Origin of the sequence: Streptantibioticus parmotrematis, assembly GCF_019890615.1 — a bacterium.
In the GTDB taxonomy this organism is placed as follows: domain Bacteria; phylum Actinomycetota; class Actinomycetes; order Streptomycetales; family Streptomycetaceae; genus Streptantibioticus_D; species Streptantibioticus_D parmotrematis.
In genome coordinates this window covers 1-57671 of record NZ_JAINVZ010000031.1, presented here as the reverse complement: position 1 = coordinate 57671, position 57671 = coordinate 1, and the positions used below count along the sequence as shown (strand labels likewise).

The window sequence follows — 57671 nt, the reverse complement described above, 5'->3', positions numbered from 1 at the left end:
CGGTGGTCACCCTCTACTACTACGAAGGCCTCACCCTCGCCGAGATCGGGCAGGTCCTCGGTGTGACCGAGAGCCGGGTCAGCCAGATCCACACCAAGTCGATACTGCAGCTGCGGGCGAAACTCGCGGACGTCGGACGCTGCTGACCCCCGGCACAGGCCCGGTCCGTACAGTGGAGGGGTGCCAAGGATTCGAGCGGCCTCCGTGGCCGAGCACCGGACGATGCAGCGCGCCGCCCTGCTGGACGCCGCGCGCACCCTGCTGACCGAGGGCGGCACGGACGCGCTGACCTTCCCGGCGCTCGCCGAACGCACCGGGCTCGCGCGGTCCTCCGTCTACGAGTACTTCCGTTCCCGCGCCGCGGTCGTCGAAGAGCTGTGCGCCGTCGACTTCCCCGTCTGGGTCGCCGAGGTGGAGGCGGCCATGGGTGCGGCGGACACCGCCGCCGCCAAGATCGAGGCGTACGTGCGCACCCAGCTCGCGCTGGTCGGCGACCGCAGGCACCGCGCCGTCGTCGCCATCTCGGCCGGTGAACTCGACTCCGGCGCCCGCGAGAAGATCCGCGCCGCTCACGGCGGCCTGATCGCCATGGTCGTCGAAGCCCTCGCCGCCCTCGGCCACGCCGAGCCCCGGCTGACCGCGATGCTGTTGCAGGGCGTGGTCGACGCCGCCGTCCGCCGCATCGAACTGGGCGCCGCCGAGGACCCCGACCGCATCACCGAGGCCGCCGTCTCCATGGCCCTGCACGGGGTGGACCCGCGGCGTTCCTGAACCGGGCGCCCGCCACCGTCAGCACGGCGACTGCCACCCCGGCCGCGCCCGCGCTCCAGCCGGCCGCACTGCCCGCCCACGCCGTCGGTTCCCGTCGGGCCTGCGCGGCGACCGTGGCGGGCGTCGCCACACCCGGAGGCGGGACGCCACGGATCGGCAGCAGGCGGGACGGGCCCAGGCGGCGCAAGGCGGGCGGGATCAGGGAGAGCGGGTCGAGGTACTGATCGCCCCGCAGCAGTCCCCAGTGCAGACACCCCGCCGGGCAGTGGAACGGCCCCGGGCCCAGCGTGCCGATGTCCTGCCCTGCGGTGACGCGGTCGCCGGGGCGGACGGCCGGGCGCAGCGGTTCGTAGGTGGTGCGCAGCGGAGGTTCGCCGGAACCGGACAGCTGGACGGTGACCACGCCCCGCCCCGCGATCACTCCGGCGAACGTCACTTCACCGGGGGCGGCGGAGCGTACGGCGGTGCCGGGCGGGGCGCCCAGGTCGACACCGCGGTGGCCCGGGGCCCACGGCGCGGGGGGAGGTTCGAACCCGCGCAGCACGGGAGGCGGCTCGCGCTCCCCGTGCGGTCCTGTCACCGGCCAGGCGCGCGCTCCCTCGCCTCCGGGCACCGCGTCCGCCACCGCGCGCCCCGGCGCGTAGGCGTACACGTACATCAGGAGCACACCCAGTATCAGCAGGGCGCCCCGCCAGGTCCCTCGCCGTCGTCGCGAGGGAGTCCGCCGCGGGTGCCGCGCTCCGTCGTCCACTGCTCGTCGCTGCCACATGAGCCCACGGTCCCGCGCCCGGCGCCGCCCAGATGATCATGGTCGCATCCTGTGGACCCCCGCCCACCTGTGGACAACCCGCTCACCCACACGCGCACCGCCCGCCCCCAGCGCACCCCAACGCACCCGAACGTCTCCGTCCCTGGCAGCGCGCGCCCCTGCTCCCGACAGCCGCCGGCTCTCGCGAGCCCGCTCGCCCCCACACTTCCAGCCAGTCGCCGCCTCCCTGCGACCCCGTCCCTCCCCGCAAGGCTCACCCGCCCCCGCACCGCCCAGCCGGCCGCTGCCCCCTGCAACCCCGCCCGCAACCCTGCCCGCCCCCGCAACCCCGTCCCGTAGACCGCCCCCGCAGGGGGCGAAACCCGTGTCGCCCAGCACCTTCCAGGTCCCGTACACTTTCCCTGGCGACCCGGGCCACCGGGTCGACTTCGCACGCCCCGCCTCCGCCGTACCGCCGCCCTTCCCGGGAGGCGAGTTCGGAGGCCGCGTCCCTCGGTCCTCGGAAGACCCGCGTGAGCAGCGCCCGGCGCAGCCCGCGCGCGCTGAGCCCCAAGCGCAGCGCCTTCCGCGGCACGGCGCGCCGGGGCGTCAGGCGCGGCCGCCGCCCGGCGTCCGCGGAACCGAGTACCCAAGGAGTACGGCCATGGCCGTCGTCACGATGCGGGAGCTGCTGGAGAGCGGCGTCCACTTCGGGCACCAGACCCGCCGCTGGAACCCGAAGATGAAGCGCTTCATCTTCACCGAGCGCAACGGCATCTACATCATCGACCTGCTCCAGTCGCTGTCGTACATCGACCGTGCCTACGAGTTCGTCAAGGAGACCGTCGCCCACGGCGGTTCCGTCCTCTTCGTCGGCACCAAGAAGCAGGCCCAGGAGGCCATCGCCGAGCAGGCGACCCGGGTCGGCATGCCGTACGTCAACCAGCGCTGGCTGGGCGGCATGCTCACCAACTTCTCGACCGTCTACAAGCGCCTGCAGCGCCTGAAGGAGCTCGAGGAGATCGACTTCACGGACGTGGCCGCCTCCGGCCTCACCAAGAAGGAGCTCCTGGTCCTCGAGCGCGAGAAGAACAAGCTCGAGAAGACCCTCGGCGGTATCCGCGACATGCAGAAGGTGCCCAGCGCCGTCTGGATCGTGGACACCAAGAAGGAGCACATCGCCGTCGGCGAGGCGCGCAAGCTGCGCATCCCGGTCGTCGCGATCCTCGACACCAACTGCGACCCCGACGAGGTCGACTACAAGATCCCGGGCAACGACGACGCGATCCGCTCCGTCACCCTGCTCACCCGGGTCATCGCCGACGCCGCCGCCGAGGGCCTGATCGCCCGCTCCGGTGCCGCCACCGGTGACGCCAAGGCCGCCCCGTCCGAGCCGCTGGCCGAGTGGGAGCGCGACCTGCTCGAGGGCGAGAAGGCCAAGTCCGAGGAGACCGCTGCCGAGGCTCCGGCCGCCGCCGAGGCGCCCGCCACCGAGGCTCCGGCCGCCGCTGAGGCGCCCGCCGCCGAGCAGGCTCCGGCCGCGGAGGCCCCCGAGGCCACCGAGGCTCCTGAGGCCACCGAGGCGGGCGAGAACGCCTGAGTCGCCGCGCCGTGCGGCCCTGAGGGGCCGCCGCGCGAGCGCGCCCGTCAGGGCCGCGTCCGGCCGCCAGGGCCGAACCCGGCCCACCAGGGCTGAACACGACGGGGGGCGGGCTCGACAAGAGTCCGGCCCCCGCCGTACACCGGTAGACCCCCGACTTTTCGAGAAGAGATTCCAGGGACCATGGCGAACTTCACCGCCGCCGACGTCAAGAAGCTCCGCGAGCTGACCGGCGCCGGCATGATGGACTGCAAGAAGGCGCTGGACGAGGCCGAGGGCAACGTCGACAAGGCCGTCGAGATCCTCCGCGTCAAGGGCCAGAAGGGCGTCGCCAAGCGTGAGGGCCGCAACGCCTCCAACGGTGCCGTCGTCTCCCTCATCGCGGACGACAACACCTCCGGCGTCCTCGTCGAGCTGAACTGCGAGACCGACTTCGTCGCCAAGGGCGAGAAGTTCGTCGCCGTCGCCGAGGCCATCGCGAAGCACGTCGCCGCCGCCGAGCCGGCCGACCTCGACGCCCTGCTCGCCTCCGAGATCGAGGCCGGCAAGACCGTCCAGGCGTACGTCGACGAGGCCAACGCCACCCTCGGCGAGAAGATCGTGCTGAGCCGCTTCGCGCAGTTCGCCGACGGCTTCGTCTCCTCCTACCTGCACCGCACCAGCCCGGACCTGCCCCCGCAGGTCGGCGTGCTGGTCGCGCTCGACAAGGAGGACGCGCAGGTCGCCAAGGACGTGGCGCAGCACATCGCCGCGTTCGCGCCGAAGTTCCTCACCCGCGACGAGATCCCGGCCGAGACGGTGGAGAACGAGCGCCGCGTCGCCGAGGCCACCGCCCGCGAGGAGGGCAAGCCCGAGGGCGCCCTGCCGAAGATCGTCGAGGGCCGCGTCACCGGCTTCTTCAAGGAGAACGTCCTGCTCGACCAGGCGTTCGCCAAGGACAACAAGAAGACCGTCGCCAAGGTGCTGGAAGAGGCCGGCGTCACGCTGAAGAGCTTCGCGCGCTTCCGCGTCGGCGTCTGAGCCCGGCAGCGAATGACCGACGACCCGGCTAGGGTCGTACGCGGTCGGCCGCTCGCCGGCCGGCCGCAGTTGTGACGAGGAGGCCATTGCCGCAGAGGGAACCGTCGAGTACCCCCGGCAATGGCCTCCTTCGTACGTGCACGAGGAGAGACCCATGGATCAGGACGCCCGCCCCGACGACACGACCGCGGATCCGCACCGCAAGGGCGGCGACGGCAGCGCCCGCCGGTTCCTGCTCAAGCTGTCCGGCGAGGCGTTCGGCGGCGGCAGCCTCGGCGTCGACCCCGACGTCGTGCACAAGATCGCCCGGGAGATCGCGGCGGTGGTGCGCGGCGGCACCCAGATCGCCATCGTGATCGGCGGCGGCAACTTCTTCCGCGGTGCCGAACTCCAGCAGCGCGGCATGGACCGCGCCCGCTCCGACTACATGGGCATGCTCGGCATCGTCATGAACTGCCTCGCCCTCCAGGACTTCCTGGAGAAGGAGGGCATCGACACCCGGGTGCAGACCGCCATCACCATGGGCCAGGTCGCCGAGCCCTACATCCCGCTGCGCGCCGTGCGGCACCTGGAGAAGGGCCGCGTCGTGATCTTCGGCGCGGGCATGGGCATGCCGTACTTCTCCACCGACACCACCGCCGCGCAGCGTGCCCTGGAGATCCACGCCGAGATGATCCTCATGGGCAAGAACGGCGTCGACGGGGTCTACGACGCCGACCCCAAGCTCAACCCCGACGCGGTCAAGTTCGACGCCCTGGAGTACGACGAGGTGCTCGCCCGGGACCTGAAGGTCGCGGACGCCACCGCGATCACCCTGTGCCGCGACAACAGCCTGCCGATCCTCGTCTTCGAACTGCTCGCCGAGGGCAACATCGCCCGCGCCGTGAAGGGTGAGAAGATCGGCACGCTGGTGAGTGACCACGGCACCCGGGACTGAGCACGACCGCCCCTCGCGGGCGTGACCACCCCGGCACGGCGAACAGCCCGTCACGGGGATGGACAACCCGCCGCCGGTCCGACACCGTGCGGTGAACAGGCAGCGACGGCGAGATTCCCGAAGCGCACGACGATCAGAAGACCAGGAGCAGATGGTGATCGAAGAGACCCTCCTCGAGGCCGAGGAGAAGATGGAGAAGGCCGTCGTGGTCGCCAAGGAGGACTTCGCCGCGATCCGCACCGGCCGTGCGCACCCGGCGATGTTCAACAAGATCGTGGCCGAGTACTACGGCACCATGACGCCGATCAACCAGATGGCGTCGTTCTCGGTGCCGGAGCCGCGGATGGCCGTGGTGACCCCGTTCGACAAGACCGCGCTGCGGGCCATCGAGACCGCGATCCGCGACTCCGACCTGGGCGTCAACCCGTCCAACGACGGCCACATCATCCGGGTGGTGTTCCCCGAGCTGACCGAGGAGCGCCGCAAGCAGTTCATCAAGGTCGCCAAGGGCAAGGCGGAGGACGCCCGGGTCTCGATCCGCAGCGTGCGTCGCAAGGCCAAGGAGACGCTGGACAAGCTCGTCAAGGACAGCGAGGCCGGTGAGGACGAGGTGCGCCGCGCGGAGAAGGACCTCCAGGACACCACCGACAAGTACGTGGCTCAGGTCGACGAGCTGCTCAAGCACAAGGAAGCCGAGCTGCTCGAGGTCTGATGAACGACTCTTCACGGGGGGCGCCGCCGGGCGCCGGCTGGCAGGGAGCCCCCGAGCGGACGCCTGCCGCCTTCGAGGGCGCGCCGGTCCCGGCGGGTCCCTCGTACGACGGCGGTCCCGCGGCGCAGACTCGACCCATGCCACCAGTACCGGACGACAGCCCGGGTCAGGACGGCGGCCGCGGTGACGCCGGCCAGGGCCACCGGGCCGGTGCCCGTAAGGACGGCGCCCGCAAGAGCGCGGGACGCGACCTCGGCGCGGCCATAGGGGTCGGCGTCGGCCTGGGCGCGGTCATCGTCGCGGCGCTGTTCGTCGTCAAGGCGGTCTTCGTCGGCGTCGTGGTGGTCGCCGTCGTGGTCGGCCTGTGGGAGCTGACCAGCCGCCTGACCGAGCGCAAGGGCATCCACGCGCCGCTGGTCCCGCTGGCGGCGGGCGGCGCGGCGATGGTGATCGCGGGCTATCTGAAGGCCGCCGAGGGCGCCTGGATCGCCATGGCGCTCACGGTGCTGGCGGTGCTGGTCTGGCGGATGGCCAAGCCGCCGGAGGACTACCTCAAGGACGTCACCGCGGGCGTCTTCGCCGCGTTCTACGTGCCGTTCCTGGCGACGTTCGTGGTGATGATGCTCGCCGCGCACGACGGGCCCTGGCGGGTCTTCGTCTTCCTGCTGCTGACGGTGGTCAGCGACACCGGCGCGTACGCGGTCGGCTGGCGTTTCGGCAAGCACAAGCTGGCGCCGCGCATCAGCCCCGGCAAGACCCGCGAGGGCCTGGTCGGCGCGGCCACCTTCGCGATGGTGGCGGGCGCGCTGTCGATGCGGTACCTGATCGACGGCGGGCAGTGGTGGCAGGGCCTGCTGCTGGGCCTCGCGGTGGCCGCCAGCGCCACGCTGGGCGACCTGGGCGAGTCGATGATCAAGCGGGACCTCGGCATCAAGGACATGGGCACGCTGCTGCCCGGCCACGGCGGCATCATGGACCGCCTGGACTCCCTGCTGCCCACGGCCCCGGTGGTCTGGCTGCTGCTGGTGATCTTCGTCGGGGCGAGCTGACCCCTCGTGCCTCCCGGCCGCCGCATCCTGCTGAGCGGCCGGGACACGTAGCGGCCGGGCCCGGGAATCCACGCGGACGGGCCCACCCCGTTCGTCTGCGACACTGGTACAGCCATGCCTAAGCCCGGAGAACTCACTTTCGTCACGCCCCGCGGTGCCAAGAAGCCCCCGCGGCACCTCGCCGACCTCGCGCCCGCCGAGCGCCGTGAGGCGGTCGCCGCGCTCGGCGAGAAGCCGTTCCGCGCCAAGCAGCTGTCGCAGCACTACTTCGCGCGCTACGCGGACGACCCGGCGGCCTGGACCGACATCCCGGCCGCCGCGCGCGAGAAGCTCGCCGCGGACCTGCTGCCCGAGCTGATGAGCGTCGTGCGCAACGTCTCCTGCGACAACGACACCACCCGCAAGACGCTGTGGCGGCTGTTCGACGGGACGCTGGTCGAATCCGTGCTGATGCGCTACCCGGACCGGGTCACGATGTGCATCAGCTCGCAGGCGGGCTGCGGCATGAACTGCCCGTTCTGCGCGACCGGGCAGGCGGGGCTCACCCGCAACCTGTCCACCGCGGAGATCGTCCACCAGATCGTCGCCGGCATGCGCTCGCTGCGCGACGGCGAGATCCCCGGCGGCCCGGCCCGGCTGAGCAACATCGTCTTCATGGGCATGGGCGAGCCGCTGGCCAACTACAACCGCGTCCTCGGCGCGATCCGCCGCCTGACCGACCCCGAGCCGGACGGCCTCGGCCTGTCGCAGCGCGGCATCACGGTCTCCACGGTCGGGCTGGTCCCGGCGATGCTGCGGTTCGCCGACGAGGGGCTCAAGTGCCGCCTCGCGGTGTCGCTGCACGCGCCGGACGACGAGCTGCGCGACACCCTGGTGCCGGTCAACACTCGCTGGAAGGTCCGCGAGGTGCTGGACGCCGCCTGGCACTACGCCGAGGTCTCCGGCCGCCGCATCTCCATCGAGTACGCGCTGATCAAGGACATCAACGACCAGGCGTGGCGGGCCGACCTGCTGGGGCGGCTGCTCAAGGGCCACCGGGTGCACGTCAACCTGATCCCGCTCAACCCCACGCCCGGCTCGAAGTGGACCGCGTCGCGGCCCGAGGACGAGAAGGCGTTCGTGCGCGCGCTGGAGGCGCACGGCGTCCCGGTGACGGTGCGCGACACCCGCGGCCAGGAGATCGACGGCGCCTGCGGCCAGCTCGCGGCGGCGGAGCGCTGACGGAGCGGGTTCCGGCCACCACGGCGGCCACGACGACGGCCACCACGGCGGCCACGCTGCGGGCATCACGCCGGCCATCACGGCTGCTATATCGTAGGACCCGTACGAACGTTCAGGTCGTACGACCATTCCGACAGGGGAGCGCGTACGCGCTGAGAGTGCGGTGCCGCCGGAAGACGGCGGTGGGCCGCAGACCCTCGCACCTGATCCGGGTCATGCCGGCGTAGGGAGTCATCGCACATGAGCACCGCCAACGCGCCCACGAACGCGCCCAGCAACCGCTGGCGGACCGTGGACATCGTCGTGGCCGCCGTCATCGGCGCCGCCTTCGGCGTCATCTTCTGGGCCTGGAACTCGCTGTGGGACGGCGTCGCCAGCGCCATCCCGCTGCCCGGCCGCGCCGTCATCTACGGCGTCTGGCTGATCCCCGCCGTCCTCGGGCCGCTGGTGATCCGCAAGCCCGGCGCGGGCATCTTCTGCGAGGTCGTCGCCGCCTCCGTCGCCACCCTCTTCGGCTCGCCGTGGGGCCTGGTCACCCTGCTGTACGGGGTCGCCCAGGGCATGGCGGGCGAGTTCGGCTTCGCCTTCACCGCCTACCGGGTCTGGCGCTGGCCGACCGCGGTGATCGGCGGCGCGCTCGCCGGGGTCGCCGCCTCGCTGCTGGACAACGCGCTGTACTACGCGTCCAACTCCACCGGGTGGCAGATCGCGTACGCGGCCATCGTCGTCGCCAGCTCCGCCGTGATCGCCGGGCTCGGCAGCCTCGCGCTGACCAAGTCCCTCGCGCAGACCGGCGCGCTCGACCCCTTCCCGTCCGGCCGCGAACGCGCCGCGGTCTGACCGGCCCGGGCGCCGCATGAGCACCGTCCGCCTGCGCGGCTTCGGCCACCGGCACGCCGGGCGCCGCCGCTGGGCGGTGCGCGGCGTCGACCTCGACATCGACCACGGCGAACGCGTCGCGCTGCTCGGCCCGTCGGGCGCGGGCAAGTCCACGCTGCTGGCCGCACTCGCCGGGCTGCTGCCGCCGGAGTCGGGGGAGCGCGAGGGCGTCATCGAGGTCGACGGCCGCGACCCGCGCGAGGCCCGCGACCACGTCGGCATCGTCTTCCAGGACCCCCAGTCGCAACTGGTGATGGAACGCGCCGGTGACGACGTCGCGTTCGGCCTGGAGAACCGCGGCACGCCGCCGGATCGCATCCCGGAACTGGTCGACGCCGCGCTGCGCCGCGTCGGCTTCCCGTACGGGCCCGGCCGGGCCACCAGCGCGCTGTCCGGCGGCGAACAGCAGCGGCTCGCCATCGCGGGCGCCCTCGTCACCCGGCCGGGACTGCTGCTGCTCGACGAACCGACCGCCAACCTCGACCCGGTGGGCGCCGCGCTGGTGCGGGAGGTGCTCGGCGGCATCGAGGAGACCACGCAGATCGTCGTGGAGCACCGGGTCGCCGAACTGACCGGCATGCTCGACCGCGTCGTGGTCCTGGAGCCCGGCGGCGGCATCCGCGCCGACGGCCCGCCCGAGCGGATCTTCGCGCGGTACGGGCGGGAGCTGGCGGAGGACGGCGTGTGGGTGCCGGGGCTGCCACCGAGCGCCCACCCCGCGCGGACCGGCCCCGGTGAGGAACTGCTGCGCGCCGAGGCGCTCACGTACGCCCCGGTCCTCGACGGGCTGGAGGTGACCGTGCGCGCCGCCGAGGCGCTGGCCGTGGTCGGGCCCAACGGCGCGGGCAAGTCCACCCTGGCCCTGCTGCTCGGCGGCCTGCTCGCTCCCGGCGGCGGACGCGTCGCCGCCACGCCCGCGCTGGCCGGGGCGGACGCGGGCAAGCCGCCGCACAAGTGGCGGGCGCGGGCGCTGGCCCACCGCATCGGCTCGGTCTTCCAGAACCCGGAGCACCAGTTCGTCACCCCGAAGGTGCGCGACGAACTCACCCTCGGCGCCGCCGACCCCGCCAGGGCCGACGAACTCCTGGTCCGGCTGCGGCTGGACGCGCTCGCCGAGGCCAACCCGCACACGCTGTCCGGCGGTGAGCGGCGCAGGCTGTCGGTGGCCACCGCGCTCGCGGCGGCGCCCCGGCTGCTGGTGCTGGACGAGCCGACCTTCGGCCAGGACCGGCGCACCTGGAGCGAACTCGTGGGCCTGCTGGCGGCGTTGCGGGACGACGGGCACGGGATCGTCGCCGTCACCCACGACACGGACTTCCGGGCCGCGCTGGGCGCCCGCGAACTGCCGCTCGCGGCACGGGAGTCGGTGATGTCCGCATGAGCTTCAGCCGTACCGCGCCGATCGCCGACCCGGCCGCGCCGCTGGCCCGCCGCAACCCGGTCGCCAAGCTGGTGGCCGCCGCCGTCCTCGCACTCGCCCTGGTCGTGAGCCTGGACCCGGTGGGCCCCGCGGTCGCGCTCGCCGTCGAACTCGCCGTCGTCCCGTTCTTCGGCATCCGCTACCGGGCGCTCGCGCGGCGCACCTGGCCGATGGCGGTCAGCGTGCTGGGCGCGGTCGTCACCCTGCTGCTGTTCGCCGCCGACCGCCAGCACGTCGTCACCTCGGCGCTCGCTCTGGTGCTGCGGCTGTACGCGGTGGCGCTGCCCGGCGTCATCGTCTTCGCCACCACCGACCCCACCGACCTCGCCGACGCCCTCGTGCAGAACGCCCGGGTCTCCCCGCGCTTCGCCATCGGCACGCTGGCCGCCTGGCGCCTGGTGCCGCTGCTGGGCCAGGAGTGGCGGTTGATCGGCCTCGCGCGCCGGGCCCGGGGGATCGACGCGGGCCGCAATCCGCTGGCGAGGCTGCGGCTGCTGGCGTCGGCGTCGTTCACGCTGCTGGTCGGCGCGATCCGGCGCGGTACGCGGCTGGCGTCGGCGATGGACGCGCGCGGCTTCGACTCCGGCATCCCGCGCACCTCCGCGCGCACGCAGCGGTTCGTGGGCGCGGACGCGGCACTGATCGCGGCGGCGGCCGGGATCGCGGCGGCCGCGCTGACGGTGAGCGTGCTGACGGGGGCGTTCAGCCCGCTGTTCTCGTGAGGCGCGGCTCGTACGTGAGGCACGGCTCGTACGGCTGAGGGCGGCGCGTACGACTGGGCACGGCTCATCCGTCTGGTGCGTGGCGCGTACGGCTGAGGCGTCCCCCGCGGGGCGCCGCGCCGCCTCAGCGCAGCCGCAGCACTCCGTCCAGCAGCCAGCTCACCGGCGCCGCCGCCAGCGCGGCCACCCCGATCACCACCACCGCGCGCACGACGGCCACCCTGACCAGCACCGACCGCGAGGCGCCGAGCCCGGCCAGGGTACGCCGCGTCGCGGAGCCGTTCGTGCGGGCCCGCGCCGCCGACGCCACCGCCGCGCATCCGGCCGCCCCCAGCACGACCGCCGCCCCCAGCAGCGTGAACGCTCCGGGGCGATGGCCCGCGTGCAGCCGGAACGCGGCCGGGACCAGCGCCAGGACGGCCGCTGGCCAGGCCACCGCGGCGGCCACCCGGCGCGCGTCGGTGCGCAGCGCGCGGCCCGCGAGCAGGCGCACCGGCCCCGGCCGCCACGACGCCAGCGCGCGTCCGGCCAGCGCCACCAGCCAGGGCGCGCACGCCACCACACCGGCGCACGCCAAAGCCCATCCGGCCAGCACCGCGGGCGCCATGTCACGCGAGCCGCCCGGCAGCGGCACCGACGCCTTCGCGTGGCGACCCCACCAGGCGCACGCCAGCCCCGCGACGGCCGGCGCCAGGCCCCACGGCAGCGGACGAGTCGACAGCCGGAACCGCAGCGCGGTCAGGCAGACCGCGCCCGCGGTCAGCGGCACGACCAGCAGCAGCGTCACCACGCCCGCGACCGGCAGCGCCGCCGTACCGGCCAGCGCGTGGCGCAGCCGCAGGAACGTCCCCCACGCCACCACGCTGCCCAGCAGGCAGGTCCACATCACCTGCGCGGCGAGTATCCGCGGCAGCCGGGAGGGGCCCACGCCGATCGCGGCGAGGGCGTCGGCGGCCGGGGACCCGGCACGGCCCCGGGCGGAGACGACCGCGAGCCACACCGTGGCGACCAGCGGCGGCGCACACCACGCCAACCGCTCGGCCCCGGCGGCCAGATGGTGCGGATGCCGCAGGGCCTGACCCAGCGCGGCCAGCAGCAGGAACGTCACGCCTGCCGCGGCCGTGGCCAGGACACAGCGCATCAGGGCCCCGGCGACACCACCGCGCAGCGCCAGCCGCAACGCCACGCCGCTGGGCAGCAGTCCACCCGGCACCACGACGGCCGGATCGGCGGCAGGACCGGCCCCCGGCTCGGTTCTCCCGCCGGCCTCGTCGGCCTCCGGGACCTCGGACCCGGCGATCTCGGACCGCGGGACCTCGGGCTCGTCCGGCTCCGTCTCACGGGCGTCCGCCCGCGACTCCTTCAGCACAGTGCACCCTCCGGCGCCGTGCGCCGGCCGTCGACCAGCGCGACCGTGCGGTCGGCGAACTCCGCGACACCGCTGTCGTGCGTCGCCAGCAGCATCGTGATGCCGTGCGAACGCGCCGCCGTGGTCAGCGTCCGCAGCACCTGCGCGTGGTCGGCGCGGTGCAGCGCGGCGGTCGGCTCGTCGGCGAAGACCACCTCGGGCACGGTGACCAGCGCCCGCGCGATCGCCACCCGCTGGCGCTGCGCCTGGGTCAGTCCGGCCGGCCGCGTGCGGGCGCACTCCCCGACGTCCAGCCGCTCCAGCCACTCCTGGGCGGCCTGCCGCGCGGCCCGGTGCGAGGCTCCGGTCAACAGCAGGGGCAGCGCCGCGTTCTCACGGGCCGTCAGCTCCGGAACGAGGCGCGGCGACGGGTCGATCCAGCCGAAGCGCTCCCGGCGCAGCCGCTCGCGGGCGGCCCGGCGCAGGGTGTGGACGGGCGCGCTGTTGAACCACACCTCGCCCTCGTCCGGGACCAGTTGCCCGGACAGGCAGCGCAGCAGCGTGGTCTTGCCCGAGCCGCGCGGCCCGGCGACGGCGAGGATCTCCCCGTCGCGCACGCCCAGCGAGACACCGAGCAGCGCGGGTGAGCCCTCGTGCGCGTGGCGCAGCGAGCGCCCCCACAACACGTCGTTGTCCGGCGGCGTCTCCATGCCGACCACCTCCGCTGCGTCTCATCGCACAAAACGAAATCCCCCTCGCCTCGTTGAACGAGGCGAGGGGGATTCTGTCACGCGAGGGGACACGGGTGGATCACGACCGCTCACTCCGCGTCGGGAGTGTCCGGATCACCGCCCGGACGCAGGCCGGATCACCGTCCTGACCACCCCGCGGACCCGGCCCGGATCACAGCTTGGTCCAGGCCTCCGTGAGCACGCCGCGGATGATCTGCTCGATCTCGTCGAAGGTCGACTGGTCGGAGATCAGCGGCGGGGAGAGCTGGATGACCGGGTCGCCGCGGTCGTCCGCCCGGCAGTACAGGCCGTTCTCGAAGAGCTTCTTGGAGACGAAGCCGTACAGCAGGCGCTCGCACTCCTCGTCGGAGAAGGTCTCCTTGGTGGCCTTGTCCTTCACCAGCTCGATGCCGTAGAAGAAGCCGTTGCCGCGCACGTCGCCGACGATCGGCAGGTCGTGCAGCTTGCCCAGCGTGCCGAGGAACGCCGACTCGTTGTCCAGGACGTGCTTGTTGAGGCCTTCGCGCTCGAACAGGTCGAGGTTGGCCAGCGCCACCGCCGCGGAGACCGGGTGGCCACCGAAGGTGTAGCCGTGCAGGAAGGTGTTGTCCTGCTTGTAGAACGGCTCGGCGATCCGGTCGGAGACGATCGCGGCGCCGATCGGCGAGTAACCGGACGTCATGCCCTTGGCGCAGGTGATGATGTCGGGCACGTAGCCGAACTTGTCGCAGGCGAACATCGTGCCGAGGCGGCCGAAGGCGCAGATGACCTCGTCGGAGACGAGCAGCACGTCGTACTGGTCGCAGATCTCGCGGACCCGCTGGAAGTACCCGGGCGGCGGCGGGAAGCAGCCGCCGGCGTTCTGCACCGGCTCCAGGAAGACGGCGGCGACCGTCTCCGGGCCCTCGAAGAGGATCTCCTGCTCGATCTGGTCGGCGGCCCAGCGGCCGAACGCCTCCGGGTCGTCACCGTGGATCGGCGCCCGGTAGATGTTGGTGTTGGGCACCTTGTGCGCGCCGGGGACCAGCGGCTCGAACGGCGCCTTGAGCGCGGGCAGACCGGTGATGGACAGCGCGCCCTGCGGGGTGCCGTGGTAGGCGACGGCGCGCGAGATCACCTTGTACTTGGTGTGGTTGCCCGTGAGCTTGTGGTACTGCTTGGCCAGCTTCCACGCGGTCTCGACGGCCTCGCCGCCGCCGGTGGTGAAGAAGACCTTGTTGAGGTCGCCCGGCGCGTACTCGGCCAGCCGCTCGGCCAGTTCGACGGCCTTGGGGTGGGCGTACGACCAGATGGGGAAGAAGGCCAGTTCCGACGCCTGCTTGGCGGCGACCTCGGCCAGTTCCTGGCGTCCGTGTCCGGCCTGGACCACGAACAGGCCCGCGAGGCCGTCGAGGTACTTCCTGCCGTTGCTGTCGTAGATGTAGGTGCCCTCACCGCGCACGATGGTCGGCACAGGGGCGTTCTCGTACGACGACATGCGGGTGAAATGCATCCACAGGTGGTCGTACGCGCTCTTCGAGAGGTCCGCGCTCATGGCTATCTGGTTCCCCAGGTGTAGGTCTGCTTCCGGAGCTTGAGGTAGACGAAGCTCTCGGTGGACCGCACGCCGGGCAGCGTGCGGATCCGCTTGTTGATCATCTCCAGGAGGTGGTCGTCGTCCTCGCAGACGATCTCGATCAGCAGATCGAAGGATCCCGCGGTGACGACGACGTACTCCACCTCGCCCATCTCGGCCAGCGCGTCCGAAACGGGCTCGATGTCGCCTTCGACGGTAATGCCCACCATCGCCTGGCGCCGGAAGCCCACGGTCAGCGGGTCGGTCACGGCGACGATCTGCATTACGCCGTGATCGAGCAGCTTCTGGACGCGCTGCCGGACGGCTGCCTCCGACAGGCCGACCGCCTTGCCGATGGCTGCGTAGGGGCGGCGACCGTCCTCCTGCAGCTGCTCGATGATCGCCTTGGAGACGGAGTCGATCACCGGTGTGCCGCCGCTGCGGTCTTTCGGTTCGGGTGTACGAGTGGCCACGGGGTCACTCTGCACGAGGACTCGTCACCTTGGCAAGCCCTTCGCGATGAAATCCGTCGTAAAGCGATCGCGAAAGTACCGATTCCATTGTTTGGCGGTGTCGGGTATGTCGAATACGGTGGTCCAGCGACTAGGGTGGGAGGTGTCTCACACACCGGACACCGGACAGCCGGTACCGCACTTCAGGACATCAGGACACAGGACAGGAGAAGGCAGTGAGCGAGCTCCGTACTCTGCGTAACTACATCGACGGAGAGTTCCGCGACGCCGCCGACGGGCGCACCACCGACGTCGTCAACCCCGCCACCGGCGAGGCGTACGCCACGGCCCCGCTGTCCGCAGCCGCCGACGTGGACGCCGCCATGGCGGCCGCCGCCGCGGCCTTCCCGGCCTGGCGCGACACCACCCCGGCCGAGCGGCAGAAGGCGCTGCTGAAGATCGCCGACGCGATCGAGGAGCGCGCCGAGGAACTGATCGCCGCCGAGAGCGAGAACACCGGCAAGCCCATCGGCCTGACGCGGTCCGAGGAGATCCCGCCGATGGTCGACCAGATCCGCTTCTTCGCCGGTGCGGCCCGGCTGCTGGAGGGCAAGTCCGGCGGCGAGTACATGGAGGGCCTGACCTCCTTCGTGCGCCGCGAGCCGGTGGGCGTGTGCGCGCAGGTCGCGCCGTGGAACTACCCGATGATGATGGCGGTGTGGAAGTTCGCCCCGGCCCTGGCCGCGGGCAACACCGTCGTGCTCAAGCCGTCCGACACCACTCCGGCGTCCACCGCGCTGCTCGCGGAGATCATCGGCGACGTGGTGCCCAAGGGCGTCTTCAACGTCGTCTGCGGCGACCGCGACACCGGCCGCCTGATGGTCGAGCACCACACCCCCGCGATGGCCTCCATCACCGGTTCGGTACGAGCCGGCATGCAGGTCGCCGAGACCGCCTCGAAGGACCTCAAGCGGGTCCACCTGGAACTGGGCGGCAAGGCCCCGGTCGTGGTCTTCGAGGACGTCGACATCCCCAAGGCCGTCGAGGACATCTCGGTGGCGGGCTTCTTCAACGCCGGCCAGGACTGTACGGCGGCCACCCGCGTGCTGGTCCACGAGTCGATCCACGACGAGTTCGTCGCCGCCCTGACCAAGGCCGCGGCCGACACGAAGACCGGGCAGCCGGACGACGAGGACGTGCTGTACGGGCCGCTGAACAACGCCAACCAGCTGAAGCAGGTCACCGGCTTCATCGAGCGGCTGCCGTCGCACGCCAAGGTGCAGACCGGCGGCCACCGGGTGGGCGAGAAGGGCTACTTCTTCGCGCCGACCGTCGTGTCGGGCCTGAAGCAGGACGACGAGATCATCCAGAACGAGGTCTTCGGCCCCGTCATCACCGTGCAGTCCTTCGCCGACGAGGACCAGGCCGTCGAGTGGGCCAACGGCGTCGACTACGCGCTGGCGTCCTCGGTGTGGACCAAGAACCACGGCCGCGCCATGCGGATGTCGAAGAAGCTCGACTTCGGCTGCGTGTGGATCAACACCCACATCCCGCTGGTCGCCGAGATGCCGCACGGCGGCTTCAAGAAGTCCGGCTACGGCAAGGACCTGTCGGCGTACGGCTTCGAGGACTACACCCGCGTCAAGCACGTGATGACGTCGCTCGACGCGTGAGGTGACACCGCCCCGGGCCCCGGACGCACCACGTCCGGGGCCCGGGCGTAGGGTGCGCGGACATGGGGGGAAGCGAGGCGCTGCTGCGCCGCATCCGGATCTGGCTCGTCGTCTTCGTGGTGTGCCTGGTGCTCAGCGGCGCCACGGCCTTCCCGCTGGTGCACGAGGTGCGCTGGCTGGACGGGATGCACCTGCCGCTGGTCGCGCACTGGATCCACACCTGCCGGTTGGGCCTGGTCGCCACCGACGCGCGCTATCCGTTCGTCCTGTACGGCACCGACTGGCTCGCCTTCGCGCACCTGGCCATCGCGGTCGCCTTCTACGGGCCCTACCGCGACCCGGTGCGCAACATCTGGGTGATCGAGTTCGGCATGATCGCCTGCGTCGGCATCATCCCGCTCGCCCTGATCTGCGGCCCGATCCGCGGCATCCCGTTCGGCTGGACCCTGATCGACATGTCGTTCGGCGTCTTCGGCATCATCCCGCTGCTGGCGGTCCACCGCATGATCAAACGCCTCGAACGCTTCGAACTGGCGGCGTGAGACGGCCTGTCGGCCTGGGCGCGGACGCGTGCTCGCGCCGGGGCCCGGCCGCTCAGCCGGTCCAGCCTGCCGTGTACGCGTCGATCTCCTCGCGCAGGGCGGTCTTCGCCTCCTCCGTCTGGAAGGACGCCTCGACCGCGTTCTTCGCCAGGTCCGCCACGCCCTTGGCGTCGAGGTCCAGCAGCCGGGCGGCGACCGCGTACTCCGTGTTGAGGTCGGTGCCGAACATCGGCGGGTCGTCGCTGTTGACGGTCACCAGGACGCCCGCGTCGACCATCTGACGGATCGGGTGCTCCTCCAGCGACGCCACCGCGCGCGTCGCCACGTTCGAGGTCGGGCAGACCTCCAGCGGGATCCGGTGCTCCGCGAGATGGGCCAGCAGACGCGGGTCGCGCACCGCGCTGGTGCCGTGGCCGATGCGCTCGGCGCCCAGGTCGCGCAACGCGTCCCACACCGACTCCGGGCCCGTCGTCTCGCCCGAGTGCGGCACGCTGCGCAAGCCGAGGGCGCGGGCGCGGTCGAAGTACGGCTTGAACTGCGGGCGCGGCACGCCGATCTCGGGACCGCCCAGACCGAACGAGACCAGCCCCTGAGGGGCGTGGCGCTCCACCAGTTCCGTGGTGACCTCGGCCGACTCCAGCCCCGCCTCGCCCGGGATGTCGAAGCACCAGCGCAGCACCGTGCTGAACTCGGTCTCCGCGGCCTTGCGCGCGTCCTCGATCGCCTCCATGAACGCCTGCGCCGGGATGCCGCGCCGCACCGAGCTGTACGGGGTGATGGTCAGCTCGGCGTAGCGCACCCGCTGGCGGGCCATGTCGCGGGCGACCTCGAAGGTCAGCAGCCGCACGTCCTCCGCGTCCCTGATCAGGTCGACCACCGACAGGTAGACGTCGATGAAGTGCGCGAAGTCGCGGAAGGTGAAGTACTCGCGCAGCGCGTCCGGGTCGTCCGGCACCGCGGAGTCCGGGTGGCGGGAGGCCAGTTCGGCGACGATGCGCGGGGAGGCCGACCCCACGTGGTGCACGTGCAGCTCCGCCTTGGGCAGTCCGGCGATGAACCCACCGAGGTCCGGGCCGCCGGGTGCGGCGGTGCTGTCGGTCATGCGGGCCTCCTGGGATCGTGTCGTCCGGCTCATCGTAGACGCACGGCGGAACGCCCTGTGGGCCATAGCATTGCCGGACGTATCCCCAGGAATCACCGAGGAATCGACGGGAGGCATCGATGCCCGACGCGTCGCACACCCCCGCCTCCGAACTCCCCGTCTCCGGCACCCCCGAGACCCCCGAGGCCGCCACCACGTCCTCCCGGTACGCCGCCTGGCTGCGGCCCGCGCCGCGGGACGGGGCCGGGCTCGCCGCGCTGGTGCTGGGCGCCGGGGCCACGCTCGCGGCGGTCACGCTGCACGGAGTGGTCCTCGGACTGCCGCTGGGGATACCGGCGATCGTCGCGGGTCTGGTCGGCAGGCGGCGGGCACGGCGCGGTGAGGCGGGCAACGGCCGTCAGGCGTTGGCCGGCGCGGCGCTGGGGGCGGCCGCCGTCGGGCTGTCCCTCGTGGTGATCGCGACCGCGGCCACCTCGTCGGGGGACCGGTGGTTCGGCGGCGCGCAGGTGCCGCTGACCTCGGGGCGCGGCACGTACGACCGTCCGCTGGGTCCCGGCGGCACGGCGGCGTTCGGCGACGGGACACGGGTGACGGTAGGCGCGCCGCGGCGGTTCACCCCGCCCGCGGGCTCGGACGGCTACACCCCGGGCGACGTCGCGTACCGCTTCACGGTGACGGTGCGCGCGACCGGGGGCGCCGACCTGGACCTGGGCGACTACACCTACTTCGCCACCGCCGGTGACGCCTCGACCGACCTGGAGCTGATCTCCACCGACGCCGCGGACTTCCCCGGGACGCTCAAGGCGGGCGGGTCGGCGACCGTGGTGTTCGCCTTCGACGTGCCGAGGGGCCTCACGGGCCTGGACTTCGACTTCGAGCCCACCGGCGAACACGACGACGCCTACTGGCGGTTGGCCTGACACCGACGGCGCGGGGGGCCGGACGTACGGCGGGTCCGGGACGCTTTCGCCCCGGACCCGCCTCTGTGCGTGTGGTTCAACGTGCCGTTGCTTCAGCCCTGTTCAGCTGGTCTGGAGCGACGTGTCGTCGATCAGGAAGCTGGTCGCGAGGCTGGAGTCCTCCTTGCCGGTGAACTTGATCGTCACCGACTGGCCCGCGTAGGAGGACAGGTCGACGGACTTCTGGACGTAGCCGCTGGTCGCGTCGGCGTTGGAGTAGGTCGCCACGGTGGTGCCGTTGGCGGTGACCGTCAGCTTGTCGTACGCGGTCTTGCCCGTCTCCTGGGTGGAGATGTACTGCCACCAGCTCAGCGTGGCCTTGCAGCCCGAGGGGACGGTGACGGTCTGGGAGAGGGTGTCGGTGTGGGTGGTGCCGTAACCGTCCAGCCACGCCTTCCAGTTGCCCGAGTGCGCCGGGGCGCTGCTGCTGTCGTCGATCACGCCGGAGGACGCGGTCCACGGAGCGGCCGAGCCGGTCTCGAAGCCGGGGTTGCCGAGCAGCTGGGAGCCGGTGCAGCCGCCACCGGAGGTGGTGACCGTCCAGCCGAAGGTGGCCGAGCCGGAGGCGCCGGTGGTGTCGGTGGCGGTGACCGTCACGTTGGAGGTGCCCGCGGCGGTCGGGGTGCCGGAGATGACACCGGTGGAGGAGTTGATCGACAGACCCGCCGGGAGGCCGGTGGCGCTGTAGGTGAGGGTCTGGCCGCTGGCCGAGTCACTGGCGCTGATCGGCAGCGAGACCGAGGTGCCCACCGCGGTGGACTGGCTGCCCGGGTTGGTGACCGTCACCGTGTTGCCGGTGGCGGTGGTGACCGCCCAGGTGAAGGTGGTGGTGCCCGAGGCGCCGGTGGTGTCCTTGACGGTGACCGTCACGTTGGACGAGCCGGTGGTCGTCGGGGTGCCGGTGATCAGGCCGCTGGAGGAGTTGATCGACAGGCCCGCCGGGAGGCCGGTGGCGCTGTAGGTGAGGGTCTGGCCGCTGGCCGAGTCGCTCGCGTTGATCTGGAGCGAGACCGCGGTGCCCGAACGGGTCGACTGGTTGCCCGGGTTGGTGACCGTCACGGTGTTGCCGGTGCTGGTGCCGTTGGTGAAGGCGGCGGTGCCGTTCGGCGTGCCGAGGCCGGTCGGGCCGTCGTAGCCGGTGCCCGCGGTGCACAGGTAGCTGGGCGAGCAGGAGCCGTTGGAGCCCGAGGTCACGTCGTTGAGCGACGAGGTGTGGGCGTAGGGGTACGACGCCGGGGTGGTGCCGGCCGTCGGGGCGCCCGCCAGCGCGTAGACGGAGGCGATGATCGGCGAGGAGGCGCTGGTGCCGCCGTACTCGTTCCAGCCGCCGTTGCCGTTGTACGTGTCGTAGACCGCCACGCCGGTGGCCGGGTCGGCGACCGCGGAGACGTCCGAGATGGTCCGCTTCGAGCAGCCGGTGTCCTTCTGCCAGGACGGCTTCGGGTCGTAGGCGGAGCAGCCGGAGCCGGTGCCCTCGGAGGAGGAGGTGTCCCACACCGACTCGGACCAGCCACGGGAGTTGGACGCGGTCTTCAGCGAGGTGCCGCCGACCGAGGTGACGTACTGCGAGGCGGCCGGGTACTCGGCGCCGTAGCCGCTGTCACCGGCCGAGGCGGTCACCGCGACACCGGGGTGGTCGTAGTACTGGGTGTCCTCGGAGGTCTGCGAGGAGTCCTCGGAGCCGCCGTAGGAGTTGGAGACGTACTTCGCACCCATGCTGACCGCGGTGTTGACCGCGGTGCCCAGGTCGGAGTCGCTCTCCGAGCTGGCCTCCACCAGGATGATGTGGCAGTTGGGGCAGACGGCGGAGACCATGTCGACGTCCAGCGACTCCTCACCCGTCCAGTCGTCCGAGGACGGCGCGGGGGAGGGAAGCGGGCTGGTCTGGCCGTTCTCGTTGACCTTCTGGAAGCATCCGCTGCCGCACGCCGGGAGGCCGAACTGGCTGCGGTAGGTGGCCAGGTCGCTGGCGGCGTTCGGGTCGTCGAAGGCGTCGACCACGGCGACCGTCTGGCCGCTGCCGCCGGAGGCCGCGGCCGAGGCGAGGTTGTACGCCGACTGCAGCTGGCTCGGGCCGTAACCGGACGGCGAGGCGTTGGGCGAGATGCCCATGCGGTGCGCGATGTCGGTGCGCTTCTCCGCGAAGCAGGACATGTAACCGGGCTTGCTGGCCTGGTCGCAGGCGTCCTTGACCTTCACCGTGCTGCTGGTGCTGCTCGTGGCGGTGCTCTGGTGGGTGGCCGCGGCGGCCGGGCCCGCGGCGATCAGCCCGCCGGTCACCAGGGCCCCGGCGGACAGGAGCGCGGTGGCGGCGGTTCTCGCCCAGCGCACGTCCGGTCTGCCGGAGTGTCTTTTCTTCGAGCGCATGAAGTGCCCTCCAGTGGGGGATGCGCAGGCAGGGTGGTCTGCGCATGACAAGTCGGCCCCGTGGGGCCGGATGGAGAGTGCGGGTGCTGATGGTGCTTCGTGCTCGGAAAGTACGTGCGATACGGATGACGCGAAGGTGCTTGCGATACGGATGGTGCCCTGTGCGGTGCGGCGCGCACGGGGTGCGCCACGGTGGTGCCGGCCGAGCCCTGTCGTTCGGGGTGCGCTGATCTGTCACGGATCCCGTATGTGCCACCCCGGACAGTGGTGGCTACTGGCGATGAAAGTAGCGAAGACGCCATGATGTGACAACCAGGAAGCTGTAAATCCTTCTCGCCAACTTCATTGCCTGGCCGTATACGGTGTGCTGCCATGGAACCGGAGGAGCAGTCCGTCGGTCAGCTCGTAGCGCTCGGGCTGGCCCGGTACGAAGCGCGGGTGTATCTCGCGCTGATCAGGCGCGAGTCGTACACGGCCGCCGAGGCGGCACGTGAGGCCGACGTCCCGCGCCAGCGCATCTACGACGTACTGGACGCCCTCGTACGGCGCAGGCTGGCGGTGGCCCACCCGGGCCGGGTCGCCACGTTCTCCGCCATCGATCCCGAACTGGCGCTGACCCGGCTGATGTCGGACCAGCGCGAGGCGCTGGACCGGATGGAACGGGTCTCCAGCGGACTGGTGGCCGCCCTGTTGCCGGTCTGGTCGGAGGGCCGCTCGCAGTCCGACCCGCTGGACTACATCGAGGTGCTGCGGGATCCGAAGGCGATCTCGGAACGCTTCGTCGACATCCAGGAGCAGGCCAGCCGTGAGCTGCTGAGCTTCAACAAGCCGCCGTTCGTGACCTCGACCGACAACCCGGCCGGGATGAAGGTCGTCAGACGGCTGAGCCGGGCCGGGGGAGTGGTCCAGGCGATCTACACCTACGACGTGCTGGACGACCCGGGCATGACCGAGAACGTCGAGCAGTTCGGGCTGGCCGGGGAGGAGGCCCGCTTCTCCCGCGATCTGCCGCTGAAGCTGGTGATCGCGGACGCCTCGCTGGTGCTGTGCGACATGCCGGACCCGGTGGCCGGAACGGGCGCCACGACCGCGCTGTTCATCGAGCACCCGGCACTGGCGGGCTGCCTGCGGCTGGCGTTCCAGACCGTGTGGGCGGGCAGCTCCACCATGGAGGCGGTGCGCGACCTGCGCGAGACGCTCTAGCCCCGACCCCCCGCCTCAGCCGCGGACCGCCTGCAACGCCAGCAGCGCCACGTGCAGCGACAGGCACGACTCGACCTGGTCCAGGTCGGTGCCGAGGATGCGCTCCACGCGGTGCAGCCGGTCGTAGAACGACGGCCGCGACATGTGGGCGGCGTCCGCCGCGGCCGACTTGTTGCGGCCCGAGGTCAGGTAGACGCTCAGGATGCGCACCAGGTCGGTGCCGTTCTCCGCGTCGTAGGCCAGCAGCGGCCCGAGTTCGCGTTCCACGTACGTCTGGAGCCGGGCGTCGTCGCGCAGCAGGTGCAGCAGCCCGCGCAGGCGCACGTCCGGCAGCCGGTAGTACGTGCCCGCCTTGCGCTCGCGCGCGTGCGAGGCGGCGTCGGCGACCTGGGCGGCCTCCAGCAGGGTGCGCCGGGCGTCGCGCAGCGAGCCCACCGAGGAGCCCGCCGCCATCAGGAACGCGGGCTGCTCGCCGGACGGTTCGGCCAGCCGGTCCAGCGCCGCCGCGAAGCCCTCCAGCGCCGCGTGCTCGTCGTCGGCCGGGCCGAGCGAGACCAGCAGGCCCACGCCGCCGTCGTCCAGCGCGCCGATCAGCGAGGTCAGCGCCCGCTCGCGGGCCGCGGCCGCCGCCGTCTCGGCGAAGTCCCGCAGCCGCGCCTGCGCCTCCAGCGCCGCCGACCCCGGGCCGCCGCGCAGCCGCAGCATCACCCCGACCAGCCGCCGCCCCTCCAGCTGCACGCCCAGCGCCCGGGCGCGCAGCGCGACCTCGGAGACGGTCAGCGCGTGGGTGAGGATGCCGGACAGCAGGGTGCGGTGGGTCTGGCGCTCCAGCGACTCGCGGTCGCGTTCCAGCAGCCGGTTGAGGGCGAGGGTGGCCGCGCCGCGTTCCACCAGCACCGTCCAGTGGCTGGACGGCTCACGGGCCGGGGTGCCCGCCACGACCAGCCGCCCCCAGTCCTGGCCGCGCGCGCCGACCGTGGTGACCAGCCAGCCGGAGCGGCCGTCGTAGCCGGTGCGGGCGGCCACCCGCACCCCGCGCGAGCGCCGCTCCCAGCCGTCCAGCAGCCCGCGCGGGTCCTGGCCCGCCGCGTCGAAGGCGAGGACCTGGTGGGAGAGGTTCTCCAGCACCACCGGCGCACCGGCGAGCCGCGCGACCTCGCGGACCACCTCCTCCGGCTCCGCGCCCTCGACCGACAGCTCGTTGAAGATCTGGTGGACCGACTCCGACGCCCGCAGCTCGGTCAGCTGGGCGTTGACGACGTGCTCGTGCACCGCGCCGGTGACGGCCACGAACCGCACCTCGGTGCGCAGCTCCACCAGCGGGAGACCGCGCCGCTCGGCGGCCCTGACCAGCGCCTTCGGCAGCTCGTCGGCGTAGCGGCGGCCCAGCTCGACCACGAGTCCCGCGGCGCCGACGTCGGCCAGGTCGTCGATGTAGCGGGCGAGCGACTCCTTGTCGGCGGGCAGCATCACGCCGGTGGACAGCACCAGCTCGCCGCCGTGCAGCATGCCGGCGATGTCGGCCAGCTCGCTGATGTGCACCCAGCGCACCGGGTGACCGAGGCCCGCGGCGCCCGCGACGACCCTCGGGTTGCCGTGGCGCACCACGTCCAGTTCCAGGACCTGTTCGACGGTGGGGAACACGGGCTGGGCCTCCGCAGGGATCCGGAAGGGTTGTCACAGTGTAAAGCGCGGTACGGCGCCGGAGTCAGGGTGCCGGTTGCCGCGATCATGGGCGCTGCGGCATCGTCCCAAGAAGCCAGAAAGTGTCGAGAACAGATTCCGTCGCGTAACCAAAAGGCAACAACGGAATCCCTTGTTGGGTCGATTCCATTCTGCCAGGATCGGCCACCAACCCGGCGAAACGCTACACCCGAGGCCCTCGGCCCCGGTGGGCGTCCGGGGGAGCACATGAGGAGAAACGCCATCGTGATGCAGCACAGCCGAACAGCCGCGCTCGAAGTGGCGGAGCGGCTCGCCGAGGGATCGCAGTACATCGCGGGAAGCCTCAGGCCCGGCTCGTCGGGGCGCCGCCACAGTGTCGTCGACCCCGCCACCGGCGAGGCCGTCCACCCCTACGACCTCGCCTCCGCCGACGACGTGGACGCGGCCGTGGCCGCCGCCCGCGAGGCACTGCCCGGCTGGGCCGGAGCCACCCCCGGTGAGCGCTCCGACGCCCTGCACCGCTTCGCCGCCGCCCTCGGTGAGGCGGCCGACGACCTCGCGCTCGCCGAATCGCTCCAGTGCGGCAAGCCGCTCAAGCTCTCGACCGGCTTCGACGTGCCCGGCACCGTCGACAACACCGCGTTCTTCGCCGGTGCCGCCCGCCACCTGCAGGGCCAGGCGGCCGGCGAGTACTCCGGCGACCACACCTCGTACGTGCGGCGCGAGCCGGTCGGCGTCGTCGGCTCCATCGCGCCGTGGAACTACCCGCTCCAGATGGCCGCCTGGAAGGTGCTGCCCGCCATCGCCGCGGGCAACACCATCGTGCTCAAGCCCGCCGAGCTGACCCCGCTGACCTCGCTGATGTTCGCGCGGGCCGCGACCGCGGCGGGCATCCCCGACGGCGTGGTCAACGTCGTGACCGGCACCGGCCGCGAGGCGGGCGAACACCTCGTCGCCCACCCCGGCGTCGCCATGACCTCGTTCACCGGCTCCACCGCGGTCGGCAAGCGGGTCGCCGAGGTCGCCACCGCCACCGTCAAGCGGCTGCACCTCGAACTCGGCGGCAAGGCGCCCTTCGTGGTCTTCGACGACGCCGACCTGGAGGCCGCCGCGCACGGCGCCGTCGCCGGGGCGCTGATCAACACCGGCCAGGACTGCACCGCCGCCACCCGCGCCTACGTCCAGCGGCCGCTGTACGACGCGTTCGTCGCCGCCGTCGCCGAACTCTTCGAGACCGTGGTGGTCGGCGACCCGTTCGACCCCGCCACCGACATCGGCCCGCTGATCTCCCACACCCAGCGCGACCGCGTCGCCGGCTTCGTGGAACGCGCCCGCTCCTACGCCACCGTCGTCACCGGCGGCCACGCCCCGGGCGGCGACCTCGCCAAGGGCGCGTACTACCGCCCCACCCTCATCACCGGCGCCGCGCAGGACAGCGAGGTCGTCCAGGGCGAGATCTTCGGCCCGGTCCTGGTCGTGCTGCCCTTCGACAGCGACGACGAGGGCCTGGCGCTCGCCAACGACACGCCCTACGGCCTGGCCGCCTCCGCCTGGACCCGGGACGTCTTCCGGGCCGGCCGCGCCACCCGCGAGATCGCCGCGGGCTGCGTCTGGGTCAACGACCACATCCCGATCATCAGCGAGATGCCGCACGGCGGCTACAAGGCCAGCGGCTACGGCAAGGACATGTCGGCGTACTCCTTCGAGGAGTACACGCAGGTCAAGCACGTCATGTACGACAACACGGCGGTGGCGCGCAAGGACTGGCACCGCACGATCTTCGGAAGCCAGGTGACGCCGTGACCGGTCCCGACCCCCTCGACCTCGCGCGGTTCACCAACCGCACCCGGCTGCGCTCGACCGCCTCCCGCGTCAGCCGCCGCGCCCTGCTGCGCGGCGCCACCGCGGGCGGCCTCGCGGTCGCCGGGGCGAGCGCGCTGTCGGCCTGCGGCGTGCAGGGCCACGTGGTGCCGCCCGGCGCCCAGGAGACCGGCCAGCCAGGGCACGACTACTCGGACACCGAGAAGAAGGTCGTCTTCGCCAACTGGCCCGCGTACATCGACGTCGACGCCAAGGACCCCAACAAGCGCCCCACCCTGGACCGCTTCGAGAAGGAGACCGGCATCCAGGTGCAGTACCTGGAGGTCATCAACGACAACAACGACTGGTACACCAAGGTGGACCCGTCGCTGGTCAAGGGCGTCGACACCGGATACGACATCATGGTCGTCAGCGACTACATGGTGGCCAAGTACCGCGCCTACGACTACATCCAGGAACTCGACCTGGCCAACGTCCCCAACCACGCCCACCTGCTGCCCTCGGTGCTGCACGACCCCACCGACGCCGGCCGCCGCTACACCGTCCCGTGGGCGTACGGGTACACCACCATCGCGTACAACAAGAACCTGGTGAAGCAGCCGATCACCTCGATCGCCGAGATCTTCACCCGGCCCGACCTGCACGGCAAGGTCTCGCTGTTCGCCGAGATGGAGGACACCGTCGCCCTCGCGCTGCTGGCGCTCGGCTACGACCCGGAGAAGTTCACCGACGCGCAGTTCAACAAGTCGCTGGAGTACGTGCGCAAGGCCAAGGCCGCCGGGCAGATCCGGGCCTTCACCGGCAACGACTACCTCAGCGACTTCCAGCAGGGCAACACCGCCGTGACGATGGCGTACTCCGGTGACGTCGCCCAGCTCGGCAAGCCCAACCTGGTCACCGTCGACCTGCCCAAGGAAGGCCTGCTGTCCTGGTCGGACAACTGCGTCATCCCCAACTTCGCCCGGCACAAGACCAACGCCGAGAAGCTGCTCAACTACTACCTGCGCCCCGACGTCGCCGCCGCGCTTGACGACTACATCGACTACATCCCCTCCGTCGAGGGCGCCGACGTCGCCCTGCGCGCCCTGGACCCGCAGGCGGCGGCCTCCCCGCTGATCGTCCCGACGAAGCAGATGGAAGCGAAGGCCCGCGGCTTCATGGCCCTGACCGTCGACCAGCTCAACGACTACACCGGCCGCTTCCAGCAGGTCACCGGCCAGTAGAACCGGTGCGCACCACCGCCCAAGGATGAGAGAAGAGTCCCGATGAGCTCCAACGATGTGCTCGGCCGCACCGAGGGCGGAGACCTCCGTCTGGCCGGACTGACCAAGCGCTACGGTTCGTTCACCGCCGTGGACGATCTCGACCTGACCGTCCCGCAGGGCTCGTTCTTCGCCCTGCTCGGCGCCTCCGGCTGCGGCAAGACCACCACCCTGCGGATGGTCTCCGGCCTGGAGGAGCCCACCGCCGGCCGCATCTTCCTCGGCGACCAGGACGTCACCGACCGCAAGCCGTACCGCCGCCCGGTCAACACCGTCTTCCAGAACTACGCGCTCTTCCCGCACCTCGACATCTACGAGAACGTCGCCTTCGGGCTGCGCAGGCGCGGCGTCAAGGACGTCAAGAAGCCGGTCACCGACATGCTCGACCTGGTCGAACTCGGCCACCTCGCCAAGCGCAAGCCCGGCCAGCTCTCCGGCGGCCAGCAGCAGCGCATCGCCCTCGCCCGCGCCCTCATCAACCAGCCGCAGGTGCTGCTGCTCGACGAGCCGCTCGGCGCCCTCGACCTCAAGCTGCGCCGCCAGATGCAGATCGAGCTCAAGCGCATCCAGCTGGAGGTCGGCCTCACCTTCGTGCACGTCACCCACGACCAGGAGGAGGCCATGACCATGGCCGACACCATCGCGGTGATGAACGCCGGCCGCATCGAGCAGATGGGCTCGCCCGCCGAGCTGTACGAGAACCCGAGCACCACCTTCGTCGCCAACTTCCTCGGCCAGTCCAACCTGCTGACCGGCACCGTCGAGGGCGTCGACGGCGACGTGGTCACCGTCACCGCGCACGGCCAGCGCCTCACCCTGGACGCCGCGCGATGTCCGGTGCGCTCCGGCGCCGTCATCCTCGGCGTGCGCCCGGAGAAGGTCCATCTCGCCCGCACCGGCGCCGAGATACCCGCCGGCCACAACCGGCTGACCGGCGGCACCGTCGTCGACACCTCGTTCATCGGTGTCTCCACGCAGTACCTGGTCACCCTCGCCACCGGCGAGGAGGTCTCGGTCTTCGAGCAGAACACCGGCCGCGAGATCCAGCGCCCCGGCACCGAGGTCGTCGTGCACTGGGACCCCAGCCAGGGCTTCGGCCTCGAAGGCGGCCAGGACATCGAGGCCGGCGCGGCCGACATCGAGGAGGACGCGGCATGACCGCCGTCGTTCCGAGCCCGGAACTCACCGAACCCGTCGAACCACCGCCCTCGGCCCGCAAGCCGAAGCGCAACTGGACGCCGTGGGTCCTGCTGGCGCCCGGACTGCTGTGGCTCGTCGTCTTCTTCCTCGTGCCGATCTTCACCTCGGTCTCCGCCTCCGTGCAGACCGGCGACTACGACGACGGCTTCAAGCTCACCTGGCACTGGGCCAACTACTCGCAGGCCCTCACCGACTACGGCGTCCAGTACCTGCACTCCGGCATCTACTCGGTGCTGTGCACGGTCTTCTGCCTGGCGCTCGGCTACCCCGTCGCGTACTTCATCGCCTTCAAGGGCGGCAAGTACAAGAGCCTGCTGATGGCCCTGGTGATCGTGCCGTCCTTCACCAGCTTCCTGATCCGCACCATCGCCTGGAAGACGATCCTCGCCGACAACGGCCCCGTCGTGCAGTTCCTCAACGACGCGCACGTCCTGAAGCTGACCAGCGCGCTGGGCTGGACCGTCGGCAACCACGTGCTGGCCAGCCCCGCCGCCGTGGTCTGCGGCATGGTCTACAACTTCCTGCCCTTCACCATCCTGCCGCTGTACACCTCGCTGGAGAAGATCGACCCCAGGCTGCACGAGGCCGGGCACGACCTGTACTGCAGCCCGTTCACCACCTGGCGCCGCGTCACCCTGCCGCTGTCCATGCCCGGCGTCATCGGCGGCACCCTGCTGACGTTCATCCCCGCCATCGGCGACTACATCAACGCCCAACTGCTCGGCAACCCCAACACCGGCGTCGTCGGCCAGAAGATCGAGGACCTGTTCCTCCGCAACACCCAGGGCTATCCGGTCGGCTCCGCCATCTCCGTCGTGATGATGGTCGGCACGCTGGTCCTGGTCATGAGCTACATCCGCAAGGCCGGGACGGAGGACCTGATCTGATGACCGCTGTGACCGCCCCGCCCGCGGCGCCCACCACCGCGGCCCGGCCGCCCGAGGCGCGCCGCCGCTCCCCGCTCGCCTGGGCCAGGGAACACCTGCTGCTCGCCGTCACCGTGCTGATCTTCGTCTTCATGCTGCTGCCGAACGTCATCATCTTCTGGATGTCGTTCAACCAGCCGCAGGGCAAGTTCGACTACGTCTGGCACCGCTTCTCCCTCGCCGCCTGGCAGAACCCGTGCGCCAACGGCGAGATGTGCCACAGCATCGGCCTGTCGCTGCGCATCGGCGTCGTCGCCACCATCGTCGCCACCGTGCTCGGCACGATGATCGCGTTCGCCATGGTCCGCTACCGCTTCAAGGCCCGCTCCGGCATCAACGCCCTGCTCTTCCTGCCGATGGCCGCCCCCGAGGTGGTCATGGGCGCCACCCTCGCCGCGCTGTTCTTCAACACCATCGGCCCCGGCGGCCTGGGCTTTTGGACCATCACCATCGCGCACGTGATGTTCTGCGTCTCCTACGTCGTCGTCACCGTCAAGTCGCGGCTGGCCGGCATGGACCCGACGCTGGAACGCGCCGCGCAGGACCTGTACGCCACCCCCACCCAGACCTTCCGGTACGTCACGCTGCCGCTGGTCGCCCCGGGCATCGCCGCCGCCGCGCTGCTGGCGTTCGCCCTGTCCATCGACGACTACATCGTCACCGTCTTCACCGCGGGCAACCTGGAGACCTTCCCCATGTACATCTGGGGCTCGGTCCAGCGTGCCTACCCCGCGCAGATCGACGTCATCGGTTCACTGATGCTCATCGTGACCATGGCGATCATCGCGCTGTCGCAGGTCCTGGGACGGGCGAGGAGCGCACGCCGATAAGACCATCTCACCTTCCCTGACACATCCTCACCGTGTGACCTGTTCACGAAAGCAGTGATAACCGATGGACCCAGCCCGCCCGTCGCCCTCCGCCACCCTCAGAGGACGTCGCTGCGCGCCGCGGCACTATCAAGCGCTCGCCGACGTGCAGCCGACGCCCTACTGGCTGGACGACCCCGGCAGGCCCGGGGCCAGGCCCGCGCTGGTCGGGGACGAGCACTGCGACCTGCTCGTCGTCGGCGGCGGCTACTCGGGCCTGTGGACCGCCCTGATCGCCAAGGAACGCGACCCCTCCCGGGACGTCGTGCTCATCGAGGGCGAGCGGATCGGCTGGGCCGCCACCGGGCGCAACGGCGGCTTCTGCGCCGCGTCCATCACCCACGGCCTCGGCAACGGACTGGAGCGCTGGCCCGGCGAGATCACCGAACTCGAACGCCTCGGCAACCGCAACCTCGACGAGATCGAGGCCGCCGTCGCCCGCCACGGCATCGACTGCGACTTCGAGCGCACCGGCGAGATCGACGTCGCCACCGAGCCGTACCAGGTCGACGACCTGCACGCGCTCGCCGAGGAGGCCGCGGGCCACGGCATCCGGCTCGACCTGCTGGACCGCGACGCGATGCGCGCCGAGGTCGACTCGCCGACCTTCCTCGGCGGCCTGTGGGACCGCGAGGGCGTCGCCATGCTCCACCCGGCCAAGCTCGCCTGGGGCCTCGCCGACGCCTGCGCCCGCCTCGGCGTGCGCATCCACGAGCACACCCGCGCCACCGAACTGGCCCGCAACGGCGCCGGGATGGCGGTGCGCACCGGCTACGGACGGGTCTTCGCCCGCCAGGTCGTCCTCGGCTCCGGCGTCTTCCCCTCGCTGGTCAAGCGGGTCCGGCCATTCGTCGTACCGGTCTACGACTACGCGCTGATGACCGAACCGCTCAGCGCCGAGCGGATGGCGTCCCTCGGCTGGAAGAACCGGCAGGGCCTCGGCGACAGCGCCAACCAGTTCCACTACTTCCGGCTCACCGCCGACAACCGGATCCTGTGGGGCGGCTACGACGCGATCTACCCGTACGGCGGCCGGGTCGCCGCCGAGCACGACCAGCGGCCGGAGACCTTCGCCAAGCTCGCGGGACAGTTCTTCGACTGCTTCCCGCAGCTCGAAGGCGTCCGCTTCACGCACGCGTGGGGAGGCGCGATCGACACCTGCTCGCGGTTCTCCGCGTTCTACGGCACCGCGCACGGCGGCCGGGTCGGCTACGCGGCCGGGTACACCGGGCTCGGCGTGGGTGCCACCCGCTTCGGCGCCGACGTCGTGCTCGACCTGCTGGCGGGAGAGCGCACGGAGCGCACCGAGCTGGAGATGGTCCGCAGCAAGCCGCTGCCGTTCCCGCCGGAACCGATCGCCTGGGCGGGCATCGAACTGACCCGCAGGTCCCTGGCTGCCGCCGACCGCAACGCCGGGCGCCGCAACCTGTGGCTGAAGACCCTGGACCGGCTCGGCCTGGGCTTCGACAGCTGATCACGCGACGCGACTGATCGTATGACCTGACCGCCCGCGGGGTGGTGCGCCGGAGCGAAGGGCTCCGGTCGCACCACCCCGCGTCGCGCTGTGCCCCTCGTCCACCGGACCTCCTCACGATTCGGCCGCGAAGCCGCGTAATACCCCGCCCGCCATCCGCTCTCCTCCGTGACCGCGACACGACCGGCCCGCCTGGGCCGGGAAACGGAGGGACCAGATGAGCGGGACCGGGGCGAGGTCCGCGGTGGAGTGGCTGGTGTCGGTGGCACCCGATCCGGAGGCCTGCCGCTGGGAGTGGGAGCGCAATCCGCTGGGCGTCACGCTGCTGCCCGCGGGCGAACGCTGGGACGTGCTGATCGTCGCCGGGCGGCTGGGGTGTCCGGCGCTGGACGTGCTGAGCCGGTTCATGGGCCGGCCCGGGCCCGTGCTCGCCGACTTCGGCGACGCCCGGACCGGCTTCTTCGTCCCGCCGGGCACCGCGTCCCGCTGGATCGGCACCGGGGTGCGCGGCGCGGGGACGGGCACCTGGATCGTCGTGCCCTACCCGGGGCGGGCCACCGGAGGGGTGCGCTGGCTGGTGCCGCCGGACGGCTCCGGCCTGCTGACCGACCCGGCGCTGCTGGAACTCGCGCTGCACGAGGCCGCCGCCGCACTGGCCGGTGACGGCGCCGCACCCCATGAACCGGGCCCGCGCCACCCCGGCGTTGACGACCTGTAAGGCCAACAGCCGCGACGCCGACACCCTGGTCCTTGTAGCGGCCGGTGCCGCCTCGCGAGACTGGGGACGAGGCTCTGAGAGGAAGGTCTGCCGTGACCGCTAAGCACATCACGCACTGGATCGCCGGGCAGGAATGGTCCGGGTCCGCCGAACGGCGGGGCGACGTGTACGACCCGGCGACCGGCCGGGTGTCCGGACACGTGGACTTCGCCTCGATCGCCGAGGTCGACCAGGCGGTCGGCGCGGCCGTCGAGGCGTTCGCCGGGTGGCGCGACGCGTCGGTGGCCAAGCGCACCCAGGTGCTGTTCGCCTTCCGTGAGCTGCTCAACGCGCACCGCGACGAGCTGGCCGCGATCATCGTCTCCGAGCACGGCAAGGTGCACTCCGACGCGCTCGGCGAGATCGCCCGCGGCCTGGAGGTCGTCGAGTACGCCTGCGGCATCCCCCAGCTGATCAAGGGCGGCTTCACCGAGCAGGCGTCCACCGGCATCGACGTCTACTCGATCCGCCAGCCGCTCGGCCCGGTCGCGATCATCTCGCCGTTCAACTTCCCGGCGATGGTGCCGATGTGGTTCTTCCCCCTCGCCGTCGCGGCCGGCAACACCGTGATCGTCAAGCCGTCCGAGAAGGACCCGTCGGCCGCCAACTTCCTGGCCGGACTGTGGAAGCGGGCCGGACTGCCGGACGGCGTCTTCAACGTCGTGCACGGCGACAAGGTGGCCGTCGACCGCCTCCTGGAGCACCCGGACGTCAAGTCCGTCTCCTTCGTCGGCTCCACCCCGATCGCCCGCTACGTCTACGAGACCGGCACCCGCTACGGCAAGCGCGTCCAGGCCCTCGGCGGCGCCAAGAACCACATGCTGGTCCTCCCCGACGCCGACCTCGACCTGGCCGCCGACGCCGCCGTCAACGCGGGCTTCGGCGCCGCGGGCGAGCGCTGCATGGCGGTCTCCGTCCTGGTCGCCGTCGACCCGGTGGGCGACGAACTGGTCGCGAAGATCAAGGAGCGCATGGCCACCCTCAAGGTCGGCCCCGGCTGCGCGCCCGACTCCGAGATGGGCCCGCTGGTCACCGGCGCCCACCGCGACAAGGTCACCTCCTACCTCGACGCCGGCCTCGCCGACGGCGCCACCCTCGCCGTCGACGGCCGCGAGCACGCCATCGCGGGCGAGGACAGCGCCGACGGCTTCTGGCTCGGCCCGACCCTCTTCGACGACGTCAAGCCCGGCATGTCGGTCTACAACGACGAGATCTTCGGCCCCGTCCTGTCCGTCGTCCGGGTCGGCTCGTACGACGAGGGCCTGGAGCTGATCAACGCCAACCCCTACGGCAACGGCACCGCGCTGTTCACCAACGACGGCGGCGCCGCCCGGCGCTTCCAGCGCGAGGTGGAGGTCGGCATGGTCGGCATCAACGTGCCGATCCCGGTGCCGGTCGCGTACTACAGCTTCGGCGGCTGGAAGGCGTCCCTGTTCGGCGACACCCACGCCTACGGCGAGGACGGCGTGCGCTTCTTCACCCGCGGCAAGGCCGTCACCCAGCGCTGGCTGGACCCGTCGCACGGGGGGCTGAACCTGGGCTTCCCCACGAACGACTGACCCGGTACGCCGCCGCGAGCAACGCCCCCGCCAGGCACCAGCTCGCGGCGACGTCCAGCGGCCAGTGGTAGCCGCGCCACACCAGGCCGGCGCCCACGGCGACGTTCAACGGCACGGCGGACGCCCCCAGCGCCCGCCGTGCCGTCACGCGTTCCGGTGAGGGCATCAGCGCCAGCGCGGCCAGCCCGTAGGCCGCCGCCGCCGTCATGGCGTGCCCGGAGGGGAAGTAGCCGGAGTGCGCGACGAGTCGGGCGGTCCCCGGCGCGGGCCGGGCGACAAGTGCCTTGAGAAGCACGACGATCGGCGCCGCGCAGGCCATCGCCACCGCGTACACCACCGCCTCGCGCCACCGCCCCAGCCGCCACGCCGCCCAGCCGAGCGCACAGGCCAGCACCGGCAGCGCCACCGGCAGATCACCGAGGTCGGAAAGGAACTGCGCCACCGGGCGCACCGACCGCTCGGCCGCGGCCTCCCGCAGCACGCTCGCGTCCACCGCCCGGTCCCACCCGTACAGCGGCCCGTGCGCGGCGACCTGCCAGGCGATCAGCGCGAAGAGGGCGAGACAGAGCAGCGGGGTCAGCGCCCGCGCACGGGACCGGGCCTTCGACCCTGAACGCGCCTGTGCCTGCGCCGGGAAAAAGTTCGGCCGCCCTGGAACAGGGGGGAGCGTTCCAGGGCGGCCAGGGCGATCGCCGGGCCGCGCGCCCCGGGGGGTTTGGGGCGGGCGGCCTGCCGATCGGCGAGGATCGCCGGAGTGCGAGCCACCGGCGTTGTCGTGCGCGAGGGCACTGCTGCGTCGGCGATGGGGAGTCGCCGACAAGGTGTCGTCCGCGGTGACCCGCGAGCGGGGTGGTTCCTTCATCCGCGACGACAGTACGTCACGTCGCCGACCCCCGGGGGAGCTGCCACCCGACCCTCATCAGGCCCGCACACGTTCTTCACGTGAACCGTCAACTCCCTTTCGGCTACTGCGCGTTACCGAAATCGGCGGACGGCTCAGAGGCCCGCGAAGGCGCTCTCGATGATGTCCAGGCCCTCGCCCAGCAGGTCCTCGCCGATCACCAGCGGCGGCAGGAAGCGCAGCACGTTGCCGTAGGTGCCGCAGGTGAGGACGACCAGGCCCTCGGCGTGGCAGGCCTTGGCCACCGCGGCGGTGGTCTCCGGGTCCGGGGTCCTGTCGCCGTCCCGCGTACCGGACTTGACCAGCTCGATCGCGATCATCGCACCGCGCCCGCGCACCTCACCGACGACGTCGTACTTCTCGGCCAGCGAGGTCAGCCGGGCCTTCATGATCTCCTCGATGCGCCGGGCCTTCGCGTTGAGGTCCAGTTCGCGCATCGTCTCGATGGAGCCGAGGGCGGCGGCGCAGGCCACCGGGTTGCCGCCGTAGGTGCCGCCCAGGCCGCCCGCGTGTGCGGCGTCCATGATCTCGGCGCGGCCGGTGACCGCGGCCAGCGGCAGACCGCCCGCGATGCCCTTGGCGGTCGTGATCAGGTCCGGGACGATGCCCTCGTCCTCGCAGGCGAACCACTGGCCGGTGCGGCAGAAGCCGGTCTGGATCTCGTCCGCCACGAACACGATGCCGTTGTCCTTGGCGAACTGCGCGATGCGCGGCAGGAAGCCCTTGGCGGGCTCGATGAAGCCGCCCTCACCGGCGATCGGCTCGATGACGATCGCGGCCACGTTCTCCGCGCCGACCTGCTTGGAGATCTGGTCGATCGCCTCGGCCGCGGCCTGCTCGGCGCAGTCCTCGGCGCCGGTCAGCCAGCGGAACGGGTAGGCCAGCGGCACCCGGTAGACCTCGGGGGCGAACGGGCCGAAGCCGTGCTTGTAGGGCATGTTCTTGGCGGTCAGCGCCATGGTGAGGTTGGTGCGGCCGTGGTAGCCGTGCTCGAAGACGACGACGGCCTGGCGCTTGGTGTACGCGCGGGCGATCTTCACCGCGTTCTCCACCGCCTCGGCGCCGGAGTTGAACAGCGCGGACTTCTTGGCGTGGTCGCCCGGGGTCAGCTCGGCGAGCTCCTCGGCCACCTGTACGTAGCCCTCGTAGGGCGTCACCATGAAACAGGTGTGGGTGAAGGCGGCGAGCTGCTCGGTGGCCTTGGCCACGACGGCCTCGGCGCTGTTGCCGACGCTGGCGACCGCGATGCCGGAACCGAAGTCGATCAGCGAGTTGCCGTCGACGTCCTCCAGGACGCCGCCGCCGGCACGGGTGATGAAGACCGGCAGGGTCGTGCCGACGCCGTTGGCGACGGTCGCCGTCTTACGGGCGAGCAGCTCCTGCGACTTCGGGCCGGGGATGGCGGTGACGAGACGACGCTCCTGCGGAAGGGCGGGGCCGCCGGACAGTTCGGTCATGGGGCTACTCCTTGCGATCATCTCTGCGATCACGGCGATCACGGTCTTTTCTCGCAGGCTAAGCCCGCCGGGCGGGGCCGCGCATACTCCGTTCGGGAGTGGTGGGGGTGGGCACTTCTACGTGGCGGACAGTGGTGGGCGGGAGCGGGGCGCGGCCGCCAGTGGGTGCGTGATCATCGTCGGGCGGGCGTGGCTCGACTACATTGTGTGCCGTCGCGGTGGCTAACGGGCGAGGGGCAACGAGCGATGGACGTCGAGGGCACGAGCGGGCGGCGCGGCACGGGCCCGGTGGTGCCGTCGGCACCACCGGGAGTCCCCGTCCCACCGGGACCTCCGGCACAGCGGGGGGCGGGGGTGCCGCCGATGCCCAGGAGGGCACCGGAGAGTTCCTTGGAGACCTGGCTGCGCACGCCCCGGCACTCCGACGGCCCCGGGGTCTACGCGTACGGGCACGTCCCCAAGCCTCCGCAGGACCCGGAACGCGTGACGGACCGCAGGCTCGTGGGCGGGGCGATCGGGGCGCTGCTGTGCGGGCTGCTGGTGTGGTCCCTGGGCCGGGACGGCTACCTGCCCTTCATCATGTGGCCGTTGAAGTGGGTCATCCCAGCTTCATGGCTGCGGCCCGCTTCGCCGCAGGACGCCATGACCGCTTTCCGGGTCTCCTACCGCATCTACTTCGCGCTCTGCGCCGTCCTGTTGATCATCATCTGCGGCCACTTCGGCCGCTGGCGGGAGGTGTTGCGGCGGTACGTGGGGCCGCTCGTGCGGAAGGTGAGTACCGAGGAACCCACCCCGCAGGAGGAGGCGGTCGCCGCCGCGAGCGACCCCGTGGACTGGCCCGACCTGCGGGACGCCGGATACGGGGAAGTCGCCGCGCGGCTTGCCTCTGAGGCTCGGGGTGGGCGGATGAACGACGTGGACTTCGTGCGGCTGCACCGGGCCTGGCGGTTCGCGCTCGCCGAGCCGCGGCGGACGGACGCCTACGCGGACGCCGTCCTGCGGCAGGGCGCCGCCGCCTGGACGCATCCGTCCGGCGCCCGCGACCTGCCCGGCCGCTCCGCCCGCCACGACCTGTACACCGCCCAGGTCCGCATCGGTGCCGCCACCGACTCCGACCGCAATCCGTACCTCTACCGCGGCGCGGGCATGGCCCTGGACCCCGCGCTGCTGGGCACCTCGCTGCTGGCGGTCGGTCCGCCGGGGTCGGGCAAGACGCGGCACGTCGTGCGGCCGGTCGTGGAGTCGCTGTGCCTTCAGGCGCTGGCCGGGACCGCGGCCGTCGTCGCCGTGGGCTCCGCGGGGGCCGACCTGGGCCCGGCGGAGGCGTTCGACGTGGTGATCGCGCCCGGCGACCCGTCCTCCGGCTACGACCTGGACCTGTACGGCGGCGCCGACGACGCCGACGAGGCCGCGGCGCTGCTGGCCGCCGCCCTGCTGGACGGCTTCGAGGGTCCTGACGCCGACCCGCGCCGGGCGGCCACCGCGCTGAGCCAGGTGCTCGGGCCCTACCGGGCGGCCCACGGCCGGTTCCCCTCGGTCACCGAACTGCGGGAGCTGCTGGAGGGCGGGGCCGCCGCGATCGCCGCGCTGCGCGAGGCGCTGGACGCCGCGGGCGAGCACGGCTGGGTGCGCGAACTGGCCGCGCGGGAAAGGCAGTCGGGCCGCCGGGGTGACCTGGGCGAACTGCTCGCGGACCGGATCGCGCTGCTGGACCGGCCGGCGTTCGCCGGTTTCTTCGACGTGACGGGGCGCAGCAAGCCGTTCGCCCTCAACTCGCTGGAGCACCCGCTGCGGGTCCGGATCGACCTGCCGGAACGCGGTCACGCCGAGGCGTCGCGGATGCTGGCCCGGCTGCTGCTGGCGCAGTTCACCGCGGCGGCCACCGCGCGCCGGGACCGTTCGCTGTTCGCCTGCCTGGTGCTGGACGACGCGACGCACACCGTCACCGCGGACGCGGTACGGGCCCTGCAGCGGCTGCGGTCGGCGCACGCGGGAGCGGTGCTGTCGCTGCGGTCGCTGGACGACGTGCCGGAGGCGCTGCGCAGCGCGTTGCTGGGCGCGGCCGGGTGCCGGATCGCGTTGTCGGGCGTGACGACGTGGGACGGCAAGCGGTTCGCGGAGGCGTGGGGGACCACCTGGGTGGAGGAGTCCGACGTGACGCGGACCCCGGACTTCTCCGGCGGCCTCCTCAAGCGCACGGTGCGCGGCGTCCGCCGGGTCTTCACCGGTGAGGCGGCCACCACCGAGTCGGTGACGGTGCGGCGGGTCGAGCGGGAGCGCTGGTCGGCCTCCGACCTCGCGAACGCGGTTCCCCGGGGCCACGCGGTCGCGTCGCTGACCACGGTGGCCGGTGACAGCAGCCCGCCGGTGCTGATCGACCTCACCGGCTGACCGCGATACGCCCGTACGCACGCCCTGAGCTGCGGCGTGGTGGCGTGGGTGAGGCAGAATCGGAAGGGCTATGCCACCCACCCTCGCGTTTCTCGTGCGCACTCCCGCGCTCAAGCTCACCGTCCTGGCCGGAGGCGACCGGCTGGACGCGCCCGTGCGCTGGGTGCACACCAGTGAGCTGGACGACCCCGCGCCCTACCTGGAGGGCGGCGAGCTGCTGCTGACGACCGGGCTGAAGCTCGGCGACGAGCCGGACGCGTTGCGCGGCTACGTCCACCGGCTGGCCGACGCCGGGGTGGTCGGGCTGGGCTTCGGGGTGGGCCTGGGGCACGACACCGTGCCGGAGCCGTTGGTGTCGGCGGCCGAGGAGCGCGGGCTGCCGCTGCTGAGGGTGCCGCGGCCGACGCCGTTCATCGCGATCAGCAAGGCGGTGTCCGCCGCGATCGCCGCCGACCAGTACAAGGCGGTCACCACCTCGCTGGAGGCGCAGCGCGAGCTGACCCGCGCCGCGCTCGCCCCCGACGGCACGACCGCGCTGCTGGCCCGGCTCGCCGCGCACCTGGACGGCTGGGCGGCGCTGTACGACGCCTCCGGCGCGGTGGTCGCCGCGGCGCCCGAGTGGGCCGGGCGGCGGGCGGCCCGGCTGGCCGCCGAGACCGAGCGGCTGCGGGACCGCCCGGCACCCGCCAGCGCCGCCGTCGCGGGGCCCGGCGGGGACGACGACCGGGTGGAGATCCAGTCGCTGGGCACCGGCCGCAGGCCGCGCGGCTTCCTCGCGGTGGGCACCGGTGAGCGGCTGGAGACCTCGGCGCGTTACGTGGTGCACGCGGCGGTGGCGCTGCTGACGCTCTCCCTGGAGCAGTCGCGCACCCTCCAGGAGGCCGAACACCGCTTCGGCGCCGCCCTGTTGCGGATGCTGCTCGCCGGTGAGCCGGGGCACGCCCGGGACGTCGCCGGGAGCCGGTACGGCACGCTGCTGGAGCGGCCGGTGCGGCTGCTGGTCGCCGAGCCCGCCCGGGGCGCCGACGAGAGCGCGGTCGCCGCGCTCGCCGACCGCGCGGAGGCCGCCGCGCTGCGGGCCGCCGAGCCGCTGCTCGCGGTCACCGAGAACGGCCGCCTGACCGTGCTGGCCGCTGACGACGGCGCCGTGCTGCGGGACTGCGTCGCGGGTCTTGAGGGTGCCGAGGGGATCGCCGCCGGGCTGTCCGCCGCCGCGTCGGCCGAGGAGGTGCCGCGCGCCGCCGCGCAGGCGGAACGGGCCCTCGCGGTGGCCGGACGACGCGGCCGGGCGCTGGTCGGGCACGACGAGGTGGGCAGCGGTTCCGTGCTGCCGCTGCTGGGCGACGACGCGGTGCGGGCGTTCGCCGACGGGCTGCTGCGGCCGCTGCGGGAGCACGACGCGACCGCGCGCGGCGACCTCGTCGCGTCGCTGCGTGCCTGGCTGTCGCGGCACGGGCAGTGGGACGCCGCCGCGGCCGACCTGGGCGTCCACCGGCACACCCTGCGGTACCGGATGCGGCGGGTGGAGGAGATCCTCGGCCGGTCGCTGGACGACCCGGACGTGCGCATGGAGCTGTGGCTGGCGCTGAAGACCGCCGAGCAGGGGCCTGCCGTTTCGTAGCGTCGGCCGGGCCGGGCCGTACAGGGTGGACAAACACGAACGGCCCATCGCCCGCCTACCGTGGAGGCACTGACCGAGCAGCACGAAAGGCGGGGATCCGCTGTGACCTCCACGCGCGAAGCGGTACACGCGTTCTGGATCGCCGGACGGCAGGCGACCGGCGACAGCACGTTCGACGTCACCCATCCGTGGGATGGCACCGTCGTCGGCACCGTGAGCGTCCCCACCGACGAGCAGGTGGAGCAGGCGGTCGCCGCCGCGCACGCCGCCGTGGGCCCGTTCTCCGCCACCCCGGCGCACGTGCGCACCGCCGCGCTGGACCACGTCGCCAAGCGGCTCGCCGAGCGCACCGAGGAACTCGCCCGGCTGATCACCGCCGAGAACGGCAAGCCGATCAAGTGGGCGCGCGGCGAGGTCGGCCGCGCGGTCTCGGTCTTCCGCTGGGCCGCGGAGGAGGCCCGCCGCTTCAACAGCGGTGACGCGCAGCGCCTCGACACCGACGCCGGCGGCACCGGCCGCCTCGCGCTGACCCGCCGCTTCCCCAAGGGCGCGGTCCTGGGCATCGCCCCGTTCAACTTCCCGCTCAACCTCGTCGCCCACAAGGTCGCCCCGGCGATCGCGGTCGGCGCGCCGATCATCCTCAAGCCCGCGCCCGCCACCCCGCTGTCCGCGCTGCTGCTCGGCGAGATCCTGGCCGAGACCGAGCTGCCCGAAGGCTCCTGGAGCGTGCTGCCGGTCGCCAACGACCGCATGCCCGCGCTGGTCCAGGACGAGCGGCTGCCGGTCATCTCGTTCACCGGCTCCGACACCGTGGGCTTCGCCATCCAGCAGTCCGTGCCGCACAAGCACGTCACCCTGGAGCTCGGCGGCAACGCGGCGGCCGTGGTGCTCGCCGACTACGCGAGCGACGCGGACCTGGAGTGGGCGGCCACCCGCATCGCCACCTTCGCCAACTACCAGGCGGGCCAGTCGTGCATCTCGGTGCAGCGGGTCATCGCCGACGCGGCCGTCTACGACCGGCTGGTGGAGAAGGTCGTCGCCAAGGTCGGCGCGCAGGTCACCGGCGACCCGTCCGACGACGCCACCGACGTCGGCCCGCTGGTCAGCGAGGACGCCGCCAAGCGGGTGGAGTCCTGGGTCGACGACGCGGTGGACAGGGGCGCGACCCTGGTGACCGGCGGCAAGCGCGAGGGCGCCAGCTACGCCCCGACCGTCCTGGCCGACCTGCCCGGCGACGCGATCCTGGCGACCGCCGAGGTCTTCGGCCCGGTGCTCAGCCTGCACAAGGTGGACGGCACCGACGCGGCGTTCGCGGCCGTCAACGACTCCAAGTTCGGCCTCCAGGCAGGGGTGTTCACGCACGACGTGCAGGCCGCCTTCCGGGCGCACCGGGAGCTGGAGGTCGGCGGTGTGATCATCGGCGACGCGCCCTCCTACCGCGCCGACCAGATGCCGTACGGCGGCGTGAAGGCGTCCGGCACCGGGCGCGAGGGCGTCGCCTACGCGATGGCCGACTACACCTACGAGCGCGTCCTCGTCCTGACCGGCCTGGACCTCTAGCGGTCGACGGCGGCGGGTTTCTGAGCCACCCTCACAGGAGGAGGGCGCTCTGTGCGGGAGCGCCCTCCTCCGCCATGTCCGGGCCCGTACGCCCGCCGTCCGCCGGGGCCGCCCGGCGGCGGTCACTTCGCGCGGGAGCTGGTATGGACGCCGTTAACCGGGTAGATACGGTCGAGTAGTACCGATCGGTAGTACGGGCCGGCGGACCGTTTTCCGGCCGTGTGCCGCCGGTCGCGTCCCGTACGCCCACGACGCCGCGGCGAGGTGAGCCCTCATGTCCGCTCCAACCGCACGCAAGGTCTCCGAGCGCGAGGCACGGCAGGTCGCCGAGGAGGCCAGGGAACAGGACTGGCGCAAGCCCAGCTTCGCCAAGGAGCTGTTCCTCGGCCGCTTCCGGCTCGACCTGATCCACCCTCACCCCACCGGCGCCCCCGAGGACGTCCGGCGTGGCGAGGCGTTCCTGGCCACGCTGCGCGACTTCCTGGTCGAGGAGGTCGACGGGGCCCTGATCGAACGCGAGGCGCGCATCCCCGACGAGGTGATCGCCGGGCTGAAGCGGATCGGCGCGCTCGGCATGAAGATCGACACCAAATACGGCGGCCTCGGCCTCACCCAGGTGTACTACAACAAGGCGCTGGCGCTGGCCGGTTCGGCGAGCCCGGCGATCGGCGCGCTGCTGTCGGCGCACCAGTCGATCGGCGTACCGCAGCCGCTGAAGATGTTCGGCACCCAGGAGCAGAAGGACGCCTTCCTGCCGCGCTGCGCCACCACCGCCATCTCCGCGTTCCTGCTCACCGAGCCCGATGTCGGCTCCGACCCGGCGCGGCTCGCGACCACCGCGGTACGCGACGGCGACACCTACGTCCTGGACGGCGTGAAGCTGTGGACCACCAACGGGGTCGTCGCCGACCTGCTGGTCGTCATGGCCCGGGTGCCGAAGTCGGACGAGTCCAAGGGCGGCATCACGGCGTTCGTCGTCGAGGCGGACAGCCCCGGCATCACCGTCGAGAACCGCAACGCCTTCATGGGCCTGCGCGGCATCGAGAACGGCGTCACCCGCTTCCACCAGGTGCGCGTCCCGGCCGCCCACCGTGTCGGGCCCGAGGGCGCGGGCCTGAAGATCGCGCTGACCACGCTCAACACCGGGCGCCTGTCGCTGCCCGCGATGTGCGCCGGTGCGGGCAAGTGGTGCCTGAAGATCGCCCGTGAGTGGTCGGCGGCCCGTGAGCAGTGGGGCAGGCCGATCGCCCGGCACGAGGCGGTCGGCTCCAAGATCGCGTTCATCGCGGCCACCACCTTCGCGCTGGAGGCCGTCCTGGACCTGTCCAGCCAGATGGCCGACGAGGACCGCAACGACATCCGCATCGAAGCCGCCCTCGCCAAGCTCTACGGCAGCGAGATGGCCTGGAAGATGGCCGACGAACTCGTGCAGATCCGCGGCGGACGCGGCTTCGAGACCGCCGACTCGCTGGCGGCGCGCGGCGAGAAGCCGGTGCCCACCGAGCAGATGCTGCGCGATCTGCGCATCAACCGGATCTTCGAGGGCTCCAGCGAGATCATGCACCTGCTGATCGCCCGCGAGGCGGTCGACGCCCACCTGTCGGTCGCGGGCGACCTGATCGACCCCGACAAGTCGCTCGGCGACAAGGCGCGCGCCGGTGCGAAGGCCGGCGGCTTCTACGCCCGCTGGCTGCCGAAGCTGGTCGCCGGACCCGGCCAAGTCCCCACCTCGTACGGCGAGTTCGGGCCGCTCGCCGCCCACCTGCGGTACGTCGAACGCTGCGCGCGGCGGCTGGCGCGCTCCACGTTCTACGCCATGTCGCGCTGGCAGGGCCGGATGGAGACCAAGCAGGGCTTCCTGGGCCGGATCGTGGACATCGGCGCGGAGCTGTTCGCGATGAGCGCGGCGTGCGTACGGGCGCAGATGCTCGCGGGCACGGGCGCCGAGGGAGCGGACGGCGTGGCGGCACGCCAACTCGCCGACGTCTTCTGCCGCCAGGCGAGGATCCGCGTCGAGGAACTGTTCGACCGGCTGTGGACCAACACCGATACCGAGGACAACGCCCTGGTCAAGGCCGTGATGGCGGGCCGGATGCAGTGGCTGGAGGAGGGCATCGTGGACCCGTCGGGCGAGGGCCCGTGGATCGCGGACGCCACCCCGGGCCCGGCCACCAAGCCGGACGTCCACCGCACGATCCCCTGAGCCGCCGCGCCTGACCCGCCGGACCGGCGGCGCCCGCGTGCCTTCTCGCCTCGCGGGCGCTGTCGGACCGGCGCGGGGATGCGGCCACAATGGGTCCATGACCGACAGCCCCGCACCCCTCGCCGATCCGCATCTGCTCTACGAACCGCCGGGCGCCGGCGGCGACGGACCCCGCGACATCGTGATCCTCGGCTCGACCGGCTCCATCGGCACCCAGGCCATCGACGTGGTGCTGCGCAACCCCGACCGCTTCCGGGTGGTCGCGCTGTCGGCCGCGGGCGGGCGCGTCGCGCTGCTGGCCGAGCAGGCGCACCGGCTGGGCGTGCGGGCGGCGGGCGTCGCCGACCCCGCCGCGGTGCCCGCGCTGAAGGAGGCGCTCGGCGCGCTGTACGGGCCGGGCCGGGCGCTGCCGGAGATCCTCGCGGGCCCGGACGCGGCCACCGAGCTGGCCGGGCTGGAGTGCCACAGCGTGCTCAACGGCATCACCGGCTCCATCGGCCTCGCACCGACGCTCGCCGCCCTCACCGCGGGCCGGGTGCTGGTGCTGGCCAACAAGGAGTCGCTGATCGTCGGCGGGCCGCTGGTCAAGGCGGTCGCCAAGCCCGGCCAGATCGTGCCCGTCGACTCCGAGCATTCCGCGCTCTTCCAGGCGCTGTCCGGCGGCGCCCGCCGCGAGGTGCGCAAACTGCTGGTCACCGCTTCCGGCGGCCCGTTCCGCGGCCGCACCCGCGCCGAGCTGGCCGGGGTGACCCTGGCCGACGCGCTGGCCCACCCCACCTGGGACATGGGCCCGGTCGTCACCATCAACTCGGCGACGCTGGTCAACAAGGGCCTGGAGGTCATCGAGGCCCACCTGCTGTTCGACATCCCCTTCGACCGCATCGAGGTCGTCGTCCATCCGCAGTCCCACATCCACTCGATGGTGGAGTTCACCGACGGCTCCACGCTGGCCCAGGCGAGCCCGCCGGACATGCGGATGCCCATCGCGCTCGGCCTCGGCTGGCCGGACCGGGTGCCGGACGCCGCGCCCGCGTTCGACTGGAGCAAGGCGATGAGCTGGGAGTTCTTCCCGCTGGACGAGGAGGCGTTTCCGTCCGTGGGGCTCGCGGCGACGGTCGGGCGGCTCGGCGGGACCGCCCCCGCGGTCTTCAACGCGGCCAACGAGGAGTGCGTGGCGGCGTTCCGCTCCGGCGCGCTGCCCTTCACCGGGATCGTGGACACTGTGGCGGAGGTGGTGCGCGAACACGGCACCCCCCGCACGGGAACTTCTCCGACCCTCCAGGACGTCCTGGGAGCGGAGGAGTGGGCACGAGCCCGCGCCCGTGAACTGGCAAGTGCGGCGACAGCGGAGGCGCGCGTATGACGACCTTGATGACGGTCCTCGGCATAGTCGTCTTCGTCATCGGCCTGCTGATCTCGATCGCCTGGCACGAACTGGGCCACCTGTCGACGGCCAAGATGTTCGGCATCCGCGTCCCCCAGTACATGGTGGGCTTCGGGCCGACGGTCTGGTCGCGCAAGAAGGGCGACACCGAGTACGGGATCAAGGCGGTGCCGCTCGGCGGCTACATCCGCATGATCGGCATGTTCCCGCCCGGCGACGACGGCCGGATCTCCGCGCGCTCCACCTCGCCGTGGCGCGGCATGATCGAGGACGCCCGCTCGGCAGCGTTCGAGGAACTCCAGCCCGGTGACGAGACGCGGCTGTTCTACACGCGCAAGCCCTGGAAGCGCGTCATCGTGATGTTCGCCGGGCCGTTCATGAACCTCGTCCTGGCCGTGGCGCTCTTCCTCGGCGTGCTGATGGGCTTCGGCATCGCCTCGCAGACCACCACCGTCAGCAGCGTGTCCGACTGCGTGATCTCCCAGTCGGCGGCCAGTGCGGGCAAGTCCGCCTGCGCCAAGTCCGACCCGGCCTCCCCGGCGAAGCAGGCGGGCCTGAAGGCGGGCGACCGCATCACCGCCTTCGACGGGCTGCCGATCACCGACTGGAACACCCTCCAGGACGACATCCGCCGCACCACGGGCCCCGCCACCATCACGGTGGAACGCGCCGGGCGCAGCGTCGTCCTGCACGCCGACCTGATAAGGAACCAGGTCGCCAAGACCGACGGCAGCGGCGGCTACGTCCAGGGCCAGTACGTCTACGCGGGCTTCCTGGGCTTCACCCCGGCCACCGGCATCGTCCAGCAGGGCCTGGGCGACTCGTTCCAGCGCATGGGCGGCATGGTCGGCACCGCGGTGCAGTCCCTGGTCGACCTGCCCGAGCGGGTCCCGGCACTGTGGCGGTCCGCGTTCGACGGCGCGCCGCGGCAGCCCGACTCGCCGATGGGCGTGGTGGGCGCGGCCCGGGTCGGCGGTGACGTCTTCTCGCTGCACATCCCGCCGGAGCAGCGGATCGCGACGATGCTGATGCTGGTCGCGGGTTTCAACCTGTCGCTGTTCCTGTTCAACATGCTCCCGCTGCTGCCGCTGGACGGCGGCCACATCGCGGGCGCGCTGTGGGAGGCGTTCAAGCGGAACCTGGCGCGGGTCTTCCGCCGCCCCGACCCCGGACCGTTCGACGTGGCGAAGATGATGCCGGTCGCCTACGTGGTCGCCGGGATCTTCCTGTCCTTCACCGTGCTCGTCCTCATCGCGGACGTCGTCAACCCGGTGAAGATCACCTGATCGGCTCAGGCGAAGGACGGTACCGCGTGACGGCGCCGTGAACCGGCCGGGCACCCCCGGGTGTCCGGCCGGTGGCCCGCCCGCGGCGGCGCCGCGCTGATGTGCTCGCCGCCGCGCGGGTGCCGTAATCTCGTAAACCGGAACCCGTGGCCCGGACCCCGGTCCAGGGCGCTCGAACCACCCGCTCGAACACCACCTTGGGGATGCACCGCACATGACCGCGATCTCGCTCGGCATGCCGTCCGTTCCGCTGAAGCTCGCTGAGCGTCGTAAGAGCCGGAAGATCCAGGTGGGGTCGGTGGCGGTGGGCGGGGACGCTCCGGTGTCGGTGCAGTCGATGACGACGACGGTGACGGCCGACATCGGTGCGACGTTGCAGCAGATCGCGGAGCTTACGGCGTCGGGGTGCCAGATCGTACGGGTGGCGTGTCCGTCGCAGGACGACGCGGACGCGCTGGCGACGATCGCGCGGAAGTCGCAGATTCCGGTGATCGCGGACATTCATTTCCAGCCGAAGTACGTGTTCGCGGCGATCGACGCGGGGTGTGCGGCGGTGCGGGTGAATCCGGGGAACATCCGGCAGTTCGACGACAAGGTGAAGGAGATCGCGAAGGCGGCCTCCGACGCGGGTGTCCCGATCCGTATCGGGGTGAACGCGGGGTCGCTGGACAAGCGGCTGCTGGAGAAGTACGGCAAGGCCACCCCGGAGGCGCTGGTGGAGTCGGCGCTGTGGGAGTGCTCGCTGTTCGAGGAGCACGGTTTCCGGGACATCAAGATCTCGGTGAAGCACAACGACCCGGTCGTGATGGTCAACGCGTACCGGCTGCTGGCCGCGAAGTGCGATTACCCGTTGCACCTGGGGGTGACGGAGGCGGGTCCGGCGTTCCAGGGCACGATCAAGTCGGCCGTGGCGTTCGGCGCGTTGCTGTCGGAGGGAATCGGGGACACGATCCGGGTCTCGCTGTCGGCGCCGCCGGCGGAGGAGGTCAAGGTCGGTATCCAGATCCTGGAGTCGCTCAACCTGCGCCAGCGCCGGCTGGAGATCGTCTCCTGCCCCTCCTGCGGTCGTGCGCAGGTCGACGTCTACAAGCTGGCCGACCAGGTCACCGCGGGCCTGGAGGGCATGGAGGTCCCGCTGCGCGTCGCGGTGATGGGCTGCGTCGTCAACGGCCCGGGCGAGGCCCGCGAGGCGGACCTCGGCGTCGCCTCGGGCAACGGCAAGGGGCAGATCTTCGTCAAGGGCGAGGTCATCAAGACCGTGCCGGAGTCGAAGATCGTGGAGACCCTGATCGAGGAAGCCCTCAAGATCGCCGAGCAGATGGAGGCCGACGGCCAGGCCTCCGGCGAGCCCACGGTCAGCGTTTCCTGACACAGGCCTGCCCACGGTCAGCGTCTCCTGGCCCCAGGCCCGCTCACCGTCCGGGTCTCCTGGCCCCGGCCCGCCCGCCGGCGGCTTCCGCCGCACCCACGTCGTCTCCGCCCGTACCCGGTGTTCCATCGCTGCGCCCGGGGCGGCGGCGCGGGGTACAGTGCGGTGACCAGCAGCCCGCTGCGGGCCCGTACCGGTGAGGCGCCCTACGTGTTGACGACGACCACGACCAAGGTCCTGGAACCCTCCGACCTGGATGCCGCGCTCACCGTGCTCGACCGCGACCCGGTCGCCAACGCCTTCGTCGCCGCGCGCGTCCGGATCGCCGGACTCGACCCGTGGCGGCTCGGCGGCGAGATGTGGGGCTGGTACAGCGGCGGACGGCTGGAGTCGCTCTGCTACGCGGGCGCCAACCTCGTCCCCCTCTGCGCCACCCCGGCCGCGGTACGCGCCTTCGCCGACCGGGCCCGGCGGGCCGGCCGCCGCTGCTCGTCCATCGTCGGGCCCGCCGAGTCCACCGCCGCCCTGTGGGCGCTGCTGGAGCCGAGCTGGGGCCCGGCCCGCGAGGTGCGCGCCCGCCAGCCGCTGATGGTCACCCGGTCGCTGCCCGCCGACGTCGTGCCCGACCCCGGGGTGCGGCGGGTCCACCGGGACGAGATGGACGTGATCATGCCGGCCTGCGTGGCGATGTTCACCGAGGAGGTCGGCGTCTCGCCGCTCGCCGGGGACGGCGGGCTGCTCTACCAGGCCCGGGTCGCCGAACTCGTCTCCACCGGGCGGTCGTTCGCCCGCATCGAGGACGGCCGGGTGGTCTTCAAGGCCGAGATCGGCGCCGCCACCGCGCACGCCTGCCAGATCCAGGGCGTCTGGGTCGCGCCCGAACACCGCGGCCGCGGCCTGTCCAAGACCGGCATGGCCGCCGTGCTCCACTACGCGCTGCGCGACATCGCCCCCGTCGCCAGCCTCTACGTCAACGACTTCAACGCCGCCGCGAGGGCCGCCTACCGCGCGGTGGGCTTCGCGGAGGTCGGCGCGTTCATGAGCGTCCTGTTCTGAACGCCCCCGGCACGCCTGCCGCATCCCTTCGTACGCGCCCGCCGTCGCCGGCCGCTCGAACGTGAACGCGCTGTTCAGCGACGGCGGTCCGGCTAGTAGTGTCCCCGCATGGATGACGTGCTGGTGGGGCCGCTCGACCTGGCGGAACGGGTCGACGAGGCGCTCGCCGTTCAGGCCCTCGCGTTCGGGCTGAACGACGAGGAGATCGCGGTCCGCACCCAGATCGTGCTGCGCCACCTCACCCAGCCCGGCGTGCGCGCCCTGGGCGCCACCACCGCGGGCGGCAGGCTCGTCGGCTTCGGCTACGGCATGCCCAACGACCGTGCCCACTGGTGGTCCACCGTCGTCGAGCCCTACCTGCGCCGCACCGGCACCGCCGACTGGCTGGACGACTCCTTCGTGGTCGTCGAACTCCACGTCCTCCCCGCCCATCAGGGCAAGGGCGTCGGCCGCCGCCTGATCACCGGCCTGACCGCACCCGTGCCCCAGCCCCGCAGCATCCTGTCCGCGCTCGACCTCGACAGCCCCGCCCGGCGCTTCTACCGCGGCCTGGGCTACACCGACCTCGCGCACCCCGTGCACTTCCCCAGCGCCCCCGTCCCGTACACGGTGATGGGCGCCCCGCTGCCGTTGCGCGGGACCGGCGCCGGGTAGCGGCCCGCCGCGGGCCACCGGTTCGCGAAACGCGTTTCTGACCGGGGCGTCCCGCTCGGTATCCTCACGTCGTCCACCCGCACCCCGCCGTGACGACGTACCGGAGAACCCCCATGGTCCAGCGCATGTCCCGAATGCTCCTCAAGACACTGCGCGACGCACCGGCCGACGCCGAGACCGCCAGCCACAAGCTGCTGGTGCGCGCCGGTTACGTCCGCCGCACCTCGGCGGGCGTGTGGACCTGGCTGCCGCTCGGCAAGCGGGTGCTGGAGAACGTGACGCGGATCGTCCGCGAGGAGATGGACGCGATCGGCGGCCAGGAAGTGCTGCTGCCCGCGCTGCTGCCGCGCGAGCCGTACGAGGTCACCGGCCGGGCCGGGGAGTACGGCGACCTGCTCTTCCAGCTCAAGGACCGCAAGGGCGCCGACTACGTGCTCGGCCCCACCCACGAGGAGATCTTCACCCAGGTCGTCAAGGACCAGGCCACCTCGTACAAGGACCTGCCGGTCATCCTGTACCAGATCCAGACCAAGTACCGGGACGAGGCCCGCCCGCGCTCCGGCGTGCTGCGCGGCCGCGAGTTCCAGATGAAGGACGCCTACTCCTTCGACACCACCGACGAGGGCCTGGCCGAGTCCTACCGCCTGCACCGCGAGGCGTACATCAAGATCTTCACCCGGCTCGGCTTCGACTACCGCGTCGTCTCGGCCGTCTCCGGCGCGATGGGCGGCTCGGCGTCGGAGGAGTTCCTCGCCCCGGCCGCCGCCGGTGAGGACACCTTCGTGGACTGCCCGAAGTGCGACTACGCGGCCAACACCGAGGCGGTCACCACCGTGGTGCCGGCCGCCGACGCCGCCGCGCACGGGCCGCTGGAGCTGCTGGACACCCCCGACACCCCGACCATCGAGACGCTCGCCGCGCACCTCGGTGTCCCGGCCTCCGCCACCCTGAAGAACCTGCTGGTCAAGGTGGACGGCGAGATCACCGGCGTGGGCGTGCCCGGCGACCGTGAGGTGGACCTCGGCAAGCTCGCCGAGCACCTGGCGCCCGCCGAGGTGGAGCTGGTCACCGCCGAGGACTTCGAGGGCCGCCCCGACCTGGTACGCGGCTACGTCGGCCCGCAGAACCGCGCGTTCCCCTACATCGCCGACCCGCGCGTCGCCCCCGGCACCGCCTGGATCACCGGCGCCAACGAGTCCGGCAAGCACGCCCGCGACGTGGTGTGCGGCCGCGACTTCGAGGTCGACCGCTACCTGGACGTGGTCGTCGTCGAGCCGGGCGACCCCTGCCCGGAGTGCGGCGCGGGCCTGGAGATCGGCCGCGCGATCGAGATCGGCCACATCTTCCAGCTCGGCCGCAAGTACGCCGACGCCTTCCAGCTCGACGTCCTCGGCCAGAACGGCAAGCCGGTGCGCGTCACCATGGGTTCGTACGGCATCGGCGTCTCGCGGGCGGTCGCCGCGCTGGCCGAGCAGACCGCGGACGAGCAGGGCCTGTGCTGGCCGCGCGAGGTCGCCCCGGCCGACGTGCACGTGGTCGCCGCGGGCAAGGCGGCGCAGACCGAACTGGCGCTGGAGATCGCCGACCGGCTGCACGCGGCGGGCGTACGCGTCCTGGTGGACGACCGCGCGGGCGTGTCGCCGGGCGTGAAGTTCACCGACGCCGAGCTGATCGGGGTGCCGACGATCCTGGTGGCCGGCCGCCGCGCGGGCGAGGGCGTCGTCGAGCTGAAGGACCGGCGCACCGGCGAACGCGAGGAGCTGACCGTCGACAAGGCGCTGGCCCGGCTGACGGCGTGACGCCACGCGTCTGACAGCGGACGGCGGGCGGGGCGACCGGAGGACGGGCGCCCCGCCCGCCGCCGTCCGTCCGCCGTCACAGCCAGGCCGCGAACTCCAGCAGCAGTTCCCCGTCACCGCGCGCGCCCACCGACAGTGCCCACGCGCCCGCCTCCACCGCGCGGAAGAGCGCCCACCCGCGCAGCCGTTCGCGGTCCAGGTCCAGCGCGTCGGCGAGCCGGTTGACCCGGCGCCGGGTGGCCGCCTGGGCGGCGGGGGAGGCGGCCAGCGTCTCCAGCCGGTCGCGCACCAGCCACGCCAGGTCGTACGCGGGCTCGCCCACCAGCGGCTTCGGGTCGATCGCCAGCCACGGCATGCGGCTCCCGGACAGCACGTTGCCCTGGTGGAAGTCGCCGTGCAGCAGCACCGGTTCCGGCGCGTCGGCGACCAGCCGCTCGCGCAGCGCCAGCGCCTCGTCCACCAGCGCGTCCAGCTGCGGGGCGCGCCGGGAGGCCAGCGCCTCGGCGAGCACGGCGGTGCGGTCGGCGAGCGAGGTGAAGGCGTGACCGGCGGCGGGCGGCACCCACAGCCTGCGCACCACCTCCGCCGCCTCCAGCATGGCCTTCGCCTCCGGCAGCGAACGCAGTGAGACGTCGCCGCCTAGACGTTCCAGCAGCATCACGCCTCGTTCCGGATCGGCGCGCAGCAGCCGCGCCGCGCCCCGGCCGTCCCAGTGCGCCAGCGCCGCGTGCTCCTCGCGGGTCTCCTCGGTCACCATGCCGAGCTTCAGCGCCGCGGGCGTGCCGTCCTCGGCCCTGACCAGGACGACCATGCTGATGTTGCCGCCGGGCTGCTGCACCCGCTCCGGCGTCAGCCGCCAGCGCTCCAGGTACTCCCGCGCCAGGCCGGGCAGCGCGGCCAGCCACTCCCGGCCCGCCTCGCCCTCCCAGGCGGCGACGGTACGGGCCAGCCGCTGCGGCGGTTCCAGCCGTACGCGCGGTGCCGAGGCCATCGCGGGGTCCCTTCGGCGGTCGGGGGTCACAGGGCGTCGGACGCCGGGGTGCCGGAACCGGACGCCGGCGCGGCGGGCGCGCCCGAGGCGGTCGGCGTGCCGTCCGCCGCCCGCTCCGGCAGCCCGGGGAAGGCCGCGCACGATCCGCGCCAGCGCACCGCGCGCACGGCCGCGTCCGCCAGGTCCGCCGCCGCGTCGGCCCGCAGGGCACCGGAGGCGGCGGCCACCAGGTCCGCGTAGGCGTCCGCGACCCGGTCCTCCAGCACCGCCGCGAGCCGGACCGCGGCCGCGGCGTCGGTCACCGGGAACGGCAGCGCGTAGGCGGCGTCGGCGGCCACCGGGGTCGCACCCAGGCCGCGCACTGCCCGGGCCATCGCGTCGCGGCGTGCCCGGTGGGCGGCGTAGGCGGCCTGGGCGTCGGCGCGCTGGCCGTCGTCGACCCGGGCGCCGACCACACCGTAGCCGTAGACCGCGGCGTGCTCGGCGGCCAGCGCGGCCTGCGCGGCGACGACCAGCGGGGACGCCGGGGACGAGGCCGCAGGGGAACTCGGTGAAGCGGACGCGGTCATCTCACGCACCTCCGCGCAGCAGCAGCGCGTGGCACGTCCCGGCCGCCGCGACCGAGGCCAGCAGCCGGGCCAGCGCGGGCGAGGCGTCCCGCAGCGCCGTGGTCCTGGTCGCCGCCGTGCGCTGCTCGGCGTCCGCGAGGGCCTTGAGCGCCGTGCCCTGGTCGGACGGCACGGCGGGCGTGCCGGAGGCGGTCGGGGAGGCGGACGCCGGTGTGGAGCGCGCGGGGGAGGACGTGCCGGCCGGGGAGGGCGCGCCAGGGGACGGAGTGCCCGTGCCGGACGGGGCGAACGCCTGCTGATGCGCGGCGACCTGGGCGCGCAACGGCCGCAGGCGGGCGGCGAGCGCCGGGTGCGCGGCGATCGTGGCGTCGTACCGTGCCAGCAGCGCCGCGCAGTCCCCGGCGGCCCGGACGCGACCGCGGTCCTCCGCGTCGGCGGCGGCGACCGCGCGGGGGTCCTGCGCGGGCACGGCGTCGGCGCACCCGGTGGCCAGCGCGGCCAGGGGCAGGCCGACACCCCCGGCGAGTACGGCTCGTCTGCGCGGCCCGCGCGCGAGCGGCGGCGTCATCTGGGGCGGCACGTTCGGCACGTTCCTCGTTTCCCGGTTTCCCGCTCGTCGGACGGCGCCGGCCGGATCACGGCCGGCGGACGGCTTCGGCAGCCTACCTGCGGTGATCGGAAGGGACCGAGGCCACCCTTGGGGCTGCGCCGAATCGTCAGCCGGGTGCCGGAACCGATAGGCTCATGCCCGACACGCGACGAACCACAACAGCACACGCGGCCGAGGAGTCACCCGGATGAGCACCACCCAGAGCGACAGGCTGCGAGGGTTGCTGGAGCCGCTCGCCACCGCCGCCGGACTGGACCTGGAGGAGGTCGCGGTCACCCCGGCGGGCAAGCGCCGGGTCCTGCGTGTCGTGGTGGACAGCGACGAGGGCGTCCAGCTGGACGCGGTCGCCCGGCTGAGCCGATCGATCTCCGAGGCGCTCGACGCCTCCGACGTGATGGGCGGAGCCCCGTACGTCCTGGAGGTCGGCTCCCCGGGCACCGACCGCCCACTCACCGAGCCGAGGCACTTCGCCCGCAACCGCGGCCGCCTGGTCAAGGTGCGGCTGGCCGACGGCGGCGAACTCGTCGCGCGGATCGTCGAGGTGGACGACGAGGGCATGGACGTCGAGGTCCCCGGGGTGAAGGGCCGCAAGCCGACCTCCCGCAGGCTGGCGTTCGCCGAGATCGCCAAGGCCCGGGTCGAGGTCGAGTTCAACCGCAAGGACCGCGACGGCGACGACGCCCTGGACGACGACGCGGTCGGCGACGGCACCGAAGACGAGCACGACGAGCACGAGTACGACGAGCACGACGACGCGGACACGTCCTCCGCCGAGATCACCGAGAGCCCCGAGGAGGCGTAGCCGTGGATATCGACATGAGTGCCCTGCGGGGTCTGGTACGGGAGAAGGAGATCTCCTTCGACCTGCTGGTCGAGGCGATCGAGTCCGCCCTGCTGATCGCCTACCACCGCGAGCCCGGCAGCCGCCGGGACGCCCGCGTGGAGCTGAACCGCTCCACCGGTCACGTCACGGTGTGGGCCAAGGAGGAGGCCGACGAGGCCGCCGAGGGCGACGCGCCCCGCGAGTTCGACGACACGCCCTCCGGCTTCGGCCGGATCGCGGCGACCACCGCCAAGCAGGTGATCCTCCAGCGGCTGCGGGACGCCGAGGAGGAGATCACCTTCGGCGAGTACGCCGGGCGGGAGGGCGACATCGTCGCCGGTGTGGTCCAGCAGGGCAGCGACCCGCGCAACATCCTGGTCGACATCGGCAAGCTGGAGGCCATCCTGCCCCCGCAGGAGCAGGTCCCCGGCGAGGACTACAAGCACGGCACCCGGCTGCGCACCTACGTGGTGCGCGTCGTCAAGGGCGTGCGCGGTCCGTCCGTCACCCTCTCGCGCACCCACCCGAACCTGGTGAAGAAGCTCTTCGCCCTGGAGGTGCCGGAGATCGCGGACGGGTCGGTGGAGATCGAGGCGATCGCCCGCGAGGCCGGTCACCGCACCAAGATCGCGGTCCGCTCGACCCGCCAGGGCCTGAACGCCAAGGGCGCCTGCATCGGCCCGATGGGCGCCCGGGTGCGCGCGGTGATGGCCGAGCTGAACGGCGAGAAGATCGACATCGTCGACTGGTCGGACGACCCGGCGCAGATGGTGGCGAACGCGCTGTCGCCCGCCCGGGTGACCAAGGTGGAGGTCGTCGACCTCGCCGCCCGGTCGGCGCGGGTCACCGTCCCCGACTACCAGCTGTCGCTGGCGATCGGCAAGGAGGGGCAGAACGCCCGCCTGGCCGCGCGCCTCACCGGCTGGCGGATCGACATCAGGCCGGACACCGAGCCGGAGCAGGACGCGTCGGCGACCGACGAGGCGTAGTCCGTACGGGGCCGTGGTCCGAGCGGGCTCGTCGTCCGTACGGGCCCGTGGTCCGTGCGGTTCGCGGGCCCGTCCGGGGCGTGGTCAACAACGCGATACCGAACAGCCGAGCGCAAACCAACCCGAAGGGGTGGGGTTGGCGCGGGGAGGTAGACTTAACAGTGTCTGGCCGGACGTGCGCCCGGGCATGCCCTGAGCGAACCTGCGTGGGCTGCCGGAAGCGGGCGGCCAAGGACGATCTGCTGCGCATCGCGGTGATCGGAGACGAGTGCGTCCCCGATCCGCGCGGTACGCTGCCCGGCCGGGGCGCGTATCTGCACCCCGACAAGGCGTGTTACGAACAGGCGGTCCGCCGCCGCGCGTTCCCCAGGGCCTACCGCGCCCGGGGTCCGTTCGGGACGGCGCGGCTGGAGGAGTGTTTCGGACCCACCGGGTCCGGGACATGAGCGGTACGCGGCACCGCGCAAGGCGGTACGCGGCAGGCAGTACGCAAGTGAACGGCACGGAGACACCGTGCGGTCAGGTACCTCGCGAGTCGGAAGTAGGTCGAGATTGCGATGAGCACTCGATGAGTACGCGATGAGTACGCCCATGAAGTAGCGACGGTCCGGCGGACGACCACCCCGGACCTAGAAGGAGCGAAGTGGCTAAGGTCCGGGTATACGAACTCGCCAAGGAGATGGGAGTCGAGAGCAAGGTCGTCATGGCCAAGCTCCAGGAACTCGGCGAATTCGTCCGTTCGGCGTCCTCGACGATCGAGGCGCCGGTTGTCCGCAAGTTGACAGACGCCTTGCAGACCGGTGGCGGCGGTTCCGCCTCCGGTGCTGCCAAGCCCTCGGCGCCGCGCAAGCAGGCGCCCACCAAGCCGTCCGCGCCCACCCCGGGTGCGACGGCCCGTCCGGCTGCCCCGAAGCCGGCACCCCGTCCCGCCGCGTCCGCCCCCGCGCAGGCGCCGTCCCCGGCGGCCCCCGCCTCCGGTGGCGCCGCTCCGGGCCCGCGCCCCGCGCAGCCCGGCCCCCGGCCCGGCCCGAAGCCCGCGCCCGCACAGCCCGCGCCGGCCGCGGAGTTCTCCTCCCCGGCCGCGAGCGCGCCGTCCCCGGCGGCTCCGGCGCAGTCCGGCCCCCGTCCCGGTGCCACTCCCGGCCCGCGCCCCGCGCAGCGTCCGGGGCCCGGCCAGCGTGACGGCGGCCAGCGTGACGGCGGCCAGGGCCGCGGCGGCGCGCCGCGTCCCGGCGGCGAGCGTGCCCCGCGTCCGGGCGGCGGCGCGCCGCGTCCGGCCGGTCCGCGTCCCGGCAACAACCCCTTCACCTCGTCCGGTTCCACCGGCATGCCGCGTCCGCAGGCTCCGGGCGGCCCCCGTCCCGGCGGCGCGCCGCGCCCCGGTGGCCAGGGCGGTCCCGGTGGCGGCGGCCCGCGTCCGCAGGGCGCGCCGCGTCCCGGCGGTGCCCAGGGCGGCCCGCGGCC

Annotated in this window: 50 protein-coding genes and 1 riboswitch (1 of these 51 running past the window's edge); of the genes, 37 read left to right on the top strand and 13 right to left on the bottom strand. The window is 72.6% G+C overall.

From position 1 onward, the window contains the following. Nucleotides 1-146, top strand: partial view of an RNA polymerase sigma factor WhiG gene (gene whiG, locus K7472_RS29390; protein ID WP_222981772.1) — the end only. 712 nt of this gene lie to the left of the window's left edge; only the last 146 of its 858 coding nucleotides appear in the window; its start codon lies off the left edge, out of view; the stop codon is at nt 144-146. Nucleotides 147-204: 58 nt separating this feature from the next. Then, nucleotides 205-771 carry a TetR/AcrR family transcriptional regulator gene (locus K7472_RS29385; RefSeq protein ID WP_222981782.1) on the top strand — a complete coding sequence of 189 codons (567 nt, stop codon included), beginning with the start codon at nt 205-207 and terminating at the stop codon, nt 769-771. On the opposite strand, the gene K7472_RS29380 is transcribed toward K7472_RS29385, so the two are convergent. Continuing rightward, nucleotides 716-1429, bottom strand: coding sequence for a murein hydrolase activator EnvC family protein (locus K7472_RS29380; protein WP_308014139.1), 714 nt, complete (start codon nt 1427-1429; stop codon nt 716-718). The two genes, K7472_RS29385 and K7472_RS29380, sit on opposite strands and share 56 nt — an antisense overlap. 754 nt (nt 1430-2183) lie before the next feature. Here K7472_RS29380 and rpsB point away from each other — a divergent pair. From rpsB to K7472_RS29335, 9 genes are all read left to right on the top strand, one after another. Continuing rightward, the gene (gene rpsB, locus K7472_RS29375) at nt 2184-3119 is read left to right on the top strand and encodes a 30S ribosomal protein S2 (RefSeq protein ID WP_222981770.1); all 936 of its coding nucleotides are present in this window, start codon (nt 2184-2186) and stop codon (nt 3117-3119) included. A gap of 183 nt (nt 3120-3302) precedes the next feature. Further along, the gene (tsf, locus tag K7472_RS29370; protein WP_222981768.1) at nt 3303-4139 is read left to right on the top strand and encodes a translation elongation factor Ts; all 837 of its coding nucleotides are present in this window, start codon (nt 3303-3305) and stop codon (nt 4137-4139) included. Nucleotides 4140-4293: 154 nt separating this feature from the next. Next, on the top strand, nt 4294-5076 hold the full coding sequence (gene pyrH / locus K7472_RS29365) for a UMP kinase (RefSeq protein ID WP_222981766.1): 783 nt from the start codon (nt 4294-4296) through the stop codon (nt 5074-5076). 154 nt (nt 5077-5230) lie between these two features. Beyond that, the gene (gene frr, locus K7472_RS29360; RefSeq protein ID WP_222981779.1) at nt 5231-5788 is read left to right on the top strand and encodes a ribosome recycling factor; all 558 of its coding nucleotides are present in this window, start codon (nt 5231-5233) and stop codon (nt 5786-5788) included. Continuing rightward, nucleotides 5788-6837, top strand: coding sequence for a phosphatidate cytidylyltransferase (locus K7472_RS29355; RefSeq protein WP_222981764.1), 1050 nt, complete (start codon nt 5788-5790; stop codon nt 6835-6837). Before frr ends, K7472_RS29355 begins: the two co-directional genes overlap by 1 nt. Before the next feature lie 114 nt (nt 6838-6951). Then, nucleotides 6952-8058, top strand: a complete 1107-nt coding sequence (gene rlmN / locus K7472_RS29350) for a dual-specificity RNA methyltransferase RlmN (protein ID WP_222981762.1) — start codon at nt 6952-6954, stop codon at nt 8056-8058. A 125-nt stretch (nt 8059-8183) separates the two neighbouring features. Beyond that, nucleotides 8184-8305: riboswitch (TPP riboswitch) on the top strand. After that, on the top strand, nt 8299-8898 hold the full coding sequence (locus tag K7472_RS29345; RefSeq protein ID WP_222981760.1) for an ECF transporter S component: 600 nt from the start codon (nt 8299-8301) through the stop codon (nt 8896-8898). It overlaps the preceding riboswitch by 7 nt. 16 nt (nt 8899-8914) lie before the next feature. Next, nucleotides 8915-10318, top strand: a complete 1404-nt coding sequence (locus K7472_RS29340; RefSeq protein WP_222981757.1) for an ABC transporter ATP-binding protein — start codon at nt 8915-8917, stop codon at nt 10316-10318. Next, nucleotides 10315-11079, top strand: a complete 765-nt coding sequence (locus K7472_RS29335; protein WP_222981755.1) for an energy-coupling factor transporter transmembrane component T family protein — start codon at nt 10315-10317, stop codon at nt 11077-11079. The genes K7472_RS29340 and K7472_RS29335 overlap by 4 nt, the downstream gene beginning before the upstream one ends. Before the next feature lie 124 nt (nt 11080-11203). On the opposite strand, the gene K7472_RS29330 is transcribed toward K7472_RS29335, so the two are convergent. The 4 genes from K7472_RS29330 to K7472_RS29315 form a co-directional block, all read right to left on the bottom strand. Next, nucleotides 11204-12448: a hypothetical protein gene (locus K7472_RS29330; protein WP_222981754.1), complete on the bottom strand. Its 1245-nt coding sequence runs from the start codon at nt 12446-12448 to the stop codon at nt 11204-11206. Then, on the bottom strand, nt 12442-13137 hold the full coding sequence (locus K7472_RS29325; RefSeq protein WP_222981753.1) for an ABC transporter ATP-binding protein: 696 nt from the start codon (nt 13135-13137) through the stop codon (nt 12442-12444). The genes K7472_RS29330 and K7472_RS29325 overlap by 7 nt, the downstream gene beginning before the upstream one ends. Nucleotides 13138-13330: 193 nt before the next feature. Beyond that, nucleotides 13331-14692: an aspartate aminotransferase family protein gene (locus tag K7472_RS29320; protein WP_222981752.1), complete on the bottom strand. Its 1362-nt coding sequence runs from the start codon at nt 14690-14692 to the stop codon at nt 13331-13333. Nucleotides 14693-14694: 2 nt separating this feature from the next. Next, a complete protein-coding gene (locus K7472_RS29315; protein ID WP_222981751.1) occupies nt 14695-15201 on the bottom strand; it encodes an Lrp/AsnC family transcriptional regulator in 507 nt (168 codons plus the stop codon). Between the two features lie 200 nt (nt 15202-15401). Between K7472_RS29315 and K7472_RS29310 the strand changes: the two genes are divergently transcribed. Both K7472_RS29310 and K7472_RS29305 read left to right on the top strand, forming a co-directional pair. Beyond that, entirely contained in the window at nt 15402-16838 is a 1437-nt protein-coding gene (locus K7472_RS29310) for a gamma-aminobutyraldehyde dehydrogenase (RefSeq protein ID WP_222981750.1), read from the top strand. A gap of 62 nt (nt 16839-16900) precedes the next feature. Further along, entirely contained in the window at nt 16901-17380 is a 480-nt protein-coding gene (locus K7472_RS29305; protein WP_222981749.1) for a hypothetical protein, read from the top strand. A 52-nt stretch (nt 17381-17432) separates the two neighbouring features. Here the strand turns inward: K7472_RS29305 and K7472_RS29300 are convergent, their stop codons facing one another. Continuing rightward, nucleotides 17433-18482 (bottom strand): adenosine deaminase, encoded by a 1050-nt coding sequence (locus tag K7472_RS29300; RefSeq protein ID WP_222981748.1) that lies wholly within the window; start codon nt 18480-18482, stop codon nt 17433-17435. A gap of 119 nt (nt 18483-18601) precedes the next feature. Here K7472_RS29300 and K7472_RS29295 point away from each other — a divergent pair, with 119 nt between their 5' ends. After that, nucleotides 18602-19402, top strand: a complete 801-nt coding sequence (locus K7472_RS29295; RefSeq protein WP_222981746.1) for a DUF4352 domain-containing protein — start codon at nt 18602-18604, stop codon at nt 19400-19402. A 102-nt stretch (nt 19403-19504) separates the two neighbouring features. Here the strand turns inward: K7472_RS29295 and K7472_RS29290 are convergent, their stop codons facing one another. Continuing rightward, entirely contained in the window at nt 19505-21808 is a 2304-nt protein-coding gene (locus tag K7472_RS29290; protein ID WP_222981744.1) for a putative Ig domain-containing protein, read from the bottom strand. 372 nt (nt 21809-22180) lie between these two features. Here K7472_RS29290 and K7472_RS29285 point away from each other — a divergent pair, with 372 nt between their 5' ends. Next, complete coding sequence (locus tag K7472_RS29285; protein WP_222981742.1) at nt 22181-23011, top strand: TrmB family transcriptional regulator; 831 nt, start codon at nt 22181-22183, stop codon at nt 23009-23011. Nucleotides 23012-23026: 15 nt separating this feature from the next. On the opposite strand, the gene K7472_RS29280 is transcribed toward K7472_RS29285, so the two are convergent. Continuing rightward, nucleotides 23027-24655 (bottom strand): PucR family transcriptional regulator, encoded by a 1629-nt coding sequence (locus K7472_RS29280; protein ID WP_222981740.1) that lies wholly within the window; start codon nt 24653-24655, stop codon nt 23027-23029. A gap of 288 nt (nt 24656-24943) precedes the next feature. Between K7472_RS29280 and K7472_RS29275 the strand changes: the two genes are divergently transcribed. From K7472_RS29275 to K7472_RS29240, 8 genes are all read left to right on the top strand, one after another. After that, a complete protein-coding gene (locus K7472_RS29275; protein ID WP_222981777.1) occupies nt 24944-26479 on the top strand; it encodes a gamma-aminobutyraldehyde dehydrogenase in 1536 nt (511 codons plus the stop codon). Continuing rightward, nucleotides 26476-27720 carry a polyamine ABC transporter substrate-binding protein gene (locus tag K7472_RS29270; RefSeq protein ID WP_222981738.1) on the top strand — a complete coding sequence of 415 codons (1245 nt, stop codon included), beginning with the start codon at nt 26476-26478 and terminating at the stop codon, nt 27718-27720. The genes K7472_RS29275 and K7472_RS29270 overlap by 4 nt, the downstream gene beginning before the upstream one ends. A 42-nt stretch (nt 27721-27762) precedes the next feature. Continuing rightward, nucleotides 27763-28917 (top strand): ABC transporter ATP-binding protein, encoded by a 1155-nt coding sequence (locus tag K7472_RS29265; RefSeq protein WP_222981736.1) that lies wholly within the window; start codon nt 27763-27765, stop codon nt 28915-28917. Then, nucleotides 28914-29846: an ABC transporter permease gene (locus tag K7472_RS29260; RefSeq protein WP_222981734.1), complete on the top strand. Its 933-nt coding sequence runs from the start codon at nt 28914-28916 to the stop codon at nt 29844-29846. The genes K7472_RS29265 and K7472_RS29260 overlap by 4 nt, the downstream gene beginning before the upstream one ends. Further along, nucleotides 29846-30715, top strand: a complete 870-nt coding sequence (locus tag K7472_RS29255; RefSeq protein ID WP_222981732.1) for an ABC transporter permease — start codon at nt 29846-29848, stop codon at nt 30713-30715. The genes K7472_RS29260 and K7472_RS29255 overlap by 1 nt, the downstream gene beginning before the upstream one ends. A 64-nt stretch (nt 30716-30779) precedes the next feature. Then, nucleotides 30780-32228: an NAD(P)/FAD-dependent oxidoreductase gene (locus K7472_RS29250; protein ID WP_222981730.1), complete on the top strand. Its 1449-nt coding sequence runs from the start codon at nt 30780-30782 to the stop codon at nt 32226-32228. Between the two features lie 217 nt (nt 32229-32445). Beyond that, on the top strand, nt 32446-32946 hold the full coding sequence (locus tag K7472_RS29245; RefSeq protein ID WP_222981728.1) for a hypothetical protein: 501 nt from the start codon (nt 32446-32448) through the stop codon (nt 32944-32946). 92 nt (nt 32947-33038) lie between these two features. Next, a complete protein-coding gene (locus K7472_RS29240) occupies nt 33039-34544 on the top strand; it encodes a CoA-acylating methylmalonate-semialdehyde dehydrogenase (protein WP_222981726.1) in 1506 nt (501 codons plus the stop codon). Here the strand turns inward: K7472_RS29240 and K7472_RS33015 are convergent. Then, a complete protein-coding gene (locus K7472_RS33015) occupies nt 34480-35037 on the bottom strand; it encodes a phosphatase PAP2 family protein (protein WP_308014138.1) in 558 nt (185 codons plus the stop codon). The two genes, K7472_RS29240 and K7472_RS33015, sit on opposite strands and share 65 nt — an antisense overlap. 503 nt (nt 35038-35540) lie before the next feature. Next, nucleotides 35541-36902: a 4-aminobutyrate--2-oxoglutarate transaminase gene (gene gabT, locus K7472_RS29230; protein WP_222981722.1), complete on the bottom strand. Its 1362-nt coding sequence runs from the start codon at nt 36900-36902 to the stop codon at nt 35541-35543. Between the two features lie 246 nt (nt 36903-37148). Between gabT and K7472_RS29225 the strand changes: the two genes are divergently transcribed. The 10 genes from K7472_RS29225 (at nt 37149) to K7472_RS29180 (ending at nt 52225) form a co-directional block, all read left to right on the top strand. Beyond that, nucleotides 37149-39293, top strand: coding sequence for a type IV secretory system conjugative DNA transfer family protein (locus tag K7472_RS29225; RefSeq protein ID WP_222981720.1), 2145 nt, complete (start codon nt 37149-37151; stop codon nt 39291-39293). 70 nt (nt 39294-39363) lie between these two features. After that, entirely contained in the window at nt 39364-40914 is a 1551-nt protein-coding gene (locus K7472_RS29220; protein WP_222981718.1) for a PucR family transcriptional regulator, read from the top strand. Between the two features lie 102 nt (nt 40915-41016). After that, nucleotides 41017-42474, top strand: coding sequence for an aldehyde dehydrogenase family protein (locus K7472_RS29215; protein ID WP_222981716.1), 1458 nt, complete (start codon nt 41017-41019; stop codon nt 42472-42474). 274 nt (nt 42475-42748) lie between these two features. Then, complete coding sequence (locus tag K7472_RS29210; RefSeq protein WP_222981714.1) at nt 42749-44677, top strand: acyl-CoA dehydrogenase family protein; 1929 nt, start codon at nt 42749-42751, stop codon at nt 44675-44677. Between the two features lie 97 nt (nt 44678-44774). Further along, entirely contained in the window at nt 44775-46040 is a 1266-nt protein-coding gene (gene dxr / locus K7472_RS29205) for a 1-deoxy-D-xylulose-5-phosphate reductoisomerase (RefSeq protein WP_222981712.1), read from the top strand. Beyond that, the gene (locus tag K7472_RS29200) at nt 46037-47347 is read left to right on the top strand and encodes a M50 family metallopeptidase (RefSeq protein WP_222981710.1); all 1311 of its coding nucleotides are present in this window, start codon (nt 46037-46039) and stop codon (nt 47345-47347) included. Before dxr ends, K7472_RS29200 begins: the two co-directional genes overlap by 4 nt. Before the next feature lie 214 nt (nt 47348-47561). Then, nucleotides 47562-48716, top strand: coding sequence for a flavodoxin-dependent (E)-4-hydroxy-3-methylbut-2-enyl-diphosphate synthase (gene ispG, locus K7472_RS29195; protein WP_222981708.1), 1155 nt, complete (start codon nt 47562-47564; stop codon nt 48714-48716). 210 nt (nt 48717-48926) lie between these two features. Then, on the top strand, nt 48927-49772 hold the full coding sequence (locus K7472_RS29190) for a GNAT family N-acetyltransferase (RefSeq protein WP_222981776.1): 846 nt from the start codon (nt 48927-48929) through the stop codon (nt 49770-49772). 108 nt (nt 49773-49880) lie between these two features. Continuing rightward, nucleotides 49881-50426 carry a GNAT family N-acetyltransferase gene (locus tag K7472_RS29185; RefSeq protein WP_222981706.1) on the top strand — a complete coding sequence of 182 codons (546 nt, stop codon included), beginning with the start codon at nt 49881-49883 and terminating at the stop codon, nt 50424-50426. 113 nt (nt 50427-50539) lie between these two features. Continuing rightward, on the top strand, nt 50540-52225 hold the full coding sequence (locus K7472_RS29180) for a proline--tRNA ligase (RefSeq protein ID WP_222981704.1): 1686 nt from the start codon (nt 50540-50542) through the stop codon (nt 52223-52225). 76 nt (nt 52226-52301) lie between these two features. On the opposite strand, the gene K7472_RS29175 is transcribed toward K7472_RS29180, so the two are convergent. Genes K7472_RS29175 through K7472_RS29165 form a run of 3 tightly spaced genes read right to left on the bottom strand, consistent with a single transcriptional unit; the run spans nt 52302 to nt 54365 of the window. Continuing rightward, a complete protein-coding gene (locus K7472_RS29175) occupies nt 52302-53216 on the bottom strand; it encodes an aminoglycoside phosphotransferase family protein (protein ID WP_222981701.1) in 915 nt (304 codons plus the stop codon). A 26-nt stretch (nt 53217-53242) separates the two neighbouring features. Continuing rightward, nucleotides 53243-53785: a DUF4439 domain-containing protein gene (locus K7472_RS29170; protein WP_222981700.1), complete on the bottom strand. Its 543-nt coding sequence runs from the start codon at nt 53783-53785 to the stop codon at nt 53243-53245. Nucleotide 53786: 1 nt separating this feature from the next. Then, a complete protein-coding gene (locus K7472_RS29165; protein ID WP_308014137.1) occupies nt 53787-54365 on the bottom strand; it encodes a hypothetical protein in 579 nt (192 codons plus the stop codon). A 217-nt stretch (nt 54366-54582) separates the two neighbouring features. On the opposite strand from K7472_RS29165, the gene rimP reads away from it, so the two are divergent. From rimP to K7472_RS29145, 4 genes are all read left to right on the top strand, one after another. Continuing rightward, nucleotides 54583-55197, top strand: a complete 615-nt coding sequence (gene rimP / locus K7472_RS29160; RefSeq protein ID WP_222981699.1) for a ribosome maturation factor RimP — start codon at nt 54583-54585, stop codon at nt 55195-55197. 2 nt (nt 55198-55199) lie between these two features. Continuing rightward, the gene (gene nusA, locus K7472_RS29155) at nt 55200-56207 is read left to right on the top strand and encodes a transcription termination factor NusA (protein WP_222981698.1); all 1008 of its coding nucleotides are present in this window, start codon (nt 55200-55202) and stop codon (nt 56205-56207) included. A 161-nt stretch (nt 56208-56368) separates the two neighbouring features. After that, on the top strand, nt 56369-56653 hold the full coding sequence (locus K7472_RS29150) for a YlxR family protein (protein WP_222981697.1): 285 nt from the start codon (nt 56369-56371) through the stop codon (nt 56651-56653). Nucleotides 56654-56850: 197 nt separating this feature from the next. Next, on the top strand, nt 56851-57671 hold an 821-nt coding region (locus K7472_RS29145; protein ID WP_222981696.1), incomplete at its 3' end, for a translation initiation factor IF-2 N-terminal domain-containing protein.

Bases quoted from the DNA above. Each gene is read 5' to 3' on its own strand.
- K7472_RS29380 (WP_308014139.1), bottom strand. From the start codon at position 1,429: ATGTACGTGTACGCCTACGCGCCGGGGCGCGCGGTGGCGGACGCGGTG.
- rpsB (WP_222981770.1), top strand. From the start codon at position 2,184: ATGGCCGTCGTCACGATGCGGGAGCTGCTGGAGAGCGGCGTCCACTTC.
- tsf (WP_222981768.1), top strand. From the start codon at position 3,303: ATGGCGAACTTCACCGCCGCCGACGTCAAGAAGCTCCGCGAGCTGACC.
- pyrH (WP_222981766.1), top strand. From the start codon at position 4,294: ATGGATCAGGACGCCCGCCCCGACGACACGACCGCGGATCCGCACCGC.
- K7472_RS29355 (WP_222981764.1), top strand. From the start codon at position 5,788: ATGAACGACTCTTCACGGGGGGCGCCGCCGGGCGCCGGCTGGCAGGGA.
- rlmN (WP_222981762.1), top strand. From the start codon at position 6,952: ATGCCTAAGCCCGGAGAACTCACTTTCGTCACGCCCCGCGGTGCCAAG.
- K7472_RS29345 (WP_222981760.1), top strand. From the start codon at position 8,299: ATGAGCACCGCCAACGCGCCCACGAACGCGCCCAGCAACCGCTGGCGG.
- K7472_RS29340 (WP_222981757.1), top strand. From the start codon at position 8,915: ATGAGCACCGTCCGCCTGCGCGGCTTCGGCCACCGGCACGCCGGGCGC.
- K7472_RS29335 (WP_222981755.1), top strand. From the start codon at position 10,315: ATGAGCTTCAGCCGTACCGCGCCGATCGCCGACCCGGCCGCGCCGCTG.
- K7472_RS29325 (WP_222981753.1), bottom strand. From the start codon at position 13,137: ATGGAGACGCCGCCGGACAACGACGTGTTGTGGGGGCGCTCGCTGCGC.
- K7472_RS29320 (WP_222981752.1), bottom strand. From the start codon at position 14,692: ATGAGCGCGGACCTCTCGAAGAGCGCGTACGACCACCTGTGGATGCAT.
- K7472_RS29305 (WP_222981749.1), top strand. From the start codon at position 16,901: ATGGGGGGAAGCGAGGCGCTGCTGCGCCGCATCCGGATCTGGCTCGTC.
- K7472_RS29300 (WP_222981748.1), bottom strand. From the start codon at position 18,482: ATGACCGACAGCACCGCCGCACCCGGCGGCCCGGACCTCGGTGGGTTC.
- K7472_RS29295 (WP_222981746.1), top strand. From the start codon at position 18,602: ATGCCCGACGCGTCGCACACCCCCGCCTCCGAACTCCCCGTCTCCGGC.
- K7472_RS29290 (WP_222981744.1), bottom strand. From the start codon at position 21,808: ATGCGCTCGAAGAAAAGACACTCCGGCAGACCGGACGTGCGCTGGGCG.
- K7472_RS29285 (WP_222981742.1), top strand. From the start codon at position 22,181: ATGGAACCGGAGGAGCAGTCCGTCGGTCAGCTCGTAGCGCTCGGGCTG.
- K7472_RS29275 (WP_222981777.1), top strand. From the start codon at position 24,944: ATGCAGCACAGCCGAACAGCCGCGCTCGAAGTGGCGGAGCGGCTCGCC.
- K7472_RS29265 (WP_222981736.1), top strand. From the start codon at position 27,763: ATGAGCTCCAACGATGTGCTCGGCCGCACCGAGGGCGGAGACCTCCGT.
- K7472_RS29260 (WP_222981734.1), top strand. From the start codon at position 28,914: ATGACCGCCGTCGTTCCGAGCCCGGAACTCACCGAACCCGTCGAACCA.
- K7472_RS29255 (WP_222981732.1), top strand. From the start codon at position 29,846: ATGACCGCTGTGACCGCCCCGCCCGCGGCGCCCACCACCGCGGCCCGG.
- K7472_RS29250 (WP_222981730.1), top strand. From the start codon at position 30,780: ATGGACCCAGCCCGCCCGTCGCCCTCCGCCACCCTCAGAGGACGTCGC.
- K7472_RS29245 (WP_222981728.1), top strand. From the start codon at position 32,446: ATGAGCGGGACCGGGGCGAGGTCCGCGGTGGAGTGGCTGGTGTCGGTG.
- gabT (WP_222981722.1), bottom strand. From the start codon at position 36,902: ATGACCGAACTGTCCGGCGGCCCCGCCCTTCCGCAGGAGCGTCGTCTC.
- K7472_RS29225 (WP_222981720.1), top strand. From the start codon at position 37,149: ATGGACGTCGAGGGCACGAGCGGGCGGCGCGGCACGGGCCCGGTGGTG.
- K7472_RS29220 (WP_222981718.1), top strand. From the start codon at position 39,364: ATGCCACCCACCCTCGCGTTTCTCGTGCGCACTCCCGCGCTCAAGCTC.
- K7472_RS29210 (WP_222981714.1), top strand. From the start codon at position 42,749: ATGTCCGCTCCAACCGCACGCAAGGTCTCCGAGCGCGAGGCACGGCAG.
- dxr (WP_222981712.1), top strand. From the start codon at position 44,775: ATGACCGACAGCCCCGCACCCCTCGCCGATCCGCATCTGCTCTACGAA.
- K7472_RS29200 (WP_222981710.1), top strand. From the start codon at position 46,037: ATGACGACCTTGATGACGGTCCTCGGCATAGTCGTCTTCGTCATCGGC.
- ispG (WP_222981708.1), top strand. From the start codon at position 47,562: ATGACCGCGATCTCGCTCGGCATGCCGTCCGTTCCGCTGAAGCTCGCT.
- K7472_RS29185 (WP_222981706.1), top strand. From the start codon at position 49,881: ATGGATGACGTGCTGGTGGGGCCGCTCGACCTGGCGGAACGGGTCGAC.
- K7472_RS29180 (WP_222981704.1), top strand. From the start codon at position 50,540: ATGGTCCAGCGCATGTCCCGAATGCTCCTCAAGACACTGCGCGACGCA.
- K7472_RS29175 (WP_222981701.1), bottom strand. From the start codon at position 53,216: ATGGCCTCGGCACCGCGCGTACGGCTGGAACCGCCGCAGCGGCTGGCC.
- K7472_RS29170 (WP_222981700.1), bottom strand. From the start codon at position 53,785: ATGACCGCGTCCGCTTCACCGAGTTCCCCTGCGGCCTCGTCCCCGGCG.
- rimP (WP_222981699.1), top strand. From the start codon at position 54,583: ATGAGCACCACCCAGAGCGACAGGCTGCGAGGGTTGCTGGAGCCGCTC.